This window comes from Blautia sp. BIOML-A1, from assembly GCF_009883055.1.
GTDB lineage: Bacteria > Bacillota > Clostridia > Lachnospirales > Lachnospiraceae > Blautia_A.
Window position 1 is genome coordinate 57672 of record NZ_WWVR01000006.1, and the last position, 50303, is coordinate 107974.

The window sequence follows — 50303 nt, forward strand, 5'->3', positions numbered from 1 at the left end:
CCAGAATTGCTTCCATGAGAAATACTTATGGCGCAAAATATTATCCCTGTGAGTCGTGCAGCCGTAATCAGAGTCCGGCAGGCTGCGTTTATGTTACCTCGACAGGGAATCGTTATCATAATCAGGAAACCTGCAGTGGGCTGAAGCGAACAATAAGACTGGTGAAGCTGTCACAGGTAGAGGATATGCATGCCTGCAGCAGTTGCGGATAAGAAGGGAGAATATTTTGAAAGAACTATATACAGTACTTTTTCTGGCGGCAAACAGCTGGCTGGATTTCAGGTCAAGAGAGATTTCATTGGTGCTGGCAGGAATCTATGGGATAAGCGGGATTATGTACAGTATTTTTACAGGCAGACCAATTGGAGATATACTGATTCCGGCGGGAATTGGAATGATGTTTCTTGCAGCCGGATTTTTGAGTCGTGGAACAGTCGGAGTTGGAGATGGCTGGATACTGGCTGCGCTGGGAACGCTTTTGAGTACCGAAATCTATGTTCAGATGCTCTGTATGGGTCTGTTTTTTGCGGCAGGATGGTCAGGTGTTCTTCTTGCAGTGTTTGGAAAGAGCAGAAAAACAGAGATACCGCTGGTTCCGTTTCTGCTGGCAGGATATATAGGAGCTGTGTTGCTATGAAAAGAGAATATTTAAGAAAGGGAAGCTTTACGATCGAGGCGGCCTGTGTAATGTCACTGGTACTTCTGGTATTGATGGGTGTTTTATATCTGACCTTTTTTGTACATAACCGGGCATGGCTGACGGCTGCTGCCTGTGAATCGGCGCTCACCGGAAGCATGGAAGGAATAAGAAAAGACGGACAGGCAGAGCAGGCGGCAGAGAGCAGATGCAGAGAGCTTGGAAATGTTGGCTTTTTTGGAGCGGAAAATCTGACAGGACAGGTGCAGGGCGGAAAAAAGATCAAGGTGACTTATACTGCTGATACCATTTCCGGATTTGGTGGTCTGAAATGGGAACTTATGGCAGAAGGAAGTTCTTTGATCATCCGTCCGGCGGCATGGATCCGGAAGATCAAAGCAGCGTCTGAAGTAATAGAAGAGATGGGAGAATAAAAAATGTATGCGGAATATAAACGTGATATGAGCCATAATTATCTGATCCTGCATGGAGAAAATCCGGTAGACACTTCTTCTTATCAGGTGAGGATGCTGACAGGAAATGCAGTGCCTTCTATTCTGAAATGTCGTATTCAGGGACTGGATGGAAATTTCCTGTTTTATTATGATATTACTTCAAGACAGTCACTGGCTTCATTCTATGAACAGAAGAAACTTCAGGTTTCTGATATCCGACTTATCTTTGGCGGAGTTGTAAAGATTATGGAAGAGATGATGGAGTTTCTTCTGAATCCGGATCAGCTTCTGCTTTCGCCGGAATATATGTATCTGGATGTTGAGAAGCAGAAGATGTATTTCTGCTGTCTTCCGGGTGAGCCCAAAACAATCAGTGAACAGTTTCGGGAGATGACAGAATATTTTCTTCCAAAGCTTGATCACGAAGAAGCATCTGCAGTGACAATGGGATATGGTATTTATCGAAAGGCACTGGAAAATGGCATCTGTCTGGAAATGATCAAAGAAATCATTTATCGGAATGTGCCGGAGACATCCGAGAGAAGAGATGAAGAAACAAAGCCTGTGGAAGCGCCTCTGGAATGCCTGGTGCTGCCGGAAGAAAAAGTACTGGATCCCGGTGAAAAAAAGGCAGAAAAAAAGGAAAAAAACAAAAGAAAAACAATAGACGGCAGACTTCTGTGGATTGGAGGCTGCGCTCTGGGAGTGTTTCTTCTGCTGGGCGTTGCTGTAGCGTGTTATCTTGGATATCTTCCGGAAGTTCCGATAGAAGCTGTGCTGCTGGCAGCAATTGTTTTGTTGGGGATTGGGGCTTTGGGCTCCTGGCTCAGTAAGAAAAACCAGAAAAAAAAGAATGAAACTCTGGAATGGAGACAGAAAGTCAAAAAGGAAATTGCCGGAAAATCTGAGAAACTCGAGAATTTTCAGAGCAGTTGTAAGAACGTGAGCCAGGATACAAAACCACATGAATATCATAAATCTGAATCGTCAGATGAAAGCTTTGGATTCGGGAAAAACCTTTATACAGGAAGCGAAAAGAGAGAAGAAGAGAATTATGGTGAAACGATGCTGTTATCCTCCGGCTCGGTCAAAGGGCCTGCCAGCCTGGTAAGCAGAGAGCCTGGTGAACTTGCAACAATTTTTCTGGAACAGGACCTTACTGTTATAGGAAAACTGGAAAATGCGGCAGATGCAGTAATCCCACGGGCTACTGTAAGCCGTGTCCATGCCCGGATACGTAAAGAGGAGGAAGGCTATTTTCTGGCTGACCTGAATTCCAGAAACGGAACTTCTGTAAATGGAAGATTGCTCAGGGCAAATGAAGAGTATCAGCTTCAGGATGAAGATGAAGTAGATTTTGCAGAAGCGAGATATGTGTTCATAAAATAGAAATATGCCGGGCTATGGAGTTCTTGCTATATGGAGATCCATCTGTTAGAATATACGGAACAACATAAAATGTTGAGTCTTGGAATGTTACAGAATGGAGTGAAGAATTTGGAAGAGATCCGAAAAGAACCTGCAACGATGGCATTGATCCTGATCAATGTTCTGGTCTTTATTGCAGTAGAGTTTACCGGGACATCTCAGGATGCCTGGCATGTACTGGAATATGGAGCTGCTTATACGCCATATATCATACAAAATGGAGAGGTCTATCGTCTGTTTACTTCTATGTTTCTTCATTTTGGAATTGAACATCTTGTCAATAATATGATGGTATTGTTTGTGCTTGGCAGCCGTCTGGAACGGGTGATCGGCAAAATACGTTTCCTTCTGATCTATCTGCTGGGCGGAATAGCAGGAAACGTGGTATCATTGCTTCTGGAATTAAAGACGCAGGAGTTTTCTGTATCTGCCGGTGCGTCCGGTGCAGTTTTTGCAGTAATGGGTGCCATGATCTATATAGTGATTCGAAATAAAGGATGGCTGGGTGATCTGTCCATGAGACAGATCCTGGTGATGGCAGCATTTTCCCTCTATTTTGGCTTCACCAGTTCAGGCGTGGACAATGCCGCTCATATAGGTGGTCTGCTTACAGGTTTTGTACTGGCAGTCCTGTTCTGGCATCCTTCAGGATCCAGAGGAATATATACATGAAAAGTGCTTCCGATACCGGGAGCACTTTCAACTTTTATGAAACCGTGATGTGCTTCAATAATCTGTCTGGCGACAGAAAGTCCGAGGCCTGTGCCGCCGGACTTATAGGTTATGAAAGGTTCAAATATCCGCGATTTTTGAGATGGGGTCATGCCGCATCCGTTATCCTGAACAGAAATATGTACATATTGAGCAGTGGATTCGGCACGAAAACAGATGCTTCCATGTGTATGGCTGATGGATTCCTGAGCGTTGCGAAGAAGATTTAGAAATACCTGTCGGATTTTCAGGGGATCCAGAGATAATTGTGGGAGATTATCGGGGATGTCCGTTTTAAATTCGATTTCCAGATATTTCAGAACAGGGCGAAAAGACCTTGATATTTCGTTTAAGCAGGGACTTAAGTCAGTTAAAACAAGAGAAAGCTGTCCTGCATTCTGGTATCGCGACATGTCATCCAGCAGTGCATGGATATATTCCAGATTTTCGAGTATGTTTTCCCACTGTTCATCGTTGGAGAGTTGAGGGTGGGAGGAAGCGAGAAGCTGCAGTTCACTGGAGAGAAGTGCCAGTGGATTTCTCAGTTCATGCGAAAACCTGGAAAACAGGATTTTAATTTGTTCTGTATGTTTTGCGGAATCGATTTTTTCTTTCATAATCTGTCACCTCATGTCAAGTGTAGCATTGTAAAATGCAGGCGGCAACAAATTTCGTATTGAAAAAATCGTCAAAATACGTCACAATAGAGCTAGAAAACACTATAAAATAAAGGAGAAATTGATCATGGAAAATTGTATTTTTTGTAAAATCGCAAATGGAGAGATTCCGTCAGCTACTTTATATGAGGACGAAGATTTCCGGGTGATCCTGGATCTGGGACCGGCAAGCAAGGGACATGCCCTGATTCTTCCGAAGGCTCACGCAGCTGATATTTATGAACTTCCGGACGAAACAGCAGGAAAGGCAATGATTCTTGCAAAACATATGGCAGCCAGACTCAGAGACGGACTGAACTGTGATGGTTTTAATATTGTACAGAATAACGGAGAAATCGCAGGTCAGACCGTATTTCATTTTCATATGCATCTGATTCCAAGATACGAGGGAGATAATGTCGGAATTACCTGGAAACCGGGAAAACTGACAGATGAAGAGAAAGAGGAAATTCTGGCAAAAGTAAAATAAAAATGTCAGGATGATGCAAAAGATATGGTTGAGAATTTTACAGATTTCTATGATACTTTCTTTGAATTCTCAGCAAACATTGCCTACAGGATCGTAAAGGAAAAGAACATATCCAAGGATATTGCACAGGAGGTATTTATGTACTTTCTGAAAGAAGAGGACAAACTGGATTATTCTGATGAAGAATGTTTAAGAGCCAAGGTTCATAATAAAACCAGAAAGGTATGTCTTGATTATCTGAAACGTTCCTGTAACAGACATGAAATGTGTATTATTGACGATGAGGATAACGGCGAGGAGATTATAGACGAGAAGGCTAATCCGGAAGCTGTTATCCTCGAATTAGAAGATAAGGCGGACAGGAATCGTGCGCTGGAGATGCTCCGGAGAGAGAATCCTGTAAGTTACGAAATCCTGCTCAGGACACAGGTTTATGGAGAACCACCGGATGTGGTAGCGAAGGAGTATGGAATCAGCAGAAATGCGGTTAATAATCGTAACTTCAGGTCGAAGGCGTGGATGAAAGAGAAACTTAAAAAAATACGCAGACAACCCTAAAGTGGGCAGTCTGCGTAAAATATCTGTCGTTTATTTTGATGGGACACATCCTTCAATAAGAGAAACGATGTGATGGATAGAATCCATCTGTTTGCTTTTTGCCATGGCTTCTTCGAAGGAATGACGGTTATCATAAAGCTGATGAATGGTATCAAGAAGCTTCTGATCGGTAATCTCCTCCTCTTCAAGAACCATGCTGTATCCCTGTTTTTCGAAGGAACGGGCATTCAGGATCTGGTCACCGCGGCTTGCATTGGCGGACAGCGGGATCAGGAGATTTGGTTTGTGGAGGGCACTGATCTCACAGATTGCATTAGCTCCTGCACGGGAGATTACAACGTCTGCCAGGGCAAAGAGATCCGGCAGTTCGTCTTTGATATATTCGTATTGAACATATCCGGCAGTACCGGTCAGTTTTTCGTCCATTTTTCCCTTACCGCACAGATGGATCACCTGGAAATCCTTCAGAAGTTCTGGAAGGATCTTGCGGACATGGTCATTAACCGAGGCAGCACCAAGACTTCCACCGATGATCATAAGGACTGGTTTATCAGCAGTGAAACCACAGAACTGACGGCCGGCTTCTTTATTACCGTTTAGCAATTCCTGACGGATTGGTGTTCCGGTGAGAACAGCCTTGTCCTTTGGCAGAGAGCTGACTGTTTCAGGAAAGTTACAGCACACTTTGACAGCGGATGGAATACACAGTTTGTTGGCAAGTCCGGGAGTCATATCAGACTCGTGGATGATTGCTGGGATTTTACAACGCTTTGCAGCGATAACAACAGGGACGGTAACGAAACCTCCCTTTGAAAATACAACATCGGGTTTCAGTTGTTTGAGAAGCTTTTTGGCTTCATGAAATCCTTTGAGAACACGGAACGGATCGGAGAAGTTCTTAGGGTCAAAGTAACGTCTCAGTTTACCTGAAGAAATCCCGTAATACGGAATTCCGAGTTCTTCAATCAGTTTACGTTCGATTCCATTATAGGAACCGATATAAGATATCTGATATCCAGCCTCTTTAAGTGCCGGGATCAGAGCTATGTTTGGGGTGACATGTCCGGCAGTACCACCGCCGGTAAGAATAATATGCTTCATGGGAATCCCTCCTGAAAAATCTTTTTTATTATCAATAACTATGAACCACAAGGGCAGAATTGTCAAGGAAAGATACAGTATAAGAGGATAAGTAGTTGCTGTGAACAGTTACGATAAGTAACTACTCAGTAATTCCGTTTACAGAAACGATTTATCAGGATATCCCATTGGCTGGAGAATTACTTATGAAAAAAGAGTTTGAAAATAACAAAAAAAACGCATTGGGAAATAACCCGGATCTGCGGGATGATATAGATGATGAAATGTTTCAGAAGATACTCAGGGAAGAATTTATAGAGAGAGAAAAGCAGATAGAAGAAGCACTTTTTGCGGACAAAGATGTAGAAAATCTGGTGTTCACAGATGAAGAAGTCAAGGATTCTTATCAGGAACTGCTGCGTCGGTTTGAGAGAGAAAAAAAGGAAAATGCAGAGCATGAAGCTTCAGATTCAAAAATCATTGAGATCAAAAGCAGAAAAACAGGAGTCAGGTAGCATCAGCTTGGAAAAGTCGTGGGGATGGCGGCGGTTGCTTTGGCATGTATATTTGCTGCGAGCATGACCAGTGAGGCGAACCGGAGGTATCTGGTGAATAGTATGAGGATCTGGAGTGGAGATGATACGAAGACGGTTGTGGACAATGATGAGGAAAATGAGAGAGTAAATATAGATGAGGATAAGGCAATTGCCGATATAGAAGAGAAACTGGGGATAGAAATGCCGCGGTTTTATTACAGGCCGCCGCATTTTCGGTTTTTGTCATATGAAATTTCTGAATTAACAGAAATTGCTAAAATAGAATATCAGTATGGCAGTGATGTTATTTTTTTCTATATTAATAAAGAAGCAAAAGACACATCCAGTAATATTAACAGTGCACATGGAGATGATCGGGAAAGTCAGAAGATAACAAAAGATAATATAGAAATATCTGTTGAAAAAGTTCAATTTGAGGATGATGAAGAATCGTGTTATATTGCAGAATGGAAAGCAAATGATACTCTATATAGGATTTCCGGCAGGATAGAAAAGGCAGAACTGAAAAAAATTATAAAAAATATGGAATTCTAGCGTGATTTTTGCTTTTTTTCGTCGTATTAATAGTGTAAGGGTTGTTTACGACAGAAGGGAAGTGAGAATGGCAAAGAAGTGGAAACGAATACTGGCAGCTGGTATGACGGCCGGGTTACTTATGACATGTGGCTCTCAGCCGGTATTTGCACAGTCTGACAGTCTGATAGATGCGATTTTGGATGAGAAAGCAGGCGCGAATGAAATTACCGCTGAAGAGACAACGGAAGATTTTTCAGAAGACACCAGTTATAGTATGCTCCGAGGTACAAACTTAAACTCGGGTCATATTAAAATCCAGAAGGTGGCCAGTAATGAGATTGCTATTTATGGGTTAACGCAGTGTCACAAGAAATGCAGTAAAGTATATTTATATTTGTATCTGGAACGAAAGTTAGATGGAAGTTACTATACGTATAAATACTGGAAATTCAATGCATCCAATGTGACAAGTTTAAGCAAAACTCTTGATGTTGCAGTTCCAAGCGGTACTTATTACCGGGTACGCGGCTACCATGCGGCAAGTAACGGAGGCCTGAAAGAATCCACATCCACATTAACAAGTGGCATCATGGTGAAATAATCTTTCTGCCGACAGTAGAAAAAGAAAAATATTAAGCAGTACCATTACAACTGAATAGCGAAGCATGGGTGCGTTCCAGGGGGATGACAGAAACATAAAATAAGCCGTAGTAAACATCCGTTACCTTTCAACTGGCGCGAAGTGCTTGCAGTCGTCGAGAATATATGGGAAAATATTCGACTCGATAAAAACAATATACACACACAACACACACAGAAACGGGATGGAATTTATAAAAATTTCATCTCGTTTTTGTGTGTGGAGACTGTTAAAAAGCTGCTGTATCGTGTATAATAATTACAACTAAAATGTATTAGCAAAATTGTCAGAAAAAGGGGGTTCTCATATGAAGATTACCTTTATTGGGGCGACACACGAAGTTACTGGCAGCTGTTATTATCTGGAAGCAGCAGGAAAGAAGTTTCTGGTAGACTGTGGCATGGAACAGGGACCGGACTACTATCAGAATCAGGAGATTCCGGTCAATCCGGGGGATCTGGATTTTGCACTTCTGACACATGCACACATGGATCATTCCGGAAACCTGCCGGCTGTTTATGCGAAGGGCTTTATGGGACCGATCTATGCAACGCAGGCGACCTGCCATCTCTGTGATATTATGCTTCGAGACAGTGCACATATTCAGATGTTCGAGGCGGAATGGCGTAACCGTAAGGGACGCCGGCAGGGTAAACCGGAATTTGTGCCTGCTTATACAATGGAAGATGCCATGGGCGTTATACAGAATTTTGTACCATGCCCCTATGAAAAAATAATCACTCCGGCACCGGGAATTTCTGTACGATTTGTAGATGCGGGGCATCTTCTGGGGTCTGCCAGCATTGAGCTGACGATTCAGGAAGACGGAGAAGAAAAAAAGATTGTTTTTTCCGGTGATATCGGAAATCTCCATCAGCCTCTGATCAAAGATCCGACTTATCTTCATGATGCGGATTATGTTGTGATGGAGTCTACCTATGGTGACAGAAGCCACGGAGAACGCCCGGATTATGTTGCGATTCTTTCGGAAGTGATACAGAGAACCTTTGACAGGGGTGGAAATGTCATAATTCCTTCCTTTGCAGTCGGCCGTACACAGGAAATGCTGTATTTTATCCGCCAGATCAAGGAAGAAAATCGTATCAAAGGGCATGATAACTTTAAGGTTTATGTTGACAGTCCTCTGGCAAATGAAGCGACAACGATTTTTAATGAGCATCAGTATGACTGTTTTGATGAGGAAGCAATCGCACTGGTACAGAAGGGAATCAACCCGCTGATGTTTCCAGGACTTCGTACATCGATCACAAGTGATGACTCCAGGGCCATCAACTATGATGAAGACTGCAAGGTGATCATTTCTGCCAGCGGTATGTGTGATGCAGGTCGAATCAAGCATCATCTGAAACATAACTTATGGAATGAGAAGAATACGATACTTTTTGTGGGATATCAGGCAATCGGAACGCTTGGAAGATCTCTGATCGAGGGAGCTGAGGATGTGAAGCTCTTTGGAGAAACCGTTCATGTGAGTGCAGAAATCTGTCAGATGCCGGGAATCAGTGGTCATGCGGATGTGAATGGTCTGATAGACTGGATCAAAGCTTTCGGGGGAAAACCGAAGAAAGTATTTGTAACTCACGGGGATGACGAGGTGACGGAGATTTTTGCCCGTCGTCTGAATGAAGAACTGGGACTGGATTCCATGGCTCCTTTCAGCGGCACGATCTATGATCTCAGGGCGAACAGCTGTATTTATGAAGCTCAGGGTATCCGCATTACGAAAGCTTCTGTATCTCCGAAGGCAACCAAAGCGGCAAGGGCATTCCAGAAGCTGGTTGCGATGGGACAGAGACTTATGTCTGTTATCCGCAAAAACGAAGGCATTCCAAACAAGGATCTGGATCGTTTTACCAGAGATATTCAGTCGCTGTGTGATAAGTGGGACAGAAATGATATCTGAGATTTATTTCTTAATAAATTAGGAGAGGCTTTATGCCTCTCCTAATTTCTGTTTTAATGCTTTTGCAAGCTGATCCGGACAGGAAGTTGGCTTGAAACCACAACGGATTCCTTCCAGTCGGCTGATTGCTTCTTTGGCATCCATGCCCTCTACCAGGCGGGCAACACCCTGTGTATTTCCGGAGCATCCACCCTGGAATTTCACATCGCGGATCTTGCCGGCATCGTCGATATCAAAAGAAATAGCGCTGGCACAGACGCCAGATGTCTTATATACCATAAAAAATTCCTCCTTAGTTATTTTTAATATTATAACAGAAAGTAAAAAAGGTTTCCATATAATCTGAACTTTTGTTATAATGAAAGTTGAAACGATTTTAACTATGAAAATTTTTTATTTTATCTTTTATATAGAGGAGAACACATATTATGAGACGTATTGGAATTATCGGAGCAATGGAAGTAGAAGTTGAGAAGCTTAAAGCACGCATGGAAAATGTCGAGATTACACGCAGGGCTTCCATGGAATTTTATGCAGGAACTCTTGAAGGCAAAAATGTAGTTGTAGTACGTTCTGGTATTGGAAAGGTAAATGCGGCAGTGTGTACACAGATTCTGATCGATGAATTTGAGGCAGAGGCTGTGATCAATACCGGTATTGCAGGAAGTCTGAATGCAGATATTAACATTGGGGATCTTGTGATCTCAACAGATCTTGTACATCATGATATGAATGCAGTTGCATTTGGATATCCGGTGGGACAGATTCCGCAGATGGAAGCTTTTTCATTCAGAAGTGATGAGAATCTGCGTAAGCTGGCAGTACAGGCATGCAGAGATGTAAATCCTGACATTGAAGTTTATGAGGGACGCATTGCCTCCGGAGATCAGTTTGTAGCAGATCAGGGTGTCAAGGATGAGATTATAAAGAACTTTGACGCCTGTGCAGTAGAGATGGAAGGTGCAGCAATCGCACAGGCTGCCTACCTTAACAATGTTCCGTTCATTGTAGTGCGTGCGATTTCTGACAAGGCGGACGGAAGTGCAGAGGTAGATTATCCGACATTTGAGGCATTGGCAGTGGAACATTGCGTAAAGATGACACTTCGTATCCTGAACCAGATTAAGGATTGATATTGCCAGATTTTCAGCCGAAATTGCACACTATAGACTGCGGGGCATAGACTATTATAGATGATGGGAAAAACAGGAGAAATTTATGTACGATGACAGATTTTTTCCATTCTATACAGCGTATGCCAATCCCGTTTTTTATGGCGGGGAGCAGATACAGGAACAGGAGTTTGCACTGATGCAGTCCTATTATCCAGAGGCGGCAGACAGGATCCGGGAAAAAGTAGAAAAAGAATGTCGGCTTCTGGACTATGAGGGAAGCAGACTCTATGATGAATACCCGGATAAATTTATGCTGCATCAGTTATGTCGGCAGATTCGTGCACAGGTGGAGAGTGAAATGAAGGCTCAGGGTGTCCCGGACGGATTTCTCGATGAGCTTATCCAGGTTCTGCTCTGCCAGGAGATATGTCGAAGACGATGCAGACGGCACAGATATTATCTCAGCCGGGAAGACATTCACTTTTACAAGTGATGAAATGGAGACTTTTATGTGTATTCGGTCTGAAGTGGTATTGTGAACAGTAACAGTTATGGAGCATACAGAATAGAAAGAATTTATAATAAAATATGAAAACATTACAGGAATTTTTGGAGGAACAGTTTGACCAGGAAATGATGTTGGCGGTTTTGAGTGGACAGAGGCAAAAAGGTGATGACATTCCGTCAAAGGTGCGTATACGTCCTGTGGAGATCAGAGGTACTGTCTGCTATCAGGCTACGGCAGCAGTCGGTCAGAAGGCAATTCACAAGAACTATACTCTGGAAGAGGTTATCATTTATGTCAGGGATTGTCTTGAGAATGGTTTTTCCCAGCTTCAGATTCAGGGCCAGCATAGAGATGCGTCTGTTCTGATCAGCAAAAAAGGCAGGCAGACTATGAAAACAAAGCAGCATCCGCCGATGGAGCCGGTGAAAATCATGGCTCACAACAGAGTGAAACAGTATATTCTCCAAGAGGGAATACCGGTTCCGTTTCTGGTGGATCTTGGAGTCATGAGTGAGCAGGGTAAGGTGCATCAGTCCTCTTATGATAAATTTAAACAGATCAATCGTTTTCTGGAATTTATTGAGGATATACTTCCGGCACTTTCAAGGGAGCGGGAGATCACCATTCTGGATTTTGGCTGCGGTAAATCTTATCTTACGTTTGCCATGTATTATTATCTGAGAGAACTTAAGGGATATGATGTGAACATCATTGGTCTGGATCTCAAGACAGATGTGATTAGTAAATGTAGCAGACTTGCTCAGAAATACGGTTATGAGAAGCTGCATTTCCTGCAGGGCGATATTGCGGACTATGATGGGGTTCAGAAGGTAGATATGGTTGTGACTTTGCATGCGTGTGACAGGGCAACGGATTATGCACTTGCAAAGGCAGTTGAATGGGGGGCAGAGGTTATTCTTTCTGTACCGTGCTGCCAGCATGAACTAAATGATAAAATACAGAATGAGCTGTTAAAACCAGTACTCAGTTATGGAATACTTAAGGAACGTCTGTCTGCACTTCTGACTGACGGAATCCGTGCAGAACTTCTGGAATCCAGGGGATATCGCACGCAGATCCTTGAGTTTATCGATATGGAGCATACACCGAAGAATCTTATGATCCGTGCGGTCAAAACCGGAAAGAAGAAGTCAGCAGATGAACTTTCCAGAATGACAGAAGCACTACATGCAGATCTGACACTGGAGAGGCTGCTTTATCCGCAGGGACTTGAGCGGGAGAAAGGAGTACCAGAACCATGAAAAATTTTTTCAAAAGGTTTTTGGTCCTTCTTGTTGTGTTTATCCTGGGAGTGGCCGGAACCGCATTTCTTATGAATAATGAGACAACCGATGACCGCTCGGACATGAATGATGCTGTTTTGCCGGAGGTAATGGTACAGTTTGGAGATGTTCTCACAAACCGTATGTACGGATACAGACAACCGATGGAGGCAGATTTTGTCAGGGACAGTGTGACACCTCTGGATACAACAAAGAAATTAACACTTGTGGTAAATCCATATGATACGAAGGTCAGGAATCTTTCCTATGAAATCCGAACTTCTGACGGAAGCAAGGTTATGGAGAACCGCACGATCAAAAGTCTGGATACGGGTTCTGACGGATACCTGAGAACAGAAATAGAAATTTCATCCGGACTTCTGATGAATCAGGAGTATTCTCTCCAGATCACACTTTCAACCAATCATGGCGATGCCTATTATTATACGAGAGTGGTTTCAAGATCAGCTACTTATACAGAACAGTATGCGAAATTTGCAGATGATTTTGTGCAGATGAGTCTGGACAAGACACAGGCGGACAATCTGGCTGCTTATCTGGAGACATCCGACAGTGCTTCCAGCAGAAATTTCGCCGGATTAAATATCAACTCTCCACTGGCAGATATCAGCTGGGGAAATTTAAATCCGCAGTTGTCCAAAGCAGGGATTCCGGTCATCAAGGATATCAATGAAACGACTGCGAGCATTTCTATAGAATATGAAATATCTGCACAGAATGAAAATGGAAATACAGAGTACTATCTTGTGACAGATTTTTACAGAATGCGTTATGACGAGACAAGAATCCGACTGCTTGATTTTAAGCGGTCTGCATCCGAGGTTTTTGATCCATCTCTTTCTGTGATCAGCAACAGTGGACTTCTTCTGGGAGTTCGAAGCAAAGATGTAGATTATCTTACAAATGAAGACGGAAGCGTGACAGCGTTTACGCAGAATGGAGATATCTGGAGTTATGTACCGGATACAGGTAAGTTTGTAGAAATATTTACATTCCGCAAGGATACAGAGAGTGATTTTCGGGATGCGAGAGTTGAGCATGATATTAAGCTTCTGAGTGTGGAGAACAATGGAGATGTGGACTTTATGGTTTATGGCTACATGAATCGTGGTGCACATGAAGGTTACAGTGGTGTTGGAATTTATCATTATAACAATGATCAGGGCGCAATAGAAGAACAGGTATTTATTCCATGCACAGAGTCCTTTGAGTTTCTGCAGGAAGACCTTGGAACTCTGTCTTATGTAAATCAGAGCGGACAGCTGTTTATCATGATCGCAGGAAATCTTTATCAGATCAATATTGATGAAAATACCTATGAAGTTCTGGCAGATCATATTGACAGTGATGATTTTGGTGTTTCTGTTACGAATGCACATGCGGCATGGAAATCTGAAAGCGGAGATTATGCCGGACAGATTGAGTTTATTGATTTTGACACGATGGAAAGACGCAGAATTGTTCCGGAAGCATCTCAGAAACTGGATCTTCTTGGTTTCATGAATGAGGATCTGATTTATGGAATCGTTCTGGACGGCGACACACTGCCGAACGCAACCGGATATATGATTGACGGAATCACTACGTTCAGGATAGAAGGTTTTGACGGTACAGTAAAAAAAGAGTATCATCAGGATGGGTTGTATGTAGCAGGAGTGACCGTTGGTACTACTCTGATGGAATTTACTCTTGTGCAGAAGTCCGGTGATATTTATAAAGGTGTCAAAAAAGACAATATTATGAATAACAGCACTGCTGCGACAGATAAGACCAGTGTGGAACAGACAAGTTCAAGCCGTCAGGGGGTTATAGTGCGGCTTACCTCTGAAGATTCACCGTCTTCGGAGGAACCTCTTATCCTTTATGCCAAGGTAAGGAACGCAGGAGAAAAGGTAGTAGATATTCAGGTGGACAAGAGCTCGGTCGAGGAAGTCTATTATGTATATGCAGGAGGTGGACTGGACAGCGTCTGGACCGATCCGGCAAAGGCAGTTCAGCGTGCTGATAAACAGACAGGAGTTGTACTGAACCGTGCACAGCAGTATGTCTGGGAGCGCGGAAATATGAAGACACAGATCACCTTGAACACAACAGATATTCCGGAGATCATCCGTACCGCGTCTCTGGATGTTCAGAATCTTCAGAATGGTCTGGGTGACAGTGCCAAAGTTATTGATCTGACCGGATGTTCTCTGGAAAATGTACTCTATGAGGTAAGCGCACAGCGTGCTGTGATAGCCAGAACAGGATCAGATTCCAGTGTTGTGATCGTCGGATATGATCAGTACAATACTTATTTACTTGATCCGTCTACAGGAGAGGTGAAGCCGTATGGAATGAACGACAGTACTGCGTTGTTCAAGAATGCGGGAAATATGTTTATCACTTATCTTGAGCAAAAATAAACGGAAAGTCATACGAAAAATGTAGCTGTTCAGAAGGTAGTAACTGTGAGAGTACTGAACAGTTATAAAAAAATATAAAATGACAGGGGGACAACCATATGTTAAGTAACAGTATTGCAAAACTTGTGCAGTATGGAATTGAATCAGGACTCACACCGGAGTGTGAGCGCAGTTACACGATCAATCTTCTTCTTGATGTTTTTCACGAGGATGAATTTACAGAGCCGGAAGAAAAACCGACTGATGTAGATCTGGAAGAAACTCTGAATGAGCTTCTGGATGAAGCGGTAAAGAGGAATCTGACAGAAGACAGCGTTGTCTACCGTGATCTTTTTGATACAAGACTGATGAACTGCCTGATGCCGCGCCCGGCACAGGTTCAGAAGGAATTCTGGGATAAGTATGAGAAAAACCCGGAGGAGGCCACAGATTATTTCTATAAACTGAGTCAGGACAGTAACTATATCCGCCGTTATCGAGTAAAAAAAGACCAGAAATGGAAAGTAGAAAGTCCGTACGGAGATATCGATATTACCATTAATCTTTCCAAACCGGAAAAAGATCCTAAAGCGATCGCTGCGGCCAAGAATGCAAGGACAAGCAGCTATCCGAAATGTCTTCTCTGTCCGGAAAACGAAGGATATGCAGGTCGTGTCAATCATCCAGCAAGACAGAATCACAGAATCATTCCGATCACTGTCAATGACACACCATGGGGATTCCAGTATTCGCCGTATGTATATTACAATGAACACTGCATCGTATTTAACAGTAAGCATACTCCAATGAAGATTGAGAGAAATACATTTATCAAGCTGTTTGATTTTGTAAAGCTCTTTCCACATTATTTCCTTGGTTCCAACGCAGATCTTCCAATCGTTGGAGGTTCTATTCTGAGTCATGATCACTTCCAGGGCGGACATTATACGTTTGCTATGGCAAAAGCACCGATCGAGAAGCATGTGACCATTCCGGGATTTGAAGACGTGGAGGCAGGAATCGTTAAATGGCCATTATCTGTACTTCGTATCCGCCACAAAGATTCAGACCGTCTGGTAGATCTGGCAGCTCATGTACTGGAGGTATGGAGAGGATACACAGACGAGGCGGCATTTATCTTTGCAGAGACAGATGGAGAACCACACAACACAATCACGCCGATCGCACGTAAAGTCGGTGATATGTATGAGCTTGATCTTACACTGAGAAACAATATCACAACCAGCGAGCATCCGCTTGGCGTTTATCATCCGCATGCACAGTATCATCATATCAAGAAAGAAAACATTGGTCTGATCGAGGTTATGGGACTTGCGGTTCTTCCGGCAAGACTGAAAGAAGAACTGGAACTTCTGGAAGAATATATTCTTGAGGGCAGGGATATCGCTTCCAACGAAAAGATTGAGAAACATGCTGCCTGGGCAGCAGAATTTTTGCCGAAGTACAAGGATATCAACAAGGACAATATCCATGAAATCCTTCAGAAAGAAGTAGGAATTGTCTTTACACATGTTCTTGAAGATGCAGGTGTATACAAATGCACACAGGAAGGCAGAGATGCATTTATGCGATTCATTGAAACATTATAATAATAAATGATCATAACTGTGAGGATATTGAACAGTTACAAATGATCTTAGAAAGAGGGACTTCGGCTTAGAACAGGCCGGAGTCCTTTTTGTCTGGAAATAATACTTTGTTCGTAACAAATTTTACAGACGGGCAGGAAAGATATGGTAAAATAAATGAAACAGAGTAAACGTATCATATAAGGGAAATATATCAGAAAGGAGCAGAATAAATGGCAGAAGACAGGAAGTGGAAAAACATACGGAAGAAATCCACAGAGCAGCACACAGAGGAAAAGCCTCCGGTGAATAACTCTCATGAAGAAGAAATTCCGGAGTGGAAAAGCTCGATACGAAAAGAACCACCAACGGAGAATACAGAGCCGGAACACCAAATAATGAAGCATAAGAAAACGATAGCGGCAGCAGTGGCGGTTATTGTGGTCGGCGCGGTGGCGTTTGGTGTGACACCAATGCTTATAAACCGGGGGACAGAGGCAAAAAAACAGACAGAGAAAGCAGAGAAGGACAGTGCAGATACAAAAACAGAAAGCCCTGCCGAAAAGGAAAACGAAGAGACAGCATCTCCGCAGAATATGACAGAGCCAAAAGATACTTCAGAAGATACTTCAGAAGATACTTCTTTGAAGCAGGATGCAGGTGAAGAAAGCACAGAAAGCACAGAAGGTACAGCATCAGAGAAGAAGGAGATACCTCCGGTTGCCGGTCTTGCACATATTGAGAGTTATGAATCTCTGTATAATATTCTGCATAAATGGCAGAGTGAGAATTCAGACTGGTCTGCTTCTGATGGTGCACGGATCCTATCCACAGATGGCGATCTTGTGGAATATGATGCAGAGGCAGTCAGTGACAGTACAACAGGTTCTGTAGCTGCTAATGAGGCTTCCAAAGATACCGGAAATATGGATCCTGGATACACATATGACGAAATGGATGCCGTTGATCATTCTTCTACCAATACACAGGAAGAAAATGTGGACGAGGCAGATATTGTCAAGACAGATGGAACTTATATTTATGCAATGGACAGCAAAGGAGAGATTCGTATTGTTGAGGCTGCTTCCATGAAACTGGTCAGTGAGATTACCGGTGACAGAAATGCGGATTATATGGAGATGTATCTGAATGGTGACAGCCTTCAGGTAATCCATCAGCAGGAGACTTATATCACATACAGGGGAACGGTAAAGCTTTCTTCGGATGACGCGGTACGTGCCAGCTACAGTGTACCGGTGACGACGGTTTCCGTTGATACTTATGATCTTTCTGATCGTGAGAATCCGAAGAAGACTGGAAGCTGCCAGCAGGATGGAAGCTATCTCTCATCCAGAAGAAACGGAAACAATCTCTATCTGTTCACCTCATATGCACCGGATACCACGGAAGGTGCAGATGCAAAAGTGAAGTATATTCCAAGAATTGGTGATGATTATATAGCGTATGATCACATCTATCTGCCGGTGCCGGAAGATACAACGGATTATACCTACAATGGCAAAAATTATCTGGTGGTTTCTTCTGTGGCGGACGAGAAGCCAGATCAGGTTTCAGACAGCATGGCAGTTATCAGTGGTGCGGATACTTTTTATGTAAGTGAAAACAATATTTATTCTGCGGTTCCCGGCTGGAATATATCGGACGACAGCAGTCTGCAGACAGAAATTATCCGCATCGGTTATGAGGACGGAGTGTTTACAGAGGGAGGTACAGGTTCCGTTTCCGGAGAACTTAATAATAATTTCTCTATGGATGAATATGACGGACATCTCCGGGTAGTGACAACAACAGCAGGATGGAACAAGGACTACAGTGAATATCACAGGACGAACGGCCTTTACGTCCTTGATAAAGATATGAAAACCGTTGGAAAGATTGAAAATCTTGCAGAAAATGAGGAGATTAAATCGGCTCGTTTTATGGGAAAAACAGGATATTTTGTCACATATGAGAATACAGATCCGCTGTTTTCCGCTGATCTCTCTGATCCGGAAAATCCCAAAATTCTCGGTGAACTCAAGATCACAGGTTTCTCTGAGTACCTGCATTTCTATGGGGAAAACAGACTGCTTGGCATTGGATGGGAGACAGATCCGGATACAGGCAGCACAGAAGGGCTGAAATGTTCTATGTTTGATATCTCAGATCCTTCGGATGTAAAAGAAATAGACAGAATCGTTCTCAAAAATGTGTCTGTCTGCGACGCACTCTCGAATTATCGTGCAATCCTTGTATCACCGGGCAGGAATCTGTTTGGTTTTGCATATGGAATGTATAAAAACTCCGCTGCAGGAGATTATTATGATACAGATAAACAGTATTATTACGGACTGCTTTCCTACAGTGAGGAGGAGGGATTTGAGCCGGATGCATATCTGAATCCTGCACTGAGCGGACTGTTTGATGATACGCTCAGTACCAGTGAGTACCGATCTCTGCGAGGTGTTTATATCAGTGATACTTTTTATCTTGTCACAGAGAATGGAATCAGTTCTTATGATATGACAGACGGATATAAACTTCAGAATATGCTTGCATGGAAATAAAAACCCGTGATCTCTCGTATTTACTTCTTGCAGTAATCTGGTGAATAGTCTATACTAGAAATCAATTGGATGAGAATTGAAAAAAACAGAGAGGTAACAGATTATGAAGCTTACAACTGTAAGAGAAATTTACAAGAACAGAGAAGAATATATGAATCAGGAAGTGACAGTAGGAGGCTGGGTTCGCAGCGTCCGTGGTTCCAAGGCATTTGGATTTATTGTCCTTCATGATGGAAGCTATTTTGAGACACTTCAGATTGTATATCATGATACAATGGCAAACTTTGCTGAGATCAGTAAATTAAATGTCGGTGCAGCCATCATCGTTAAGGGAACTCTGGTTCCGACACCGGAGGCAAAGCAGCCGTTTGAGATTCAGGCAGAGGAAGTACAGGTAGAGGGTGCATCTGCTCCGGATTATCCGCTTCAGAAGAAACGCCACACTCTGGAATACTTAAGAACCATGACACATTTAAGACCGAGAACCAACACCTTCCAGGCAGTATTCCGTGTACGTTCTCTGTGTGCTTATGCGATTCACAAATTCTTCCAGGAGAAGGGATTTGTCTATGTACACACACCACTGATCACAGGAAGCGACTGTGAGGGTGCAGGTGAGATGTTCCAGGTAACTACACTGGATATGAAGAACCCGCCTCTGAACGAGGATGGTACCGTAGATTACAGCCAGGATTTCTTCGGCAAAGAGACAAACCTTACCGTAAGCGGACAGCTCAATGGTGAGACCTATGCACAGGCATTCCGCAATATTTATACATTTGGACCGACTTTCCGTGCAGAAAATTCCAATACCACACGTCATGCAGCTGAGTTCTGGATGATCGAGCCGGAGTGTGCATTCGCAGATTTGAATGACAACATGGATCTTGCAGAGGAAATGCTCAAATATGTGATCCGTTATGTACTTGAGAATGCTCCGGAGGAAATGAATTTCTTCAACTCCTTCGTTGACAAGGGTCTTCTGGATCGTCTGAACCATGTGGTAAACTCAGAATTCGGACACGTAACTTACACAGAAGCAATCGAGATTCTGGAGAAAAACAACGACAAATTTGATTATAAGGTATTCTGGGGATGCGATCTCCAGACAGAGCATGAGCGTTATCTGACAGAGCAGATCTTTAAGAAACCGGTATTCGTTACAGATTATCCGAAGGAGATCAAGGCCTTCTACATGAAGCAGAACGAAGACGGCAAGACAGTTGCTGCTATGGACTGCCTCGTTCCGGGAATCGGTGAGATCATCGGAGGAAGCCAGAGAGAGGACGACTATGAGAAACTCAGAACCCGTATGGAAGAGCTTGGACTCAAAGCTGAGGAGTATCAGTTCTATATGGATCTTCGCAAATATGGTTCTACCCGTCATTCCGGATATGGCCTTGGATTTGAGCGTTGTGTAATGTATCTGACAGGAATGGGCAACATTCGTGATGTGATTCCGTTCCCGAGAACTGTAAATAATTGTGATTTATAAGGAGTAATAATTAAATGATAAGATTTATTCATCTTGCAGATGTACACCTTGGAGCAGTGCCTGACAGAGGCTGTCCGTGGAGTCGCGAGCGGGAAGAAGAAATCTGGGAAACATTCCGCCGGGTAATTGCAGCAATACGCAAAAGCCCGGTGGATTTGCTATTTATAGCCGGAGATCTCTTTCACCGACAGCCGCTTTTGAGTGAGCTGAGAGAGATAAATGACCTTTTTGCCACGATTCCGAATACCAGAATTTTTCTTATGGCAGGAGACAATGACTACATCAGGGAAAATTCTTTTTATCGGACCTTTCAATGGAATCAGAATGTATCCTTTTTTAAGGAAGAAAATCGAACCTGCATTGAAATTCCGGATCAAAATATCTATGTATATGGACTGAGCTATGAACATCGGGAGATTCATGAAGCACTGTATGATGACTGGAAAAAATCTGACAAAAGAGGATTTCATGTTCTGATGGCTCATGGAGGAGATGAGCAGCATATACCATTGGATTCCCGTAAACTGGCAGAGGGTGGATTTGACTATATTGCACTGGGGCACCGACATCAGCATCAGAATCTGTTTAAGGACTGGTGCCTGTATCCGGGTGCGCTGGAGCCTGTTGACAGAAATGATCTGGGAGAACATGGTTATATAGAAGGAACCTATGATCAGGGTACCGTCAGAACACGTTTTGTACCATTTGCTTCTCGTTCTTATCAGAACCTTTATCTGACGGTCAAAGAGGGTGTCACACAGTATACTCTGGAAGAAATGCTGCGTAATGAGATCATGAAGCGCGGTGGAAAGAATATATACCATGTTATCATACAGGGAACGCGTTCTCCGGGAAGCCTTCTTCTGGCAGAACGTCTCAAAACAATGGGAAACATTGTGGAGGTTCTGGATGAATCCCGTCCGGCATATGATATCGAGAAATTGAAGGAACAGTACAGAGGAACCCTGATCGGTGATTACATTGAAAGATTCAAAGACCCTGGACACAGACCTGTGGCAGAGGGGAAGGCACTGTATCATGGCCTTCAGGCACTTTTGAATGCATCTGTTCTTGTAAATGGAAGAGTGATGCAGGATGCACAGCAGAAAGACCTTGGACGGATCCTGCAGATGCTCAAGATGTCACGTAAGGGATATCAGGTGCAGGTGGAGCGTCGCAATAAAGAAGATCTTGCAGAAAAACAAAAGCTACGTCGTTCCATTGAACAGCTGAACAGAGAAATCCATGAACTGGAAGAGCAGAGAACGGAGATGCGTGTAAAGGAGGATTCTCTTCGAAAACTGGAGGGAGTTCATGGAGAAGGACTGACAGAGGAACATATCCATACCCTTGAGCGTAAGAATCAGATACAGAACGCAGGAATCTGTATGACGATTATCCTGTTCCTGGCAGGTGCGTTGATTTTTGGAATTCATTTTAAAGAAACTATGCTGGCAGCTGTAACTGCAGCCGGAGGAATCTGTCTTTTCCTTCTGGAGATGTTTTTCTACATGAAAACGATCCGTGAACTTGAGAAGTGCAGGAGAGTCAAGAAGAGGTTCCTTGACCGGCATGACCGCCTGCAGACAGGCAAAGAGAATCTCGATGACGAGATCAGAGAAAAAGAAACGCTTCTGTCAAACCGTATGGAAGAATATCAGGAAATTGAGGATTATACATATCTTCCGATTGCAGAGGAGATAGAAATAGATTCCCTGAATCTGGCAATGTCTGTGATTCAGGAGCTTGCTGATAAGAAACAGTCGAATGAGCGGCAGGATGAAGCAGGAGCATAACAATAAAACTCCCCACAGGAAAGATGTTTTATGCGTCTTTTTTGTGGGGAGTTTTTTACTTTATAGCAGAGAAAAATAAGCGGTAATTATTTTTCTTCACTCTGAGCCATATAATTTGCAACACAGCGTTTGATTCGGTCAGCAGGGTTCAACAGATGACTGATAGACATATCATGATTCAGAGTGTCAATGATCAGTGCGATGTATTTACTCATATCACAGCTGATATAGTATGGTTTTGCCAGGAGTTCCGGAGTCTGATAGATAAGGTTGGTAGTAAGAAGCTTATCAAAAATTCCGTTTCTTGCCGCATCATCAAATTTCTCAAGGCCATCTGTGAAGAAACCGAAGGTTGAACAGATGTAGATTCTTCCTGCACCACGTTTCTTAAGCAGAGATGCAATCTCAAGAATACTGTAGCCGGAGGAGATCATGTCGTCAATAAGGATGACATCCTTGCCTTCAAGCTTTGGTCCGAGGAATTCGTAAGCGGCGATCGGGTGACGTCCGTTTACCTTGCGTGTGTAATCCAGTCGTCTGTAGTACATACCCATGTCCACACCAAGGACGTTGGCAAGATAGATCGCTCTTCTCATGCTTCCCTCATCCGGGCTGATGATCATGAAATGTTCGTTGTCGATATGGAGTCCTTCCTCATGTTTGAGAAGAGCCTTGATAAACTGGTAAGCAGGCTGGATGGTCTCAAAACCGTGAAGAGGCGTAGCGTTCTGTACACGGGCATCGTGTGCATCAAAGGTGATGATATTTTCTACGCCCATGCCGGTCAGTTCCTGAAGTGCAGAAGCACAGTCCAGGGATTCACGGCCGGTACGCTTGCTCTGGCGGCTCTCATAAAGGTATGGCATGATAACGTTGATACGGCGTGCCTTACCGCCGATAGCTGCAATCACACGCTTCAGATCCTGGAAGTGGTCATCTGGTGACATCAGGTTAGTGAATCCGCTGATGCGGTAGGTCAGGCTGTAGTTTGTTACATCCACCATAAGATAGATATCATCACCACGAACAGATTCGTTGACCTCACCTTTACCTTCACCGGAACCAAAACGAGGCGTTTTGGCGTTGACAATATAGGAATCGCGCTGATATCCTTCAAATGCGAAAGATCTCATCTCTTCATGTTCTCTTTCGTTTCTCCATTTTACAAGCCATTCATTGACCTTTTCGCCAAGGGGGCGACAACTTTCCAGAGGGATGAGTCCCAGTCTTCCCACCGGAAGTGTAGTCAGCTCCTTGTTGTTTAACTGTGCCATCTTTATTTTCCTCCTAAAAATATTTTCTGTATTCGGATGTCTTTGCCGATTAGCTTTACCATCTGATAGTTACTTGCAATCCGGGAAAAAGTTCTCTCGGAATAGGTGGATGAAAAATCCTCCAGTGTCAGATTGGTTGAAATGACCGTTGATTTACGTCGAGCAATACGCTCGTTGATGCATAAAAATAACTGAGAGGATACAAAGCTGTTGGTAAGCTCTGTGCCCAGATCATCAATGATCAACAGATCACAGTCAAGGATGAAATTCTCGCCCGGAGCTGTCTCGGATTTTCTGGAAAAAGCCGTCTGAGCCATGCTGTCAAACAGGTCAAACGCAGAAAAATACAAAACGCAGTGAGAACTTTCCAGAAGTGCATTGGCGATGCAGTGGGAAAGAAAGGTTTTCCCGACGCCGGTGCTGCCGTAAAAAAACAGATTCTGGAAACGGGAATCAAAGTCCTGCACAAAATTCCAGGCGGTGTCATAGGCCCGCTGTGCTGTCTGGCGGGCGGTTAATCCTGTTGCTTCATTTTTTATTGTATCAGAATACCAGTCAAAAGAAAAGTGTTCAAAATTTTCTTTTTTGAGAATCTCTGTGAGATTGGACTGTGTATAAAGAAGCTCGATCTCGGCTTTTTTGAAACAGGAACACTTGCGGTGTCCGTCAGTATAGCCGGTATCCTGGCATTCGCGGCAGAAATAATGCGGTCTCAGGTAATCGGCAGGAAAGCCGTTTGCCTTAAGAAGAGAGATCCGCTCTTTGGCAAGTGCGGCGACTTCCTGACGCAGTTCTTCGATCGAAGCAGGCTGTCCGAGCAGCAGGGCACGAGCCTTGCGGGCACTCAAAGATGCCACTTCCTGGTCGATCTCCAAAAGTCTTGGAACTTTGGAATATGCTTCCCTGCGCCGTTCCTCCAGGGCACGCTGTACCTCAGACTGACGACGGCTGTATTCTCTCATGATGGTATCATATTGAAAATTTTGTAAAGCCACGTTATCTCCTTTGAAAATCAGATAAGTACTGTCGTTACTGCGAACGGAGTGAACAGTTACGTTCTGTCTATTGATTCAGCAGATGCTTTTCGTATTCATCAAAATCATACTCTCGCTGCTGAAAATTGTTGAAACGGTTATTAGAAGCAGGTGCGGCCGGTTTCCTGGCATTTTTTTTGTTCTGGCGGCGTTTCTGATGTTCACTGTCCAGAGAGCGGATATCATCGAGAGTTCTGACCTCTTTTTTCTTCCATCCCTCAAGAATCTTGTCTGTATACTGGAAACTCGCCTGGCCGGTCTGGAGTACAGTGCGGCTGCATGCCTCCTGAATGATCTCCATGGAAAAACCGTAGGTTTTAAGCCAGGTATCCATAAGTGTAACCTCTGTCTCAACAGGATTACGGTTAGTGATCCCCAGTGCTTTAAGAATAGCGAAGTATTCCCGGCTATAGCGGGAGCAGGATTGTTTTGCCTGCTCAACAGTGGTGACTCCGTTTTCTGCCCAGGCAATGGCAACTTTCTCAATATAACGGATGCTCTTATGATTATGACTGACGCAGTACTCAAGGAGATACTCGATAAGATCTGCACTCAGCCCCAGTCCGTCATAAAAGAAAAGCAGCTTCTGGCTTTCGGTAGGAGTCAGGGTCTTGCCAAGATACTGTTCGGCAATGTAAAGAATCTGAATGATCTCTTCATTCTGTTTCAGTTCACGGATCCGGTCAGGCGTCAGTTCCTGCTTCTGCTTAACAGAGGCTTCGTCTGTGGAAGTTTCAGGAGCGGAAACTGACACTGACGCTGACGCTGGTGAAACTGCCGGCTGTTCTGCTGCGGAAGCAGTTTCCCGGGAGGCGGAAACAGAAGAAACTGTCTGCTTCTGTCCGTCGGGAGAGAGCAGCACGATACCGCAGAGTTTATTGCTGTCTGTGAAATCAAGGGCGATCAGTTCCTGCTTTGCCCAGTATTTCAGTGCACGGAGAATATCTCTCTCGGTACACAGCAGACGATCTGCCATCTGCTCCAGACTGAAAGAAACCGGAGCATTGGAGAGTGAACGTAAAAGGTAGATATATACTTTGACGAACTCTCCATTTGCCTCCGGCATATAATTGTCAATAAATGTGTTCGATAAAATCGTGACCTCCATAAGGGAGGAGTTCTGTAATGTGATCGTTGCCATGAAATATCGCTCACTTTCTAAGAAAATTCCGGTTATATGCCGTCAAAACAACGGCAGATTGGAACAATTGGATTATAGCACAACCTTTTTCAAATGAGAATAGGGTATTTTGCTGCGAAAGATTTCCACAATAAAATGTGGATAATGTGGATAATGTGGAAAGAAAAACAGTAATAAAATTATCTGCAACCAGGATAAATGTCGAAAAAACGCATAAAATAAAGGATTTTGAACTGACTGCATATACACTTATGTAAACGACAAAGAGTAATAAAAATCCACATGCTATGTGGCATTAAAAATGTGCATAAGCATGTGGATAATGTGGATAACTTACTTTCCGAGAAGCTGTTCTCCAATATTTACAACGTCTCCGGCCCCCATAGTTATCAACAGGTCACCCTGTGTACAATTCTCGAGTAAAAAGTTTTCGATTTCATCGAAGGTTGGGAAATATTCACATGGAGTACCAAGATCCGCAATCAGTTTCTGGAGATCAGCGGAGGAAATCCCGAGGTTATCCGTTTCTCTGGCTGCATAGATGTCAGCAAGGACAACATGGTCTGCCAGGGAAAGAGCTTTGGCAAATTCAGGAAGGAGAGCCTTGGTACGGGTATAAGTATGCGGCTGGAATACACACCAGATTTTTTTATGTGGATAATTCTTTGCAGCGTGGAGAGTTGCCTCGATTTCTGTTGGATGATGTGCATAATCATCAATGATCGTGACTCCGCCGATCTGTCCCTTGTACTGGAATCTTCGGTCTGTTCCGGTAAAGCTCTTAAGTCCCTCAAAAATAACATCATCAGAAAGATCAAGGAGCTGTCCGCAGGCAATGGAGGCCAGTGCGTTGGAAACATTGTGGATTCCCGGAACTTTGAGAGAGCAGGTTCCGATTGGACTGCCGTTATGGAGTACACGGAAGGAAGCGTGTCCGAATTCATCATAAGTGATATTGTCGGCAGTGTAATCTGCTTCTTTCTCCAGACTGTAGGTGATGACCTTACATGGAAGCTCCTTTATGATCTCCTCGTATTTCGGAGTGTCGGCATTGATGATCAGTGCGCCGTCTGCCGGAAGAAGCTCAGCAAATCTGCGGAAAGAATGACGGATGTCATCAATATCCTTAAAGAAATCCAGATGATCAGCATCTATATTGAGGATAATACTGATCTTTGGGAAAAAGCTTAAGAAGCTGTTGGTGTATTCGCATGCTTCGGTAAGGAAGGTCTCTGAATTACCGACACGGATGTTTCCTCCGATTGCCGGAAGGATACCGCCGACACTGATGGTAGGATCACAGTCTCCTTTAAGAAGAATATGAGAGATCATGGAAGTGGTGGTAGTCTTTCCGTGAGTTCCGGATACAGCGATCGGGGTATCGTAGTTGCGCATGATCTGTCCGAGAAGCTGTGCCCTGGTGAGCATTGGGATTCCTTTTTCCTTTGCACAGGAAAATTCAGGGTTGTCCGGATGGATTGCTGCTGTATAGACAACGACATCAACAGAATCCTTAATGTTGGAAGCACGCTGTCCATAGTAGAGAGTTGCACCCTTGCTTTCAAGAAGGGTGGTCAGCGGGCTTTTTTTAGAGTCGGAACCGGAGATGGTAAAGCCCTCCTCCAGGAGAACTTCGGCCAGTCCGCTCATGCTGATTCCGCCAATACCAATAAAATGGACGGCGATTGGTTTGTGAAAGTCTATCTGATACATAATAAAAATCTCCTTATTTTTGCTGAAGAGTTACTTCTTATTTTTAAATATTATACCTCTTGTAGATAAAAATGAAAAGTCCAAGTTTTGATGATAGAAAAAATACGGCGTGAAAATTGAGAAATTGTGCATAATTCACATAGAAAAATGAGATATGGTTCGGAAAATAAAGAAAAGGTGTGCAATAAATATAAAAAAAATAAAATTAATACAAGAAAATTGTAAATAATGTTCACTAATCTGGGGAGATATGATATAATTAGGAAATCAAATATAACAAGAGGTGAGTGCATGATCAAGAAAGAAATGATTGCCATGCTTCTGGCGGGCGGTCAGGGCAGCAGACTTGGAGTATTGACAGCTAAAGTAGCAAAACCAGCGGTCGCCTTTGGGGGAAAATATCGTATCATAGATTTTCCGCTGAGTAACTGTATTAATTCAGGCATTGATACAGTGGGAGTTCTGACTCAGTATCAGCCACTGCGTCTGAACACACATATCGGAATTGGAATCCCGTGGGATCTGGATCGAAATGAAGGCGGTGTGACTGTGCTTCCTCCGTATGAGCGGAGTGACAACAGTGAATGGTATACCGGAACAGCGAATGCAATCTTCCAGAATCTTGATTACATGGAACAGTACAATCCGGATTATGTGCTGATCCTTTCCGGGGATCACATTTATAAGATGGACTATGAGATAATGCTGAATTTCCATAAGGCAAATAAAGCGGATATTACGATTGCATGTATGCCTGTTCCGATGGAAGAAGCAAGCCGATTCGGGATTATGGTGACGGATGAGAAGGGACGTGTGAGGGAATTCGAGGAGAAACCGGAGAAGCCGAGCAGTAATCTGGCTTCCATGGGAATTTACATATTCAGCTGGCCGGTATTGAAGGAAGCTCTGCTGGCACTGAAAGCACAGAGTAACTGTGATTTTGGTAAGCATATCCTTCCTTACTGTAAAGACAAAGGGCAGAGACTTTTTGCCTACGAGTATAATGGCTACTGGAAGGATGTAGGAACTCTGGGTTCCTACTGGGAAGCGAATATGGAACTGATCGACATTGTTCCGGAGTTTAACCTGTATGAAGAATACTGGAGGATTTATACAAGGGGAGATATCATTCCGCCGCAGTATATTGCAGAAGATGCAGTGACGGATTGCTGTCTGATCGGAGAGGGAACGGAGATTTATGGTGAAGTATATCATTCCGTGATCGGACCGAATGTTGTGATCGGAAAGGGAACGGTAGTAAGAGATTCCATTATCATGCGGAATTCTGTGATCGGAGAGAACTCTGTTCTAGACAGGGCAATCATAGCAGAGGACGTCACGATTGGAAATAATACTGTTGTTGGATGCGGAGAAGAAGCAAAGAATGTATTTAAACCTGCTGTTTACGCATTTGGACTTGCTACGATCGGAGAACAGAGTGTCATACCGGACAATGTTAAGATAGGAAGAAACACTGCAATTTCAGGAATTACTACAGCAGAGGATTATCCGGAAGGAATTCTTGAGAGTGGACAGGTGATCAGAGCAAAGGATGGTGAGCAGTCATGAAGGCAATCGGGATTATCCTTGCAGGAGGCAATAACAGCCGCATGCGGGAATTGTCGGACAAGAGAGCAATCGCAGCAATGCCGGTAGCCGGAAGTTACCGCAGTATAGATTTCGCACTGAGCAATATGGCAAATTCGCATATACAGAAGGTTGCCGTTCTGACTCAGTATAATGCAAGGTCTCTGAATGAACATCTGAGTTCATCCAAATGGTGGGATTTTGGACGTAAGCAGGGAGGTCTGTTTGTATTTACACCTACGATCACCAAGGACAACAGTCTGTGGTATCAGGGAACGGCAGATGCTATTTACCAGAATCTTACTTTCCTCAGAAACAGCCATGAGCCGTATGTAGTCATTGCATCCGGTGACTGTATTTATAAGATGGATTACAACAAAGTCCTGGATTTCCATATTTCCAAACGTGCGGATATTACAGTTGTCTGCACAACCTGCAGAGATCAGAGTGAAGTGGAACGCTTTGGTGTAGTCCGCATGAATGACGACTTCAGGATTGAAGAATTTGAAGAGAAACCGATCGTATCCAATTATAATACGATCTCAACCGGTATTTATGTTATCCGGAGAAGACAGTTGATCGAACTGCTGGAGCGGGCTGCCCAGGAAGGCAGACATGATTTTGTAAACGATATTCTTATTCGTTACAAAAACCTCAAACGAATTTACGGCTATAAGATAGATTCCTACTGGAGCAATATTTCTACCGCAGAGGCATATTATCGAACCAATATGGCATTTCTGCAGCCGGAGATCCGGAATTACTTCTTCAGACAGGAACCGTCGATCAAGACAAAGATCGACGATCTGCCACCGGCAAAATATAATCCGGGAGCGGTCGTAAAGAACAGTCTTGTTGCGAGTGGATGCATTGTTAATGGTACGGTCGAGAATTCTGTACTGTTCAAGGATGTCTATGTCGGCAACAACTGTGTGATCAGGAATTCTGTGATTCTTAACGACGTTTATCTGGGAGATAACGTGCGGCTGGAGAATTGTATCGTGGAAAGCCGCGATACGATCAAGGCAGATTCCTGCTACAGCGCAGAAGACGGAAAGGTCAGAATCGTTGTAGAAAAGAATGAAAGGTACGTATTATAAAACAAATACAAAATACAAGGCAATGCGTGCGTATGAAAGGTGAAAGGGGCAGCAATACAATGAATATTACAGATGTACGTGTGAGAAAGATTGCAAAAGAAGGAAAGATGAAAGCGGTCGTATCGATCACACTAGATGATGAGTTTGTGGTACATGATATCAAGGTGATCGAGGGAGAGAAGGGCCTTTTTATCGCAATGCCGAGCCGCAAGGCAACGGACGGAGAGTATCGTGACATCGCTCATCCGATCAACTCACAGACAAGGGATCGCATCCAGGGTCTGATTCTGGAGAAATACCAGGAACTTCTGGCAGCAGAAGAGGCAGAGGAAGTAGAGGAAGCTGTCGCAGAATAAACACGGTGGCATTGTTTGAAGATGAATTTCAAGTCAGCGTAATTTTTTTGTAATACATATAGTAGATATGTGGTAAAATCGCGACCTTTTATTGAAAATGTTACGTGAATGTTACAAAGATTAAATAAAAGTGTTGATTTTATGAAAAAATGTGTTATACTGAGTGTACAAAAAAATTACGAGGTGTTTATATGAAAAGTAAGAAAGTTCTTTCACTGCTGATAACATGTGCAATGACTGCTTCTATGGGAACAACCGTATTCGCTTCTACAGAAGATCAGATAGCCGCAGCACAGGCTCAGAAGCAGGAAGCGCAGGCAGGACTTGATCAGACTCAGGCAAACATCAGTGGTCTGGAGAGTAAGAAACAGGAACTCGAATCCTACCTGTCAGAACTGAATTCACAATATAATGAACTGACAGAAAGTATTTCTCAGTTAAGCACACAGGCTGCTGAGAAAGAAGATGAGCTGAATAAAGTCAAGGTTGCCCTTGCCAGTGCACAGAAGGCAGCGATCAAGCAGAAGGAAGCAATGTCTGACCGTATTCAGTACATATATGAGAAGGGCGGTACAACAATGTTTGAGGCACTGATCTCTGCAGGAAGTCTTTCTGAACTCCTGAATCAGGCCAACAGCATTTCCGAGCTTTCCAAATATGACAGAAATATGCTTGAGAAATACGAAGCAACTCAGAAGAATATTGCCGAGCAGCAGAAGAAGGTTGAGGATGAATCTGCTTCCATCAACACGATGCTTGCAGAGAAAGGCTCCAAGCAGCAGGAAGTTCAGAATCTTGTTGCAACAACAAGTGATAACATCAGTTCCTACGTAAACCAGATCAGTGCAAACCAGGAAGAGGCAGAGGTTCTTATGGCTCAGGTGAGCAGCGCTGATAACGATATCGCAGTTCTGATGGAGCAGGCTGAGCAGGAGAGAGTAGCAGAAGAGGCGGCAGCAGAAGCTGCAGCACAGGCAGCAGCTGAGGAAGCGGCAAGCGAAGAAGAGTCTTATAGTGAAGATTCTTCCGAATCCGACGAAGATACTTCCAGTGATGAAGCTTATACAGAGGACGAGTCTTCTGATGCTTCCTATACAGAGAATGATTCTGATTCCGAAAGCTCTGATGACAGCTATTCTAATGATGAAGAAGCAGGAACTATTGATGATGACAGTCAGTACACAGACGCATCTGAGGATACATCCAGTGATGATTCTTCTACAGAGGATTCCTCTGATTCCAGCGATGATTCTTCATCTGATAGCAGTTCATCTGATTCTGGTTCATCTGACTCCAGTCAAGGAACTTATCTTGGAAACTTTAAGCTTACAGCTTACTGTAACTGTGCAACCTGCTGCGGAACAGCAGGAAATGCAACAGCAAGTGGAACTATGCCGGTGGCAGGACGTACTGTAGCCATGGCAGGTGTACCGTTCGGAACAAAGCTCCTTATCAACGGAAATGTTTATACGGTAGAGGATCTTGGAACTCCATATGGCCATGTAGATATCTACTGCAGCAGTCACAGCGAAGCTCTGAGCTTTGGATTACAGTATGCGGATGTTTACCAGCTGAACTAATATGAATTTACAATAAGAAAGCCTGTACTCCGGGACTACTTGACGCTTGGACAAGTAGATCTCAGGGCACAGGCTTTTTTCTTTATATTCAGTCAGAAAGATTTTGGGGTCTGTATTAAAGATATGGCACTCCGGGGATTTCCGGATAGCTTCCCATTCCGATGAGCAGTTCCAGACCGACCTGACGCGCTTCAAGGACAGCTGCCTTGACAGCACTTGCATCACCCGAAATTCCAAGAATAACTTCGTTGGAATGGCTGGTTCCGATGCTTGGAGTCATGTAGCAGGTGATGCTTACTGCGGACGCTTTCATTGCGGTATCAGCCATTACAAGGCCGATAGCAGCCGGAGATCCGGCCATGAAGCCAAAGGCTTCCCCGGGAATGGCGTGGAAAGCTTTCTGCAAAGCTGCACCGGCACTGGCAGAAAATGTAAACTCCAGATGACCGGAATCACTGATATAAAGCTCACCGGCGTTTTTCTTAGTGAGTTCAAGACCGAGTTCGATTGCGTGACGCACATCGGAAACATCATTGCCGCCGATCACGATATAGTTGCCGTGACCGCCCCAGCCCTTGGTATCTCTTGGAAATTCTATGGACAGGACTTCTGTATTGGTTGCTTTTACGGCATCGTCAATTGCAGTGATCTGTCCGGCCGCACCGGTTCGGGAACTGAAAAGCCCGAGGGTATGATATTTCGTTCCTATATTCATTTCTTTTAATAAGGTATCATCAATTCCTGAGATGACCAGACCAATCGTGTCAAGGACAGCAGTTCCGACAAATTCTGTTCTTGAGCAGTGAGTGCTGATACTTTTTACATCTATCATAGTGGATCCTCTTTCCGTCCGCCATAAGTGGGCGGGTTCTTCTGGTTTTTGTGAGTGAATGTTACAGTGAACCTGTTATCTATAATATAGCGTATATCGGAAATTCTTGCAAGAAATTGGAAAATAGAAATTTTTTATTTTTTTTCAAAAAACTGTTGACAATTCAAAAACCATATAATATAATATATCTTGCGTTGAACGACGTAGGAAAAATAAATAACGAAGTGTGGCTCAGTTTGGTAGAGCGCTGCGTTCGGGACGCAGAGGTCGCAGGTTCAAATCCTGTCACTTCGACTACTTGGCAGGGGCACCGAAAGCTTTTGAGATAGAGCTTTCGGTGTTTTTTTGTTAGGGCAAAGCCCTGTTTTACATTGTGGAGTTTTTCGTTGATCCGAAAAACGGAACTTTGGAAAACAAATAAACCACCTGCTGTGCGGGTGGTTGAAGTTCTTTACTTATTCACAAATAATGTGTTCGGGCGCAGAGGGTTCACGAGGTCCGGGGGACCTCGGTTTTGAACCGACCGAAGCGGAGCGTAGAACGCAGGTTCAAATCCTGTCACTTCGACTACTTGGCAGGGGCACCGAAAGCTTTAGAAATAGAGTTTTCGGTGTTTTTTTGTTAGGGCAAAGCCCTGTTTTACATTGTGGAGTTTTTCGTTGATCCGAAAAACGGAACTTTGGAAAACAAATAAACCACCTGCTGTGCGGGTGGTTGAAGTTCTTTACTTATTCACAAATAATGTGTTCGGGCGCAGAGGGTTCACGAGGTCCGGGGGACCTCGGTTTTGAACCGACCGAAGCGGAGCGTAGAACGCAGGTTCAAATCCTGTCACTTCGACTACTTGGCAGGGGCACCGAAAGCTTTAGAAATAGAGTTTTCGGTGTTTTTTCTTTGTTTATCCAGGGAATCTCTTAAAAAGAGGTTCCTTTTTTGTATTTGGTATTTGGAATGAAAGTGTTTCATGATGTATCAATAAAGCAAAAACGCTTTGCAGAGATACGATCAGATGTCAGTGGAATAAGTACATTAGTTTTTGGTGATAATGGAAAAATACTGCCAGAGAACAGCACGAAATGGGCTGAGAGAAAAGGAAGTCTATATGAGGAATAAAGAGAAGGATTATAAAAGATTTTTGAAAAATTCACCAACATCACAGTGAAAAATCTGTGCGAGTGCAAGGAGTTCACTGACTTGGATGTTCATCCGGTTTGTTTCCAGCTTGGCGTAAGTGCTCTTGGAGATGGGAATCCCCATGAGATTCAGACGGGCAATTACCTGATCCTGCGTGAATCCATTAAGATAACGCACCTGCTGGATGTTTCTGCCGATGTCCAGGTCGGGTCTTATTTTCTGCATTTTGTTTTCCTCATAGATAATATTTCGCAATAAAGAAATATCTGTGTATTGATGATAATGAGGAATTCTTTTATAATGTTTCGTAATAGAGAAACATTTATTGTTTATCCTGAAGTAGAAAAAATATAGCATATAAAACGATACAACTGAGCTGATGGAGGAAGTGAAGGACGGTATGGGGACAGAAAAAGAGAACGAATTATCATATTTATGTGGGATGATCCAGAGTGGAAAAATTTCGCATAAAGATGCCATACATTATCTGGATTTGATGAAAGAAGAGTATGAGCTTGAAGAAAAACAGTTTGATGGACTTTATGCAGAGTGGATACGAAACGGAGATATAGGCAGAGAACTGAACAGAATCGGAAAACAGGAAAAGGATCCAGATTCCAGGAAACCGTATGATTATGTTCTGGATGGCCTGTATGAGATGGTGGAATATGGAGAAATAGATCTGGAGATGGTGACAGAAAATCTGTGGGAGGATCCCTATGAGGTGCGAAAAGATCCGGTGAAAGGTTATACGGGGTTTTATCCGGAATTTCCAGGATGCATCGGATACGGAGAAAATCAGGAAATGCTGCGTATGAATATGAAGAAAGCTCTCAGAAACTGGATTTATGCAGCGTATGCACAGTGGACTGAAAGACGGATCATCGGGGGAAAGTGAGAAGGGTATATTGGAAGCTGCAAGCTCATATACATAAGTGATGAGCAAATCCGGGAGGTTCTGGTTTGGCAAAATACCAGCGCTTTGTGGCGTATGTATATGAGTATCAGAAAGGAAAAAAAGGAAATAACTGTGGCTTCATAAAAGTAGAAGCCAGGGAACAAGTGTGCCTGATGGAGGTTCATCTGAGATGCCCAGGCCTGATCGCGGGTATGGAGTGTACTGTCTATGGATTTGTGAGAAGAAAGGGACTGCTGGAAGGGAGCAGAATCGGAAAATTTCGAACAGAAGCCGGCAGAATGGATTGTCTTCTGGAAACACAGACAATGGCAGTCGGGCATGGAAAGATACCGCTTGGTGATATGAACGGGATGATCCTCATTCTGGATAGTGGCGGATTTTTTGGAACGGAGTGGGATGACCGACCGATCCGGCCGGAGGATTTCCAGGAGATGACGGAAGAGGCGGAACAGAAAACAGAGCCTGCAAAGGAGGATGAACAGGTTCATACACAGTCTGTGCAGGAATCTGAGATGACAGAGTGTCCGGAGCCTTTGAAACCGCAAAAATATCCGCCGCACAAGCCGGAACCGGGCCGTCCGGAGCCCGCACCTGTTGGTGTACCTTGTGAGGCGTTTGGTGATGGCGAGATGACAGAATGCCGCAGGATTACTATAGATGAACTCTGCCGTCTTGGACGCCGTGTCTGCATGCTTCGAAACAATCGTTTTCTGCAGTATGGCTATCATAATTTCGGTCATCTGCTTTTATGCTGTACTCGCGACGGTCAGTGGATGCTTGGTGTTCCGGGAGCATATGATCAGCAGGAAGGTTTTATGGCAAATATGTTTGGCTTTTCTTATTTCAAAGAGAGCCGAGATATCCAGGTCCCAAAAGGAAAGGGAGGCTACTGGTACCGGTCAGTCGATGCCCCGAATTTCAACCCTTGAGATGGTTTTTAGAAGAATGCTGCGGAAATGTTCCAGTTCTTCCAGAGAATAGCTGCTGAATCCAGGCTGCAGAACTTCATCGGAGTCTTTGTAAGCCTGGAGATAGTAGGCTCTGGCACCCTTCAGCCAGGTTCCGATTTTATAAAAATCATCTTCGCTGTGCAGTTCACGGACAACCGTGGTGCGGAATTCGTAGTCCAGATTTCCGTGCAGCAGGAAGTCAACTGTCTGCTGTACAGAATCCAGGTCAGGGTGAAGAAGACCTGTCAGGGAAGGGTAATTTTGGGGACAGGCTTTGATATCCACGGCAGCCATCTGGATAAGATTTTTCTCGGCAAGATTTTTCAGAACTTCAGGATGGGATCCATTGGTATCCAGTTTGACAGAATATCCCATTTCGTGGATTTTGCGTACAAAGGGCTCCAGATCTGCACTGAGTGTGGGTTCTCCTCCGGAGATGCAGACTCCTTCCAGAATACCGGTTCGCTTCTGCAGGAAATTTAAAACTTCTTCTTCGGAAATTTTCGGTTCGGTAGAAGGGTGCAGGACAAGCGGGCTGTTCTGGCAGAAGGGACACCGGAAATTGCAGCCGCCAAGAAATATGGTTGCGGCGACCCGGCCGGGATAATCAAGCAGGGTAGTTTTGTTCAGACCATGTATATGTGGCATAATTTTCTCTTCTTTCTGAGATGATAATTTTGGAATCAGAACTTCTGGCATTTTAAAAATGAGACCGTTTCCGATTCAGAACTCTGATAATTTATTTTAGTGATTTGACGTTGATTTTGCAAGGGGATTTCTTTATACTGATAACGGAAAAAGGAGGAGAAGGTGTTGACAGAGCAGGAGAAATTTATGAAAGAAGCAATCCGTCAGGCAAAGAAAGCGAGAGCACTGGAAGAAGTTCCGATCGGCTGTGTGATCGTGTCTGAGGGGAAAATTATTGCAAGGGGATATAATCGGAGAAATACGGACAAGAATACATTATCTCATGCAGAACTGAATGCGATCCGCAAAGCGAGCAGGAAGCTCGGCGACTGGCGGCTGGAGGGCTGCACCATGTATGTAACACTGGAACCATGCCAGATGTGTGCAGGTGCACTTGTGCAGTCAAGGATTGATGAAGTAGTGATCGGGAGCATGAATCCCAAAGCGGGATGTGCAGGTTCTGTTCTGAATCTTCTGGAAGTGGAGGGATTTAATCATCAGGTAAAGACGACCAGAGGTGTACTTCAGGAAGAGTGCTCTGCAATGCTGTCTGATTTTTTTAAAGAACTCCGTGAAAAGAAAAAACAGCGTAAAATGCTTGCGAAACAGGAGATACAGAAGATGCAGAACTGCGAACAGTAGAACTTGTTTTTTATGGAAATCGTGCTATGATAAAACAGAGAGTGAGCGCCGGGGCTGTGTGCCGGATGGCGGTCATATCATGTAATAAACGAGGAGGAAATGAAAATGACAGTAGAAGCATTAAGAAAAGACATGGTTGCAGCCATGAAGGCAAAGGACAAAACAACAAAGGATGCAGTATCTTCTCTGATCTCAGCAGTTAAGAAGGTTGCTATTGATGAAGGGTGCCGAGAGGACGTGCCTGAAGCATTGGTTGACCGTGTGATCCTCAAAGAATTAAAGACAGTTAAGGAACAGCTTGATACCTGTCCGGAAAACCGTGACGATCTCCGTGCGGAATATCAGGCAAGATATGATGTGATCGAGAAATATGCGCCGCAGCAGATGAGTGCAGAAGAGATCAGGACATATCTCGAAGAAAAATTTGCAGAAGTTCTTGCAACAAAGAACAAAGGACAGATCATGAAAACTGTTATGGGTGACCTTAAAGGTAAGGCAGACGGCAAACTTATCAATCAGGTGGTAGCAGAAATCTGCCAGTAAAAAATACTCCGGGGACAATCTGTCTCCGGAGTATAAAAAATTCTCTCTTTTCCGCGCGCCGCACTTCGAAATGTTCCCATGGACGTTACCTCTACAGTTAACTCGGCCCAGGCACCCTCACGGCACACAAGAGGTTCTGCTTAGTGCTGCTGCATTCCTGCCCTGACACGGTTCACAGAGTCCTGTTGCGTGAGACCCAAACGTCAACGCCACTTATAAAGGGCAGCCCCACAGGAGACAAGCCTCAGATTGGCATCACCCCTGCTGTAGCGGATTGCAGGTACAGGGCACCGCTATCTCCCCGGCTGCGCGGAACTTAAGTATAGACGATTTTTGTATACTTGTCAAGAGGGGGCAAAGTATTATATAATAGAAAACAGATTGCAGATGCTTTTTTGGACTGATTCCATAAATAACTGTAAAATCTACTTTAGATAAAAAATCATGCGCTATGAGGAGGAACTGTTCTATGATCAAAAGAATCGGAATGTTAACAAGTGGCGGTGACTGCCAGGCTTTAAATGCCACAATGAGAGGTGTTGTGAAGGCTCTGTCTAATACAGTGGATGACCTGGAGGTTTACGGCTTTGACGATGGATACAAAGGACTGATCTACGGCAAGTACCGTATGTTGACTGCAAAAGATTTCTCCGGTATTCTGACAAGAGGAGGAACTATTCTTGGTACTTCCCGTCAGCCGTTTAAGCTGATGCGTGTGCCGGATGAGAAAGGTCTGGATAAGGTTGAGGCTATGAAGCAGACTTACTATAAGCTCTGCCTGGACTGTCTTGTCATCCTTGGAGGAAACGGAACGCAGAAAACAGCCAATCTGTTACGAGAAGAGGGATTGAATATCATTCATCTTCCAAAGACCATTGATAATGACATCTATGGTACAGATATGACATTTGGATTCCAGAGCGCAGTAAATATTGCCACAAACGCAATTGACTGTATCCATACAACAGCAACTTCTCATGGCCGTGTATTTATTGTGGAGATCATGGGTCATAAGGTTGGAAGCCTGACCCTTCATGCAGGTATCGCAGGTGGTGCAGATATTATCCTGATTCCTGAAATTCCGTATGATATCAAGAAGGTATGTGCTGCAATTGACAAACGTAATAAGGAAGGCAAACGCTTCACGATCCTTGCAGTAGCAGAAGGTGCGATCTCCAGGGAGGATGCAGAACTTCCGAAGAAGAAATACAAAGAGAAACTCGAAGAAAGAGCGAAGAAATATCCGTCCGTTTCTTATGAGATCGCAGATCAGATCAACAAGGTTATCGGAAGTGAAGTCCGTGTAACAGTTCCGGGTCACATTCAGCGTGGTGGTGAGCCGTGTCCGTATGACCGAGTTCTTTCCACAAGAATCGGCGCAGGTGCGGCAGAAGCTATCCTGGATGAGGAATATGGCATTATGGTTGGCATCATCAATGGCAAGATCAAGAGAATCCCACTTGCAGAATGTGCAGGCAAGCTCAAGATGGTTTCTCCTAAGGATCAGATTGTTAAAGCTGCCAAGCAGATCGGTATCAGCTTTGGAGACTGATCACTGCCGGACAAAGAGTAAACAGTAACGAATAACTGCCGCCGCGGGAGTTTTCCTGCGGCGGTTTAATGCCTGGATAAACGGTGGTAAAAGAATATGCCAGGCTGGAAAAGGAGTGTAGTTATTTATGAGTTATACTGCCCTGTACCGAAAGTTCCGACCTGATAATTTTGCTGATGTCAAAGGGCAGGATCACATTGTGACAACGTTGACAAATCAGATCAATGCCAGCCGTATCGGACATGCCTATCTGTTCTGCGGGACGAGAGGTACCGGTAAGACAACGGTGGCGAAGATTCTGGCGAAGGCAGTGAACTGTCAGCATCCTGTCAATGGAAGTCCCTGCAACGAATGTGAGATGTGCAGAGCAATCCAGGCAGGAACTTCCATGAATGTGATCGAGATCGATGCCGCATCCAACAATGGCGTGGATAATATCCGTGAGATCCGTGAGGAAGTGACCTATCGTCCTACAGAGGGTAATTATAAGGTGTATATCATCGATGAGGTGCATATGCTTTCTACGGGAGCCTTTAATGCCCTGCTTAAGACACTGGAGGAACCACCTTCTTATGTAATTTTTATACTGGCTACGACGGAGGCACATAAGATTCCGATCACGATTCTTTCCAGATGCCAGAGGTATGATTTTCACAGGATTTCAATCGATACAATCGCAGACAGATTGACGGAACTTCTTCATGCAGAAGGAGTGGAAGCAGAAGAAAAGGCGGTTCGCTATGTGGCGAAGGCCGGTGATGGTTCCATGCGAGATGCCCTGAGTCTTCTGGACCAGTGTATTGCTTTCTATTTGGGCCAGACACTGACTTATGATAAAGTTCTGGAAGTTTTGGGAGCTGTAGACACCGAAGTGTTCAGTAAGCTTTTAAGGAAGGTTCTGACCGGTGATGTAACCGCGGCGATCCGTATTCTGGAGGAGCTTATCGTAGGAGGAAGGGAACTGAGCCAGTTTGTAGGAGATTTTACATGGTATATGCGAAATCTTCTTCTGGTCAAAACTTCCGACAATCCGGAGGAAGCAATTGATGTTTCGTCTGAGAATCTCAGACTTCTTAAAGAGGAGAGTGAGATGACGGACATTGATACACTTATGCGGTATATCCGTGTTTTTTCTGAACTCTCAAATCAGATTCGATTTGCCACACAGAAACGTGTTCTGGTAGAAATTGCTCTGATCAAACTCTGCCGGCCGGCGATGGAGACAAATCTTGATTCTGTTTTGGATCGTATTCGGGTACTGGAGCAGAGAATTGATGAGCGGCCGGTTCAGCAGGTGGTTGTCCGAAGCGGCGATGAGTCCGTGACAGAAATGCGGAAGGAACCGGTAGTACCACCTCAGAAAGCGGCACCGGAGGATCTGCAGAAGATCGTGGCAGGATGGAAGGTGATCGTTGGTCAGACAACGGCAGCATTCAAGCAGGCACTTCTGCAGTCTGTGCCAAAGTACAATGGGGAAACCGGTGAACCGGTGCTGTATGTGGAATTTCAGACTCCGTTAGGACGGCTGTATCCGGATGATTCTGATGCGAAGAAGGAATTACAGGAAATCATAGAGAAACAATTGGGTAAAAGCATTGAACTGCATATGCTTGTGGCAGAAGATCATCAGCAGACAAATCTGTCTCAGATTACAGTGGATCAGGCGATCCGCGAAAATATCCATATGGATGTTCAGATAGAAGAAGAACCGGGTTCACACCTGGAAGACTAAAATAAAATGATATGGAGGAATAAAAGTTATGGCAAAACGTGGAGGATTTCCGGGCATGGGTATGCCTGGCAACATGAACAATTTAATGAAACAGGCTCAGAAAATGCAGCGCCAGATGGAAGAGAATCAGAAGGCACTGGAAGAAAAAGAATTCACAGCAACTGCGGGCGGTGGAGCTGTAGAGGTGACAATTTCCGGTAAACGTGAGGTTACCAAAGTTAAGCTTGATGAAGAAGTTGTAGACCCGGACGATATCGAAATGCTGGAAGATTTAATCGTGGCTGCTACAAACGAGGCGCTTCGTAAAGTAGAGGAGGAATCCGCAGCAGTAATGTCAAAACTGACAGGAGGCCTTGGAGGCCTTGGCGGAGGCCTTCCGTTCTGATGGAATATTACAGCACACATATCAATAAGCTGATAGAACAGCTTTCCCATCTGCCGGGGATTGGACCGAAGTCTGCACAGCGGCTGGCTTTTCATATCATGAATATGCCGAAGGACCAGGTGGGACAGCTGGCGTCTTCCATCACGGAAGCCAGAGAGAAGGTCTGCTACTGCAAGAACTGCTGCACGCTGACAGATCAGGAGCTTTGCCCGATCTGCAGCAATCCGAAGAGGGATTCCGGCACGATTATGGTAGTGGAGAATACAAGGGATCTGGCTGCGTATGAGAAGACCGGCAAGTATGATGGAGTATATCATGTGCTTCACGGTGCAATCTCACCGATGCTTGGAATCGGGCCAGATGATATCCGTCTCAGGGAACTGATGCAGAGGTTGCAGAAGGACGATATAAAAGAAGTGATCATTGCGACAAACTCCAGTCTGGAGGGCGAAACGACAGCAATGTATATAAGCAAGCTGATCAAACCTACAGGAATCAAAGTTACCAGGATCGCCAGTGGCGTACCGGTGGGCGGAGATCTGGAATACATTGATGAAGTGACACTGCTCCGCGCACTGGAGGGCAGAGTGCAGCTTTGATAACAGAAAGAGGGGATGAACTTTGGCGAAAAAAAAGGTGACTTCCTCCCAGGTGGCAGAAAAAGCCGGGGTTTCTCAGGCTACGGTATCCATGATTCTTAATCGCAGAAATAATGTTTCTTTTTCAGAAGAAACCATTGAGAAGGTAGAGCGTGCTGCCAGAGAACTGGGATATGAACTGCCGCATCGAAAACATAAGAACAACAGCAAAAAAGAAAAACTGATCGTTGTTTTTTGTCCGACCCTTACCAGTCCATATTATGTTCTACTGCTTCAGGGAATCGAGTCCGTGGCAAACGAAAAGGGATATGGCGTCTTTATCTGCAATACGCAGCGAGATGCCAGACTGGAAGAGCGATATCTGAGGATGATCGGAAATATAGAACCGCAGGGGATCATTTATGCCTGCAATCCTCATCCGGATTTCCAGCAAAAAGTAGAAGAACTGGCAAGAAGAATTCCACTGGTCATCATCAGCAACAAAGAAAAGACAACAACCGTGGATGCGATCAATCAGGATAACACAATGGTGGGAAGACTGATGGCGAGACATCTTCTGGATCTGGGACACAGAGATGTGGCATTTATCACACCACCGCTGACCAGAAGGCAGTGGCAGCGATCCAGAAGAATCGATGGTTTTGTAAAAGAATACGAAAAAGAAGGACTTGGCGGTCATGTTTTGATCAAGGCAGCAGATGAGTCGATAGACCGGAGGATGCCGCGAATGGATTCGGAATATTCCATGGGATATCAGCTTACGATGGAGCTTCTCAGGGAACAGAAGCAGTTCACCGCGATTGCCGGACAGAATGATATGATGGCAATAGGCGCTATTGATGCATTGGAGAAGTCCAGAATACGTGTTCCAAAGGATGTCTCTGTAATCGGATGTGATGATATTTTTTATTCCGGTATCCGGAGACTTTCCCTGACGACGATCGATCATTTTGTCGCACTTAAGGGCAGAGATGCCTGTGATATCATCATAAGAAAGATCACTACAAATGATCAGTTTTACACGGGGCTTCAGCCGACAAGCCTTTATAATATTGAATACACACCGAAGCTGATCGCCCGCAAAACGACAACTTATGCAAAAACCTCCGGTATTTCAAAGCCAGTAAAATAAGAAAAAATAAATATACTGAATAAAATTATTATTAATAATTTTTGGCTTGCAGCTGTGGAAAGCGTGAAAAAACCGTAAACTGTGCATAGGTTTATACAAAAAGCACGGGATTTCCGCGGAAAAGTATTAATAAAAAGTAAAATTATTAATAGAAAAATTATTAATAATTTTGCCCCTCCTTGACCTGAAAAAACTATCTGTTATAATGAAATCATCAAAGCGATGTTAGCAAAAACGCAGAATTCAGGAGGGAATATAATCATGAGATTTTTTATTGACACAGCAAATGTAGAGGATATCCGTAAAGCAAATGATATGGGAATTATCTGTGGCGTTACCACAAATCCGTCCCTGATCGCCAAAGAGGGAAGAGATTTCAATGAAGTAATCAAAGAAATTACAGAAATCGTAGATGGACCGATCAGCGGTGAAGTAAAAGCTACCACAACAGATGCAGAGGGAATGATCGCAGAAGGACGTGAGATCGCCAAAATCCATCCAAACATGGTAGTTAAGATTCCTATGACAGTAGAAGGACTGAAAGCAGTTAAAGTTCTTTCCAAAGAAGGAATCAAAACAAACGTAACACTTATCTTTACTGCAAATCAGGCTTTACTTGCTGCAAGAGCAGGTGCTACATATGTATCCCCATTCCTTGGAAGACTTGATGATATTTCTACAGATGGACTTCCGCTGATTCGTCAGATCGTTGAAATGTTCGAGGTAGCCGGAATCACAACACAGATCATCTGTGCAAGTGTTCGTCACCCGATCCATGTAACAGAATGTGCTCTGGCAGGCGCTGATATCGCAACAGTACCATACAAGGTTCTTGAGCAGATGACCAAACATCCTCTGACAGATGCAGGAATCGAGAAATTCCAGAAAGACTACAAAGCAGTATTTGGTGAGTAACTGTTAATAGGTAATATCCCTAAAATACTGGCGATGATATATATTGCTTGACGAATGCTGAGATTGGTTGTAGCATGAGTCTGTCGTAAACTAATAAAAGGAGAATTAGATCATGGAGAAATTAGAACTTCAGAAAATTGCGAACGAAGTCCGCAAAGACATCGTGACCGCAGTTCATGCTGCAAAAGCCGGCCATCCGGGCGGATCTTTATCAGCAGCAGATTTATTCACATACCTGTATTTTCAGGAAATGAACATTGACCCGAAAGATCCTAAGAAAGCAGACAGAGACCGTTTTGTACTTTCCAAAGGACATACAGCACCAGGACTTTACTCTGCACTGGCTGAGAGAGGATATTTCCCGAAAGAAGATCTGAAGACACTTCGTCATCTTGGATCTTATCTGCAGGGACATCCGGATATGAAACATATCCCGGGTGTTGATATGACGAGTGGTTCTCTGGGACAGGGAATCTCCGCAGCAGTAGGTATGGCACTTTCTGCAAAACTCAGCGATGAAGCTTACAGAGTATATACTCTCCTGGGAGATGGTGAGATTCAGGAAGGTCAGGTATGGGAGGCGGCTATGTTTGCAGGCTTCCGTAAACTGGACAACCTGGTAGTGATCGTGGACAATAACGGACTTCAGATTGATGGTAAAATTGATGAAGTCTGCTCTCCGTATCCGATCGATAAGAAATTTGAGGCATTTAATTTCCATGTGATCAATGTTGAAGACGGAAATGATATGGATCAGCTCAAGGCTGCATTTGACGAGGCAAGAACAGTCAAGGGAATGCCTACAGCAATCATTATGAAGACAGTTAAGGGTAAAGGTGTATCCTTCATGGAAAACCAGGCCGGATGGCATGGCAAGGCTCCGAATGATGAGCAGTATGCGCAGGCAATGGAAGATCTGGAGAAAGTAGGTGAAGCATTATGTCAGAAGTAAAGAAAATTGCTACAAGAGCAAGCTATGGTGCGGCTCTGGTGGAACTTGGAAAAGAACATGAGAATCTTGTTGTTCTGGATGCTGACCTTGCTGCAGCTACTCAGACCGGAATGTTTAAAAAGGAATTTCCGGAACGCCATATCGACTGCGGTATCGCAGAATGTAATATGGTAGGAATCGCAGCCGGACTTGCAGCTACCGGTAAGGTTCCTTTTGCCAGCACATTTGCCATGTTTGCAGCAGGACGTGCTTATGAGCAGATTCGTAACTCTGTAGGATATCCGCATCTTAATGTTAAGATCGGTGCAACTCATGGCGGAATTTCTGTTGGTGAAGATGGTGCAACTCATCAGTGCTGCGAAGATTTTGCACTTATGAGAGTTGTTCCTGGAATGGTTGTTATGTCTCCGGCAGATGACATTGAAGCAAAGGCTATGGTCAAAGCTGCTTATGAGTATGAGGGACCGGTTTATATGAGATTTGGTCGTCTGGCAGTGCCGGTGATTAATGATAATCCTGATTATAAATTTGAAATGGGTAAAGGTATCGTTCTTCGAGAGGGTAAGGATGTTACTATCGTTGCAAATGGTCTTTGCGTGGCAGCTTCTCTTGAAGCAGCAGAGAAGCTTGCAGCAGATGGAATTGAGGCAAAGGTTATCAACATCCATACCATCAAACCACTTGATGAGGAACTGATCGTTGCAGCAGCAAAAGAAACCGGAAAAGTTGTCACAGTAGAGGAGCATTCTATTATTGGCGGACTTGGCGGTGCTGTATGCGAATGTCTTGCAGAGAAAGCTCCTGTACCGGTAAAACGTATTGGTGTAAATGACAGATTCGGTGAATCCGGACCGGCTGTGGCTCTTCTTGAGAAATACGGTCTGGATGGAGAGGGCATCTACAAACAGGTTAAAGAATTTGTTTAAAATCTGTTTTGGATAAAGGAATCGACTCCAGAATTCCCTGTACGATTTTATCTGCAAGGAAGATTACAGTGGACAGACGGGTTGTCTGCAGCGTAAGCTGCTCAAGCACGCCTGAGACATTGACGATTCCGGTAATATGAATATGGCCTACAGACGGAAGCTGTTTATGAATTGCAGCACCTGGGTGAAGTGCACCATTTGCAATGGTCACATAGCCCAGGTGCTTTTTTTCGCCAAGAGAAGCATCTATGGCGATAATCAGAGCATTTGGATGGTGCGTCTGGATGTGCTGGTATATATCTGTAAGATTTAAGGCATGAACAGGCTGGAACAGTGTCCCATAGACAGAAAAAACTGTTCCGGAATAACTACTGAGTTTTTGCCCGACAAAGGGACCGAGACAGTCTCCTGTGACACGGTCGGTTCCTATACAGAGAAAGACAAGTTCTGACCAGCTATTCCGATAATGGAGAATGCACTGCCTGAGAGAGCCGGAGATTTTACAGACAGAGTCGGTCTGCCTGGCATTAATATAAAAAGTCATAAGGATTCCTCTTGTCTGGTTTGCGGTAACGTTCTGTTTCATTGTATCCGTGTCTGCGAAGAATTATGCAGGTGCAGAATATGTCGTTAAATTTTGGGGAAAAGGTTTTATATTACGATAAAATCTGCGGTGTGGATATGCTATTCTGATGCCTGAAGGGGTGATTGGATATGATAGAGGTCATCTATAAAGATGAAAAGCAGGAGATGAAAGATGGAACCACAGAATGGGAACTGCCTAAGAATATACGTCAGATAGGACTTGTCAGCGGGGATTACAGAATCTATATTGAGGACTATGTATATACCTTCCTGCACAGGGCTGCACAGACGAAGGGTCGTGACGAAGAAAATGGGAGCTGTCTGGCGATTCTGCTCGGTGAAGCCCGGTGGCGGTCTGGAAATGGCGTGGTATTTATCAGAGGAGCTCTTTTGACGGAAGGGGAAGAGATCAGTGAAGAGCATATTGAGATCACGCAGAATATGTGGCAGACAATTCATGAAGAACAGGAAAAATATTTTGAAGGACAGGAGATTGTGGGCTGGTTTCTGGCATGTCAGTCGCTTTCTATGGAGGCCTCGGAACTGATCCAGAAAGTACACAGGAAACAGTTTGGAGCAGAAAAGATAGTGATGCTTCTGGATACGGCAGAACAGGAGGAAGCTTTCTTTCGTTATGAAAATAATTTCCTCGTAAGACAGAGCGGATACTACATTTATTACGAAAAAAATATCCAGATGCAGAACTATATGCTGGAAAAAAATCCACAATTACAGAAAGAAGAGCAGGAAACGGTTCAGGATGATGCTGTCAAGGCATTTCGTTCACTTATTCAGAAAAAGAAGAAAGAAGATACGGAAGAAACAGAAGAGAAAACTTCTGTTTTTTCTTATGCCGCGGTTGCATGTCTGGCATTGACGCTTGTGGTAGCAGGGGCACGTTTTTACCGGAATCATCAGGCGGGACAGAAGCCGGAGGAAGAGATACAGACGGCTTCAGCGAATCTCAGACAGGAAATAAAGGTTACGCCAGCTTTGACAGCAGTGCCAAAAAGCACTGTATCTGCAGACAAAATGACACCGACTGAAACTCCAAAACCAACACCTACGGCAGATCCGACAACTGTTCCGACAGTCGGTATTTCAGAGAAAGAAGAACAGATATATAAGGAGGAAGCCGATGCCAGAAAAGCGAGAAGAAGAATTGAAAATAGCAGGAAGAATACGGAAACAGAGACAGCAGCGGCACAGACACAGAAGTCCTATACGATTCGTCCGGGGGATACCTTGTACCAGATAAGCATTGAAAAATATGGGACTATGGATAAAGTAACGGAGATTTGCCGGGCAAATGGGATTTCCGAGGATGAGATCATTTATCCGGGACAAATAATTGTATTGCCTTAAAAAGTTTGCTATAATCTGCATGTAACAAAAAAATAGATGATTACATAAGGTAAGGGTTAAAATGGCGAATATCCTAAAGAATCTAAGAAGAAAACGAAAAAGGAAAAAATCAATCATACCGCAAAAAACAGTGATCATGGTCGGCGCGGTCGCGGCTGTTGCGATATTGATTTATTTTTATGTAGAGAAACGAAGTTATCATGACTATGAGATCCTTCAGACGAGTGAACAGGAAGATGTGGTTTCTACCGGTTATGATGAGATGGCGAACGGGATTTTGCGATATAGTCCGGACGGTGCCTCTCTTGTAAACAGCGGTATGGAAGCGTACTGGAGCGTTCTGTATGAAATGAAAAATCCTGTTGCAGACATTAAGGGAGACAGAGCTGTTGTGGCAGATCAGGATGGGACCTTGATCGAGATTTTTGATAAGGATGGAGAGACGGGCAGTATAACAACATCCTATAATATAATCAAGGCGAGGGTTTCGTCGCAGGGAATGGTGGCTGCGATCCTGGATGGCGGTGATGCAACATGGATTAATTTTTATGGTCCGGATGGTTCTCTGATCGCAGAAAATCAGACGCATGTAGCGGATCCAGGATATCCTATGGATGTTGCAATATCTGATAACAGTGATATTATGATGGTGACGTACCAGTTTGTCGAGGGCAGCCAGACAACCAGCTATGTGGCTTTTTATAATTTCGGTGATATAGGTCAGAGTGAGGACGACCGTATTGTAAGTGGTTATACTTATGAGGGTGCTGTGATCCCTCAGATTGAATATCTTGACAGCACCAGGTCGGCAGCTCTTAAGGATAATGGATTTACCATCTATTCGGGGACACAGATTCCGAAGGAAGGTACAACCGTAGAAGTCAAGAAAGAGATCGTAAGTACATTTTTTGATGAAAATACGATCGGACTTGTGTTTAAGAGCGGAAAGAAAGATAAACAATATACCATGCAGGTGTATGGTATTGATGGAACTCTTCGGTTTGAGAAGGAATTTAATGTTCCTTATACAACGATCAAGATGAGTGATGGCTGTATCCTTATGTACAACAGCTCTCAGATCTGTGTGATGAACAGTCGCGGATCAGAGCGCTATAATGGAACGATTGACGGTACTATTAATAACTTCTTTAAGATTGGCTGGAACAAATACATGCTTGTGCTGGACAACGGCGTCAATGTGATAAAATTTAAGTAAGGGGCAGCAGATGAAACTGACTTGGTTTGGAATAGTAATTTTACTTATATTGATTTTGTTTATATGGATGGGATACAGACGAGGATTTATCAGAGAAATTGTTTCGTTTTTCTTTGTATTTCTGTCATTGTCGCTTGCGTGGGCAATCAATCCATATATAAATGATTTCCTTATAAGCGAAACTCCTGTTTACAGTACGATTCAGGAAACGTGTACGGATTTTGTGCAGAAGCAGAGCAGTGATCTGGAAAATGAAATGGAAAGTTCCTCGCAGTTTATTGATGGACTTAATCTTCCGGAGATTCTGAGAAAGAATATCGAAAAAAATAACAATACAGAGAATTATGCCGAGCTCTCGGTGAATACTCTGACGGAATATGTCTCAGGGTATCTTGCAAGAACGATTGTAAACGGGCTTTCCTATGTGCTGGCATATATATTGGCAACCATTGGAATCAGGATAGTGGTCTATATACTGAATCTGATCGCAGGACTCCCGATTCTGAAAACGGCAAATAAACTGACCGGAGGGCTGGTTGGGTTTGTGAAGGGTCTGGTATTTATATGGATATTGTTCCTGATCCTGACGGTATTGTGCAGTACAGAGATTGGTAAGACATCACTGGAACTGATTGAGAAGGACAGCTTATTGAGTGTGATATATCAATATGATCCCTTAATCCAAATTTTTACAAAAATCTTCTAAAAAACTCTTGACGAATAAAAATAACGATGATATACTTAAATCCGCTTCGAGATGAGGCGGATTTTTTCTGGAATTCATTGAATTGAATGTAAAATAAAATCAGAAAAAAATAAAAAAGTTCTTGACATTCAAATGAGAATGCGATAGAATAAACGAGTTGCTGATGAGCAACGAATCACACAAAAGTTCATTAAAAAGTTTTGAAAAAACTTAAAAAAGTTCTTGACAAGACAAAATGAACGTGATAAAATGAATGAGTTGTCGAGAGATGGCGAAACAAAGAACCTTGATAACTAAACAGTGAAACACATACGATTCTCGAAAATTCTTAACGAA

Annotated in this window: 50 protein-coding genes, 1 tRNA gene and 1 other RNA gene (1 of these 52 only partly in view); 40 read left to right on the forward strand and 12 right to left on the reverse strand. The window is 43.8% G+C overall.

What is annotated here, in order from left to right:
• The 5 genes in view from GT674_RS04625 to GT674_RS04645 are tightly spaced (at most 30 nt apart) and all read left to right on the forward strand, a layout consistent with a single transcriptional unit that may run on beyond the window.
• Nucleotides 1-212: the 3' end of a TadE/TadG family type IV pilus assembly protein gene (locus tag GT674_RS04625; RefSeq protein WP_161284634.1), read on the forward strand. The gene continues 586 nt to the left of window position 1, outside the view; only the last 212 of its 798 coding nucleotides appear in the window; its start codon lies beyond the left edge, outside the window; the stop codon is at nucleotides 210-212.
• A gap of 14 nt (nucleotides 213-226) precedes the next feature.
• Complete coding sequence (locus GT674_RS04630; protein WP_161284635.1) at nucleotides 227-637, forward strand: prepilin peptidase; 411 nt, start codon at nucleotides 227-229, stop codon at nucleotides 635-637.
• Nucleotides 634-1071, forward strand: a complete 438-nt coding sequence (locus GT674_RS04635) for a TadE/TadG family type IV pilus assembly protein (RefSeq protein WP_161284636.1) — start codon at nucleotides 634-636, stop codon at nucleotides 1069-1071. The genes GT674_RS04630 and GT674_RS04635 overlap by 4 nt, the downstream gene beginning before the upstream one ends.
• 3 nt (nucleotides 1072-1074) lie before the next feature.
• Nucleotides 1075-2481 carry a DUF6382 domain-containing protein gene (locus GT674_RS04640; protein ID WP_161284637.1) on the forward strand — a complete coding sequence of 469 codons (1407 nt, stop codon included), beginning with the start codon at nucleotides 1075-1077 and terminating at the stop codon, nucleotides 2479-2481.
• A gap of 30 nt (nucleotides 2482-2511) precedes the next feature.
• On the forward strand, nucleotides 2512-3192 hold the full coding sequence (locus tag GT674_RS04645) for a rhomboid family intramembrane serine protease (protein WP_330585468.1): 681 nt from the start codon (nucleotides 2512-2514) through the stop codon (nucleotides 3190-3192).
• Here the strand turns inward: GT674_RS04645 and GT674_RS04650 are convergent.
• Nucleotides 3111-3848 (reverse strand): sensor histidine kinase, encoded by a 738-nt coding sequence (locus GT674_RS04650; protein WP_161284638.1) that lies wholly within the window; start codon nucleotides 3846-3848, stop codon nucleotides 3111-3113. The two genes, GT674_RS04645 and GT674_RS04650, sit on opposite strands and share 82 nt — an antisense overlap.
• Nucleotides 3849-3975: 127 nt before the next feature.
• Here GT674_RS04650 and GT674_RS04655 point away from each other — a divergent pair, with 127 nt between their 5' ends.
• Both GT674_RS04655 and GT674_RS04660 read left to right on the forward strand, forming a co-directional pair.
• A complete protein-coding gene (locus GT674_RS04655) occupies nucleotides 3976-4377 on the forward strand; it encodes an HIT family protein (protein WP_161284639.1) in 402 nt (133 codons plus the stop codon).
• 24 nt (nucleotides 4378-4401) lie between these two features.
• A complete protein-coding gene (locus GT674_RS04660) occupies nucleotides 4402-4935 on the forward strand; it encodes an RNA polymerase sigma factor (RefSeq protein WP_161284640.1) in 534 nt (177 codons plus the stop codon).
• 30 nt (nucleotides 4936-4965) lie between these two features.
• Here GT674_RS04660 and GT674_RS04665 read toward each other — a convergent pair whose 3' ends face one another.
• On the reverse strand, nucleotides 4966-6036 hold the full coding sequence (locus GT674_RS04665) for an undecaprenyldiphospho-muramoylpentapeptide beta-N-acetylglucosaminyltransferase (RefSeq protein ID WP_161284641.1): 1071 nt from the start codon (nucleotides 6034-6036) through the stop codon (nucleotides 4966-4968).
• A 185-nt stretch (nucleotides 6037-6221) separates the two neighbouring features.
• Between GT674_RS04665 and GT674_RS04670 the strand changes: the two genes are divergently transcribed.
• The 4 genes from GT674_RS04670 (at nucleotide 6222) to GT674_RS04685 (ending at nucleotide 9652) form a co-directional block, all read left to right on the forward strand.
• Nucleotides 6222-6530 carry a hypothetical protein gene (locus tag GT674_RS04670; RefSeq protein ID WP_161284642.1) on the forward strand — a complete coding sequence of 103 codons (309 nt, stop codon included), beginning with the start codon at nucleotides 6222-6224 and terminating at the stop codon, nucleotides 6528-6530.
• Nucleotides 6531-6668: 138 nt separating this feature from the next.
• Nucleotides 6669-7106 (forward strand): DUF4367 domain-containing protein, encoded by a 438-nt coding sequence (locus GT674_RS04675; protein ID WP_161284643.1) that lies wholly within the window; start codon nucleotides 6669-6671, stop codon nucleotides 7104-7106.
• 67 nt (nucleotides 7107-7173) lie between these two features.
• On the forward strand, nucleotides 7174-7689 hold the full coding sequence (locus GT674_RS04680; protein WP_243149056.1) for a DUF6147 family protein: 516 nt from the start codon (nucleotides 7174-7176) through the stop codon (nucleotides 7687-7689).
• A 346-nt stretch (nucleotides 7690-8035) separates the two neighbouring features.
• Entirely contained in the window at nucleotides 8036-9652 is a 1617-nt protein-coding gene (locus GT674_RS04685) for an MBL fold metallo-hydrolase RNA specificity domain-containing protein (protein WP_161284644.1), read from the forward strand.
• A 30-nt stretch (nucleotides 9653-9682) separates the two neighbouring features.
• Here the strand turns inward: GT674_RS04685 and GT674_RS04690 are convergent, their stop codons facing one another.
• Nucleotides 9683-9931: a TIGR03905 family TSCPD domain-containing protein gene (locus tag GT674_RS04690; protein ID WP_161284645.1), complete on the reverse strand. Its 249-nt coding sequence runs from the start codon at nucleotides 9929-9931 to the stop codon at nucleotides 9683-9685.
• Between the two features lie 149 nt (nucleotides 9932-10080).
• On the opposite strand from GT674_RS04690, the gene GT674_RS04695 reads away from it, so the two are divergent.
• The 8 genes from GT674_RS04695 to GT674_RS04730 all read left to right on the forward strand — a co-directional run bounded on the left by GT674_RS04695 (nucleotide 10081) and on the right by GT674_RS04730 (nucleotide 22410).
• A complete protein-coding gene (locus GT674_RS04695; protein WP_161284646.1) occupies nucleotides 10081-10785 on the forward strand; it encodes a 5'-methylthioadenosine/adenosylhomocysteine nucleosidase in 705 nt (234 codons plus the stop codon).
• An 85-nt stretch (nucleotides 10786-10870) separates the two neighbouring features.
• Entirely contained in the window at nucleotides 10871-11260 is a 390-nt protein-coding gene (locus tag GT674_RS04700) for a hypothetical protein (protein ID WP_161284647.1), read from the forward strand.
• A gap of 95 nt (nucleotides 11261-11355) precedes the next feature.
• Complete coding sequence (locus GT674_RS04705; protein WP_161284648.1) at nucleotides 11356-12537, forward strand: class I SAM-dependent methyltransferase; 1182 nt, start codon at nucleotides 11356-11358, stop codon at nucleotides 12535-12537.
• Entirely contained in the window at nucleotides 12534-14984 is a 2451-nt protein-coding gene (locus GT674_RS04710) for a hypothetical protein (RefSeq protein ID WP_161284649.1), read from the forward strand. Before GT674_RS04705 ends, GT674_RS04710 begins: the two co-directional genes overlap by 4 nt.
• A gap of 98 nt (nucleotides 14985-15082) precedes the next feature.
• Complete coding sequence (galT, locus tag GT674_RS04715; RefSeq protein ID WP_161284650.1) at nucleotides 15083-16573, forward strand: UDP-glucose--hexose-1-phosphate uridylyltransferase; 1491 nt, start codon at nucleotides 15083-15085, stop codon at nucleotides 16571-16573.
• A 212-nt stretch (nucleotides 16574-16785) separates the two neighbouring features.
• Nucleotides 16786-19119, forward strand: a complete 2334-nt coding sequence (locus GT674_RS04720; RefSeq protein WP_243149057.1) for a beta-propeller domain-containing protein — start codon at nucleotides 16786-16788, stop codon at nucleotides 19117-19119.
• A 103-nt stretch (nucleotides 19120-19222) separates the two neighbouring features.
• Complete coding sequence (gene asnS, locus GT674_RS04725) at nucleotides 19223-20614, forward strand: asparagine--tRNA ligase (RefSeq protein ID WP_161284651.1); 1392 nt, start codon at nucleotides 19223-19225, stop codon at nucleotides 20612-20614.
• 14 nt (nucleotides 20615-20628) lie between these two features.
• Nucleotides 20629-22410, forward strand: a complete 1782-nt coding sequence (locus GT674_RS04730) for a metallophosphoesterase family protein (RefSeq protein WP_161284652.1) — start codon at nucleotides 20629-20631, stop codon at nucleotides 22408-22410.
• A gap of 86 nt (nucleotides 22411-22496) precedes the next feature.
• Here GT674_RS04730 and GT674_RS04735 read toward each other — a convergent pair whose 3' ends face one another.
• The 4 genes from GT674_RS04735 to murC all read right to left on the reverse strand — a co-directional run bounded on the left by GT674_RS04735 (nucleotide 22497) and on the right by murC (nucleotide 27572).
• Complete coding sequence (locus GT674_RS04735; protein ID WP_161284653.1) at nucleotides 22497-23684, reverse strand: ribose-phosphate pyrophosphokinase; 1188 nt, start codon at nucleotides 23682-23684, stop codon at nucleotides 22497-22499.
• Between the two features lie 2 nt (nucleotides 23685-23686).
• Nucleotides 23687-24679 carry an ATP-binding protein gene (locus GT674_RS04740; protein ID WP_161284654.1) on the reverse strand — a complete coding sequence of 331 codons (993 nt, stop codon included), beginning with the start codon at nucleotides 24677-24679 and terminating at the stop codon, nucleotides 23687-23689.
• Nucleotides 24680-24746: 67 nt separating this feature from the next.
• Entirely contained in the window at nucleotides 24747-25859 is a 1113-nt protein-coding gene (locus GT674_RS04745; RefSeq protein ID WP_161284655.1) for a DnaD domain protein, read from the reverse strand.
• 333 nt (nucleotides 25860-26192) lie between these two features.
• The gene (gene murC / locus GT674_RS04750) at nucleotides 26193-27572 is read right to left on the reverse strand and encodes a UDP-N-acetylmuramate--L-alanine ligase (protein ID WP_161284656.1); all 1380 of its coding nucleotides are present in this window, start codon (nucleotides 27570-27572) and stop codon (nucleotides 26193-26195) included.
• Between the two features lie 291 nt (nucleotides 27573-27863).
• Here murC and GT674_RS04755 point away from each other — a divergent pair, with 291 nt between their 5' ends.
• From GT674_RS04755 to GT674_RS04770, 4 genes are all read left to right on the forward strand, one after another.
• Complete coding sequence (locus GT674_RS04755) at nucleotides 27864-29141, forward strand: glucose-1-phosphate adenylyltransferase (RefSeq protein ID WP_161284657.1); 1278 nt, start codon at nucleotides 27864-27866, stop codon at nucleotides 29139-29141.
• Nucleotides 29138-30259 carry a glucose-1-phosphate adenylyltransferase subunit GlgD gene (gene glgD / locus GT674_RS04760; RefSeq protein WP_161284658.1) on the forward strand — a complete coding sequence of 374 codons (1122 nt, stop codon included), beginning with the start codon at nucleotides 29138-29140 and terminating at the stop codon, nucleotides 30257-30259. The genes GT674_RS04755 and glgD overlap by 4 nt, the downstream gene beginning before the upstream one ends.
• Before the next feature lie 59 nt (nucleotides 30260-30318).
• Complete coding sequence (gene spoVG, locus GT674_RS04765; RefSeq protein WP_161284659.1) at nucleotides 30319-30615, forward strand: septation regulator SpoVG; 297 nt, start codon at nucleotides 30319-30321, stop codon at nucleotides 30613-30615.
• 191 nt (nucleotides 30616-30806) lie between these two features.
• Nucleotides 30807-32195, forward strand: a complete 1389-nt coding sequence (locus tag GT674_RS04770) for a PcsB-like coiled-coil domain-containing protein (RefSeq protein ID WP_161284660.1) — start codon at nucleotides 30807-30809, stop codon at nucleotides 32193-32195.
• Between the two features lie 115 nt (nucleotides 32196-32310).
• On the opposite strand, the gene pduB is transcribed toward GT674_RS04770, so the two are convergent.
• On the reverse strand, nucleotides 32311-33027 hold the full coding sequence (gene pduB / locus GT674_RS04775) for a microcompartment protein PduB (protein WP_161284661.1): 717 nt from the start codon (nucleotides 33025-33027) through the stop codon (nucleotides 32311-32313).
• Nucleotides 33028-33247: 220 nt separating this feature from the next.
• On the opposite strand from pduB, the gene GT674_RS04780 reads away from it, so the two are divergent.
• Together GT674_RS04780 and GT674_RS04785 are read left to right on the forward strand one after the other, a co-directional pair.
• Nucleotides 33248-33321: transfer RNA gene (locus tag GT674_RS04780), tRNA-Pro, on the forward strand.
• A 639-nt stretch (nucleotides 33322-33960) separates the two neighbouring features.
• Entirely contained in the window at nucleotides 33961-34140 is a 180-nt protein-coding gene (locus tag GT674_RS04785; RefSeq protein ID WP_161284662.1) for a hypothetical protein, read from the forward strand.
• A gap of 9 nt (nucleotides 34141-34149) precedes the next feature.
• Here GT674_RS04785 and GT674_RS04790 read toward each other — a convergent pair whose 3' ends face one another.
• Nucleotides 34150-34386, reverse strand: a complete 237-nt coding sequence (locus tag GT674_RS04790; RefSeq protein ID WP_161284663.1) for a helix-turn-helix domain-containing protein — start codon at nucleotides 34384-34386, stop codon at nucleotides 34150-34152.
• A gap of 175 nt (nucleotides 34387-34561) precedes the next feature.
• Here GT674_RS04790 and GT674_RS04795 point away from each other — a divergent pair, with 175 nt between their 5' ends.
• Complete coding sequence (locus GT674_RS04795) at nucleotides 34562-35059, forward strand: type II toxin-antitoxin system HicB family antitoxin (RefSeq protein ID WP_161284664.1); 498 nt, start codon at nucleotides 34562-34564, stop codon at nucleotides 35057-35059.
• 65 nt (nucleotides 35060-35124) lie between these two features.
• A complete protein-coding gene (locus GT674_RS04800) occupies nucleotides 35125-36009 on the forward strand; it encodes a DUF6128 domain-containing protein (protein ID WP_161284665.1) in 885 nt (294 codons plus the stop codon).
• Here GT674_RS04800 and GT674_RS04805 read toward each other — a convergent pair.
• The gene (locus GT674_RS04805; protein WP_161284666.1) at nucleotides 35980-36678 is read right to left on the reverse strand and encodes an anaerobic ribonucleoside-triphosphate reductase activating protein; all 699 of its coding nucleotides are present in this window, start codon (nucleotides 36676-36678) and stop codon (nucleotides 35980-35982) included. The genes GT674_RS04800 and GT674_RS04805 overlap by 30 nt on opposite strands.
• A gap of 165 nt (nucleotides 36679-36843) precedes the next feature.
• Between GT674_RS04805 and tadA the strand changes: the two genes are divergently transcribed.
• Both tadA and GT674_RS04815 read left to right on the forward strand, forming a co-directional pair.
• On the forward strand, nucleotides 36844-37359 hold the full coding sequence (gene tadA, locus GT674_RS04810) for a tRNA adenosine(34) deaminase TadA (RefSeq protein WP_161284667.1): 516 nt from the start codon (nucleotides 36844-36846) through the stop codon (nucleotides 37357-37359).
• Nucleotides 37360-37464: 105 nt separating this feature from the next.
• Nucleotides 37465-37902, forward strand: coding sequence for a GatB/YqeY domain-containing protein (locus tag GT674_RS04815; protein WP_161284668.1), 438 nt, complete (start codon nucleotides 37465-37467; stop codon nucleotides 37900-37902).
• 51 nt (nucleotides 37903-37953) lie between these two features.
• On the opposite strand, the gene ffs is transcribed toward GT674_RS04815, so the two are convergent.
• An RNA gene (ffs, locus tag GT674_RS04820) (signal recognition particle sRNA large type) lies at nucleotides 37954-38215 on the reverse strand.
• A gap of 156 nt (nucleotides 38216-38371) precedes the next feature.
• Here ffs and GT674_RS04825 point away from each other — a divergent pair.
• The 8 genes from GT674_RS04825 (at nucleotide 38372) to GT674_RS04860 (ending at nucleotide 46095) form a co-directional block, all read left to right on the forward strand.
• A complete protein-coding gene (locus tag GT674_RS04825; protein WP_161284669.1) occupies nucleotides 38372-39454 on the forward strand; it encodes a 6-phosphofructokinase in 1083 nt (360 codons plus the stop codon).
• A 127-nt stretch (nucleotides 39455-39581) separates the two neighbouring features.
• The gene (gene dnaX / locus GT674_RS04830) at nucleotides 39582-41186 is read left to right on the forward strand and encodes a DNA polymerase III subunit gamma/tau (protein WP_161284670.1); all 1605 of its coding nucleotides are present in this window, start codon (nucleotides 39582-39584) and stop codon (nucleotides 41184-41186) included.
• Nucleotides 41187-41214: 28 nt separating this feature from the next.
• Nucleotides 41215-41571: a YbaB/EbfC family nucleoid-associated protein gene (locus GT674_RS04835; protein ID WP_161284671.1), complete on the forward strand. Its 357-nt coding sequence runs from the start codon at nucleotides 41215-41217 to the stop codon at nucleotides 41569-41571.
• Nucleotides 41571-42170, forward strand: coding sequence for a recombination mediator RecR (gene recR / locus GT674_RS04840; protein ID WP_161284672.1), 600 nt, complete (start codon nucleotides 41571-41573; stop codon nucleotides 42168-42170). The genes GT674_RS04835 and recR overlap by 1 nt, the downstream gene beginning before the upstream one ends.
• A 22-nt stretch (nucleotides 42171-42192) precedes the next feature.
• Nucleotides 42193-43302, forward strand: coding sequence for a LacI family DNA-binding transcriptional regulator (locus GT674_RS04845; protein ID WP_161284673.1), 1110 nt, complete (start codon nucleotides 42193-42195; stop codon nucleotides 43300-43302).
• 261 nt (nucleotides 43303-43563) lie between these two features.
• Entirely contained in the window at nucleotides 43564-44217 is a 654-nt protein-coding gene (gene fsa, locus GT674_RS04850) for a fructose-6-phosphate aldolase (RefSeq protein WP_161284674.1), read from the forward strand.
• A 112-nt stretch (nucleotides 44218-44329) separates the two neighbouring features.
• Nucleotides 44330-45169 (forward strand): transketolase, encoded by an 840-nt coding sequence (locus GT674_RS04855; RefSeq protein WP_161284675.1) that lies wholly within the window; start codon nucleotides 44330-44332, stop codon nucleotides 45167-45169.
• Nucleotides 45157-46095, forward strand: coding sequence for a transketolase family protein (locus GT674_RS04860; RefSeq protein WP_161284676.1), 939 nt, complete (start codon nucleotides 45157-45159; stop codon nucleotides 46093-46095). Before GT674_RS04855 ends, GT674_RS04860 begins: the two co-directional genes overlap by 13 nt.
• Here the strand turns inward: GT674_RS04860 and yyaC are convergent.
• The gene (gene yyaC, locus GT674_RS04865; RefSeq protein ID WP_243149059.1) at nucleotides 46079-46681 is read right to left on the reverse strand and encodes a spore protease YyaC; all 603 of its coding nucleotides are present in this window, start codon (nucleotides 46679-46681) and stop codon (nucleotides 46079-46081) included. The genes GT674_RS04860 and yyaC overlap by 17 nt on opposite strands.
• A 128-nt stretch (nucleotides 46682-46809) precedes the next feature.
• Here yyaC and GT674_RS04870 point away from each other — a divergent pair, with 128 nt between their 5' ends.
• The 3 genes from GT674_RS04870 to GT674_RS04880 all read left to right on the forward strand — a co-directional run bounded on the left by GT674_RS04870 (nucleotide 46810) and on the right by GT674_RS04880 (nucleotide 49967).
• Entirely contained in the window at nucleotides 46810-48045 is a 1236-nt protein-coding gene (locus GT674_RS04870; protein ID WP_161284677.1) for a LysM peptidoglycan-binding domain-containing protein, read from the forward strand.
• Between the two features lie 61 nt (nucleotides 48046-48106).
• Nucleotides 48107-49261, forward strand: a complete 1155-nt coding sequence (locus tag GT674_RS04875; RefSeq protein WP_161284678.1) for a DUF5711 family protein — start codon at nucleotides 48107-48109, stop codon at nucleotides 49259-49261.
• A gap of 10 nt (nucleotides 49262-49271) precedes the next feature.
• A complete protein-coding gene (locus GT674_RS04880) occupies nucleotides 49272-49967 on the forward strand; it encodes a CvpA family protein (protein WP_161284679.1) in 696 nt (231 codons plus the stop codon).
• The last annotated feature ends 336 nt before the right edge of the window (nucleotides 49968-50303 follow it).

Excerpts from the sequence above, each read along its gene's own strand:
- GT674_RS04645 (WP_330585468.1), top strand. The coding sequence starts at position 2,512 with ATGGAGATCCATCTGTTAGAATATACGGAACAACATAAAATGTTGAGT.
- spoVG (WP_161284659.1), top strand. The coding sequence starts at position 30,319 with ATGAATATTACAGATGTACGTGTGAGAAAGATTGCAAAAGAAGGAAAG.
- GT674_RS04825 (WP_161284669.1), top strand. The coding sequence starts at position 38,372 with ATGATCAAAAGAATCGGAATGTTAACAAGTGGCGGTGACTGCCAGGCT.
- GT674_RS04720 (WP_243149057.1), top strand. The coding sequence starts at position 16,786 with ATGGCAGAAGACAGGAAGTGGAAAAACATACGGAAGAAATCCACAGAG.
- GT674_RS04815 (WP_161284668.1), top strand. The coding sequence starts at position 37,465 with ATGACAGTAGAAGCATTAAGAAAAGACATGGTTGCAGCCATGAAGGCA.
- murC (WP_161284656.1), bottom strand. The coding sequence starts at position 27,572 with ATGTATCAGATAGACTTTCACAAACCAATCGCCGTCCATTTTATTGGT.
- GT674_RS04860 (WP_161284676.1), top strand. The coding sequence starts at position 45,157 with ATGTCAGAAGTAAAGAAAATTGCTACAAGAGCAAGCTATGGTGCGGCT.
- GT674_RS04745 (WP_161284655.1), bottom strand. The coding sequence starts at position 25,859 with ATGGCAACGATCACATTACAGAACTCCTCCCTTATGGAGGTCACGATT.
- galT (WP_161284650.1), top strand. The coding sequence starts at position 15,083 with ATGTTAAGTAACAGTATTGCAAAACTTGTGCAGTATGGAATTGAATCA.
- GT674_RS04870 (WP_161284677.1), top strand. The coding sequence starts at position 46,810 with ATGATAGAGGTCATCTATAAAGATGAAAAGCAGGAGATGAAAGATGGA.
- asnS (WP_161284651.1), top strand. The coding sequence starts at position 19,223 with ATGAAGCTTACAACTGTAAGAGAAATTTACAAGAACAGAGAAGAATAT.
- dnaX (WP_161284670.1), top strand. The coding sequence starts at position 39,582 with ATGAGTTATACTGCCCTGTACCGAAAGTTCCGACCTGATAATTTTGCT.
- GT674_RS04700 (WP_161284647.1), top strand. The coding sequence starts at position 10,871 with ATGTACGATGACAGATTTTTTCCATTCTATACAGCGTATGCCAATCCC.
- GT674_RS04880 (WP_161284679.1), top strand. The coding sequence starts at position 49,272 with ATGAAACTGACTTGGTTTGGAATAGTAATTTTACTTATATTGATTTTG.
- yyaC (WP_243149059.1), bottom strand. The coding sequence starts at position 46,681 with ATGAAACAGAACGTTACCGCAAACCAGACAAGAGGAATCCTTATGACT.
- GT674_RS04755 (WP_161284657.1), top strand. The coding sequence starts at position 27,864 with ATGATCAAGAAAGAAATGATTGCCATGCTTCTGGCGGGCGGTCAGGGC.
- GT674_RS04790 (WP_161284663.1), bottom strand. The coding sequence starts at position 34,386 with ATGCAGAAAATAAGACCCGACCTGGACATCGGCAGAAACATCCAGCAG.
- GT674_RS04685 (WP_161284644.1), top strand. The coding sequence starts at position 8,036 with ATGAAGATTACCTTTATTGGGGCGACACACGAAGTTACTGGCAGCTGT.
- recR (WP_161284672.1), top strand. The coding sequence starts at position 41,571 with ATGGAATATTACAGCACACATATCAATAAGCTGATAGAACAGCTTTCC.
- fsa (WP_161284674.1), top strand. The coding sequence starts at position 43,564 with ATGAGATTTTTTATTGACACAGCAAATGTAGAGGATATCCGTAAAGCA.
- GT674_RS04670 (WP_161284642.1), top strand. The coding sequence starts at position 6,222 with ATGAAAAAAGAGTTTGAAAATAACAAAAAAAACGCATTGGGAAATAAC.
- GT674_RS04695 (WP_161284646.1), top strand. The coding sequence starts at position 10,081 with ATGAGACGTATTGGAATTATCGGAGCAATGGAAGTAGAAGTTGAGAAG.
- GT674_RS04735 (WP_161284653.1), bottom strand. The coding sequence starts at position 23,684 with ATGGCACAGTTAAACAACAAGGAGCTGACTACACTTCCGGTGGGAAGA.
- GT674_RS04655 (WP_161284639.1), top strand. The coding sequence starts at position 3,976 with ATGGAAAATTGTATTTTTTGTAAAATCGCAAATGGAGAGATTCCGTCA.
- GT674_RS04650 (WP_161284638.1), bottom strand. The coding sequence starts at position 3,848 with ATGAAAGAAAAAATCGATTCCGCAAAACATACAGAACAAATTAAAATC.
- GT674_RS04835 (WP_161284671.1), top strand. The coding sequence starts at position 41,215 with ATGGCAAAACGTGGAGGATTTCCGGGCATGGGTATGCCTGGCAACATG.
- GT674_RS04690 (WP_161284645.1), bottom strand. The coding sequence starts at position 9,931 with ATGGTATATAAGACATCTGGCGTCTGTGCCAGCGCTATTTCTTTTGAT.
- GT674_RS04705 (WP_161284648.1), top strand. The coding sequence starts at position 11,356 with ATGAAAACATTACAGGAATTTTTGGAGGAACAGTTTGACCAGGAAATG.
- GT674_RS04730 (WP_161284652.1), top strand. The coding sequence starts at position 20,629 with ATGATAAGATTTATTCATCTTGCAGATGTACACCTTGGAGCAGTGCCT.
- GT674_RS04795 (WP_161284664.1), top strand. The coding sequence starts at position 34,562 with ATGGGGACAGAAAAAGAGAACGAATTATCATATTTATGTGGGATGATC.
- GT674_RS04640 (WP_161284637.1), top strand. The coding sequence starts at position 1,075 with ATGTATGCGGAATATAAACGTGATATGAGCCATAATTATCTGATCCTG.
- GT674_RS04710 (WP_161284649.1), top strand. The coding sequence starts at position 12,534 with ATGAAAAATTTTTTCAAAAGGTTTTTGGTCCTTCTTGTTGTGTTTATC.
- GT674_RS04660 (WP_161284640.1), top strand. The coding sequence starts at position 4,402 with ATGGTTGAGAATTTTACAGATTTCTATGATACTTTCTTTGAATTCTCA.
- GT674_RS04680 (WP_243149056.1), top strand. The coding sequence starts at position 7,174 with ATGGCAAAGAAGTGGAAACGAATACTGGCAGCTGGTATGACGGCCGGG.
- GT674_RS04635 (WP_161284636.1), top strand. The coding sequence starts at position 634 with ATGAAAAGAGAATATTTAAGAAAGGGAAGCTTTACGATCGAGGCGGCC.
- glgD (WP_161284658.1), top strand. The coding sequence starts at position 29,138 with ATGAAGGCAATCGGGATTATCCTTGCAGGAGGCAATAACAGCCGCATG.
- GT674_RS04855 (WP_161284675.1), top strand. The coding sequence starts at position 44,330 with ATGGAGAAATTAGAACTTCAGAAAATTGCGAACGAAGTCCGCAAAGAC.
- GT674_RS04805 (WP_161284666.1), bottom strand. The coding sequence starts at position 36,678 with ATGCCACATATACATGGTCTGAACAAAACTACCCTGCTTGATTATCCC.
- pduB (WP_161284661.1), bottom strand. The coding sequence starts at position 33,027 with ATGATAGATGTAAAAAGTATCAGCACTCACTGCTCAAGAACAGAATTT.
- GT674_RS04665 (WP_161284641.1), bottom strand. The coding sequence starts at position 6,036 with ATGAAGCATATTATTCTTACCGGCGGTGGTACTGCCGGACATGTCACC.
- GT674_RS04770 (WP_161284660.1), top strand. The coding sequence starts at position 30,807 with ATGAAAAGTAAGAAAGTTCTTTCACTGCTGATAACATGTGCAATGACT.
- GT674_RS04875 (WP_161284678.1), top strand. The coding sequence starts at position 48,107 with ATGGCGAATATCCTAAAGAATCTAAGAAGAAAACGAAAAAGGAAAAAA.